Origin of the sequence: Actinomadura darangshiensis (assembly GCF_004349235.1) — a bacterium.
Classification (GTDB): domain Bacteria; phylum Actinomycetota; class Actinomycetes; order Streptosporangiales; family Streptosporangiaceae; genus Spirillospora; species Spirillospora darangshiensis.
The window spans coordinates 1-55,455 of sequence record NZ_SMKY01000020.1; the positions used below are offsets into that span (position 1 = coordinate 1).

Here is a 55,455-nt window from a genome sequence, read left to right on the forward strand (position 1 = left end):
CCCCCGCGCCAGCACCGCCCCGCCTCCCGAACCGGCCGCCTGAGGAAGCGAGGTCCGCTCGGCGCGGCGAAAATCGCCTCCGCCGGAGCGATGAATCGGCGGGGCCCCGGCGGTACACACTCTCGACCGATCCGGTTCGAGAGGGGAATCCCATGATGAACAGCAGCGAGACGGCCGTCCGCGAGGTGCTCGGACGGCTCTACGAGGCATGGGCCGACAACGACGCCGACGCGTTCGCCGACCTCTACGTCGAGGACGCCACCGTGGTCATGCCCGGCATGTTCCACCAGGGCCGCCCGGCGGTGCGCGACTTCATGGCGAAGGCGTTCGCCGGCCCGCTGAAGGGGTCCCGCGGCATCGACGAGCCGCAGGACATCCGGGTGGACGGCGACACCGCCGTCATCGTCAGCAAGGCGGGCATCATCATGGCCGGGGAGGAGGAACTGCCGTCCGACCGCGAGCGGATCGCCACCTGGGTACTCTCGCGGCGTGACGGCCGTTGGCTGGTGTCCGCCTACGCCAACGCGCCCGCCAACTGACGGAGGTCTCCCATGGACGAGGACTTCGACTCCTACCGGCGCGAACTTCTGGTGCACTGCTACCGGATGGTCGGTTCCGTCCACGAGGCGGAGGACCTCGTCCAAGAGACGATGCTGCGGGCGTGGCGGTCGCGGGACCGCTACGACGAGCGGCTGGCGTCCGTCCGCACCTGGCTCTACAGGATCGCGACGAACGCGTGCCTGACGGCCCTGCGGGGGCGGGCCCGGCGTCCGCTCCCGTCCGGGCTCGGCGCCCCGAGCGACGACCCGGACGCGCCGCTCGCCCCCGACTTCGAGGTGCCGTGGCTGCACCCGTTCCCGGACGCGCTGCTGGACGATCCCGCGTCGCGGATCGTCCGGCGGGGCAGCCTGCGGCTGGCGCTGGTCGCGGCGATGCAGGCGCTGCCGCCCCGGCAGCGGGCGGTGCTCATCCTGCGGGACGTCCTGGAGTACAGCGCGGCCGAGGTCGCGGCACTGCTGGAGACGTCCCCGGCCGCCGTGAACAGCGCCCTGCAGCGCGCCCGCGCCGGCCTCTCCGGCATCACGCCGGAGGAGGAGGTCGCCGAGCCGGACGACGCCGCCGTCAGCGCCGTCCTCGACCGCTACATCGCGTCGTTCGAGGCCGCCGACGTCGACGGCCTGGTGTCCCTGCTGACGGACGACGCCGTCCTGGAGATGCCGCCCGTCCCGCTCTGGTACCTGGGCCGGGACGACTACGGCCGCTTCATGGCGCGCATCTTCGCGACACGCGGCGGCGACTGGCGGACGGCGCGGACCGCCGCCAACGGCCAGCCCGCCCTCGCCGCCTACCGCATGTCCGACGGCGCGTACCGCCTCCACACCGTGCAGATCTTCACGATCACGCCGAAGGGCGTCTCCCGCAACGTCGTCTTCCAGGACCCCCGCGTCTTCGCCACCTTCGACCTGCCGCAAACCCTCGGCTGAAACCTTGGTCTACCTGGTCGCCCGCGCGGCAGGCGTCCCGCCGGAGGCCGGGGACATCGGCGCCGCCGCGGCCGACCCGATCCCGGTCGGTATGTTCGGGATTATGCGGTGTCCTTGGTGAGGCGGCCGAGTATCGCGTCGAGGCGGTGGAGGCGGCCGGTGAGCGGCTGGACACCGTCCCACCAGCAGATCGCGGTGATCTCCTCGTTGGGCGTGAAGCGGTCGTCGGGCGGCGTGGCCGGTGCGGTGTAGAGCGCGGCGTACTCGGTGCGCTGTTCGGTCCCGAGCTCGAAGCGGGCGTAGCCGACGAAGGCCGGGTTCTCTACGTGGATGCCGGCCTCTTCGCGCAGTTCCCGGACGGCTGCTTGGCGAGGTGTCTCTCCGGGGTCGATCATCCCGCCCGGAAGTTCCCAGCATTGCCGATACCGGTTGAACACCAGCAGCAGCCGGCGGTCGTCGTGCCACACCGCCACCAGGGCGGCCGTCAATGGCGCGTCGCCGGGGCGGTCCTCTTCCGCGACCCGGTAGAACCCGGTCAACGCGTCGCCGTTGTCATCGCGGGCCAGTTCCGCGTCCATGCTCGACATGAAACAGGAGAGCGCACGTCCTGGAAAGTGCTCGGGACCGGTCCCGGAATCGTGCGGCACAATGCGTAAGGAGTCATTTTCTCTGCGAGATGCGCGAGGCACTATGGGCGACGTGACCCATCGCGACAGGGGACCCTCCGGGTGGGCGAATGAGTGATTCCCAGCTGGCCCGTCTGACCGCCCGGGTCTCGGACACGTCCAGGATGTTCGGTGGGCGGCGGCGCAAACGAGCGGCCGAAAAGCTGGCCGTGCTCGGTACGTCCGAAGCCATGGCCGTGCTCGCCGACGCGTTCGTGAACACGACGGATCCCCACGTCGGCGAGATCGCGCGCGACGCGCTCCAGGGCGTCCGGGAGCAGGACGCGATCGACGCCGTGGCGGACGTGGCGGTCACGGCCGGCGACGAGCGCCTCGCGAACCTGCTGGTCGAGGCGGGCCCGGCGCCCTCTGATCCCGGCCGGCACGCCGTGGTGCTGTTCCTGGCGGGCGAGTTCGACCGCTACACCGACCTCGACTTCGACGGCAGCCTGCTGCGGGGCGCGAGTGCCGGGGCCGGGGAGGCGCTGCGCCTGCGGCTGGCCGAGCAGGCGCGCGCGGGTGGGCGGCTGGAGTGGGTGCGGGCGGTCGCGTCCGGGACCGCGCACCAGGCCGGCCGGGTGTCCGATCCCGAGTGGGGCGCGCTGGTCCAGACGCTGATGGCCGCCCGGCGGTGGGACGAGCTGTGGCGGCTGGCCCTCGACGCCCCGGTGACGCGGGCCGCGCCGGTCGTGGCGTCCCTCGGGGACGTGCGGTGGCGGCCGGACGGGACCGCCCCGGGCGACTACGCCGAGCTGGTGCGGCTGGCGACGCGCGCCCGCGACTCGGAGGTCCCCGCCACTACCCGGTTCGGCGAGAAGCATCTGAGGTCCATCGCCGCCCCTCCCGTCCAGGCCATGGCCGTGACCCGCGACGGACGGCTGCTGGTCACCGGCAGCTACCGGGCCCGCGGACGGCTGTGGTCGGTGTCCTCGGGGACGACGAAAAGAGAGTTCGGCTCCCAGCACATGGTGACGATGACGTTCACTCCCGACGGAAAGCTGCTGATCACGGGGGACATGCGCGGGGTGATCAAGCTCTGGAACTTCCCCTCAGGGACGCTGGCCGGGGAGTATTCGCACACCATGGCCAAGGGCAACGCGGTGCTGGCGCGCAACCTGCTGACCATTGTGCCTTCTCCCGATGCCACTCTGCTGGCCACCGGTGGATACGGCCCCAACATCCAGTTGTGGCGCCTTTCCTCGGGCACGCTGACACGCACCGCCACTCTTCACGCGGACCCGCTCTGGGTTCCGTGCATGGCCATAACGCCGGACGGCGGCATGCTCGTCAGCGGTGGGCAGAAGGGCAATCTGCGCCTCTGGAAACTGCCCTCCGGTACACCGCTGCGGACCCTCGACGGCCACACCGACCATGTCGGCGCCGTGGCCGTCACCCCGGACGGCTCGCTGCTGGCCAGCGGCGGCTACGACGGCACCGTCCGGCTCTGGCATCTGCCGTCGGGCGAGCCCGCGGGCGTGCTCACGGGGCATACCAGCCTCATCCGGGCACTGGCCATGACACCGGACGGCACGTTGCTCGCGAGCGGAGGCAAGGACCGCGTCGTCCGGCTCTGGCATCTGCCCTCCGGCGAGCCCGCCGGAGAGCTCCGGGGCCACCGCCGCGGAATCATCGAGTGCATGGCGGTCACCCCGGACGGTTCGATGCTCGCCAGCGCAACGACGAACGGCCACATGCTCTGGTGGACGCGCAGGCAGTCGAAGCTCCACGCCCTGGTCCGCACGCCCCTCAGCGAGGTGAACCCCGATGAGATACGCCGCTCGTCGCACTGGTCCGACGAGTTCTCCCCGGCCGAACGCGCCTGGTTCGACCTGGCCAGTGCACTCGTGAAGTGGCGCCACCGGCACGATGTCGAGCTCCTCGACGCCTCCTACGCCGACCAGGCCGCATCCCACGATGTCGAACTCACCGACGACGACGTCCCGCAGCGCCCCGCGCCCCAGCGGCGTCCGAACCGGCCGAAGCGCAAACGGAAGGGGAAGCGGTGAACGCCACCGCCAGGGTCGCCCGGGTACTGCGCGGGCTGCTGCCGGGAAGCATCGAGGAGACTCTGCGGCTGCGGCGCGAGTTGCGCGAGGCGCGCCTGGAGCTCGCCGAGCGCGACCGGTCCGTCGAGCGGTTGCGGGCCGACCTCACGCGGGCTCGCGAGGGCGCCGAGGAGGGCGCCCGGCAGCGGACCCGCGCCGACGTGGAGCGACTCGTCACGACGATCGGCGCACCGCTCGTGCAGTTGTCGACGCAGGCGCGGCTGCACCGTTCGGGCAGTGCGCAGGTGCGTACCGATGACGTCGTGGAGGTCGGCGCCCGGCTGCTGCGCCTGCTGCGGGACGCCGGCGTCGACACGGTCGGCGAGCCGGGCACGGCGCGGCCGTTCGACCCGGACCGGCACGAGCCGCTGAGCGCGGAGGCGGCGCCGGCCCCGGGAGAGCCGGTGCTGGTCCGGGTGATCGGCCTGTCCTTCGACGGACGGGTCGTCCGCAAGGCCGGCGTCGAACCGACGGATGAGACCGCGGGCGAAGAGGGGGAGCGCTGATGGCGGGTCGGCTGGGCGTCGACTTCGGTACGAGCAACACGGTCGCGGCCGTCTGGGACGAGGCGTCGGGCCAGGGCGTGACCGTGAGCATCCCCGACTACGGGCGGCTGCTCGGCCACGGCGCCCACCGGGTGCCCGTGGTGCCTTCGCTGATCCACTACGCCGAGGACGGGAAGCAGCTCCTCGGCGACCAGGTGCTGTCGACGGGCAGGTACCACGCGGCGGGCACCTTCCGCTGGATGAAGCGCTACATCTCCAACCGGAGCCCCCAGAAGATGGCGGTGAACGGCCGGAGGGTGTCGCACGACGAGGCCGGCCGCGACTTCCTGTCCGCGGTCCTGGCCCTCGCCGCCGTCGAGGCGGGCAGCGCGGGCGAGGAGATCGCCCTGACCGCCCCGGTCGAGTCGTTCGAGCACTACGAGGACTGGCTCGCCGACGCGGCCGAGTCGGCGGGCATGCCCCGCTTCCGGCTGATCGACGAGCCGTCGGCGGCCGTGCTCGGCTACGGCGCGCACATCCGGCCCGGGCACGCCTACCTCATGTTCGACTTCGGCGGCGGCACGGTCCAGGCGGCCGTCGTGCGCGTCCAGGACGAGGACGACCGCGCGGGTTCGGGCCGGTACTGCCGGGTCCTCGGCAAGGCGGGCGACGACATCGGCGGCTCCACCATCGACCAGTGGATCTACGAGGAGCTGCTGGCGCGCTGCGGACGTGGCGACAGCGACGAGGACGTCCGCCGGCTCAGCCGGGCCTTGCTCGTGGAGTGCGAGCGCGCCAAGGAGGCCCTGTCCGAGCCGGGCCGCGAGCGGGCCGAGATCAGCGTCATGGACCCGGACACCGGGTCCGTCCTCGGCATCGATCTGATCCGCGGCGGCGCGGAGCCCCCCGGCGAGCGCGTGGTGTCGTTCGAGGCCCTGCTGGACCGGCGGGACCTGTTCTCCCGCATCGACAAGGTCGTGCGCCGGGCGCTGGCGGCGGCGGCCACCCGCGGCTACGACGAGGACGATCTGGCCGCCGTCCTGATGGTCGGCGGGAGCAGCCTGATCCCGTCGGTGCGCCGGACGCTGGAGCGCATCTTCGGCCGCGAGCGGGTGCTCAGCGACCGGCCGCTGGACGCCGTGGCCCGCGGCGCGGCGGGGTTCGCGGCCGGCACGGACTTCTACGACCACATCCAGCACGACTACGCGGTGCGCTGGTTCGACCGGAAGAGCGGGCGGTACGAGTACCGCACCTGCGTCAAGGCCGGTACGGCCTACCCGACCACCGAACCCGTCCACAGCATGACGGTCCGCGCGACCCACGACGGGCAGCGGGAGCTCGGCATCGCCATCTACGAGCTCACCGGCCGGCGGCACGGCGGTTCCGCGGGCGCGACGGAGCTGGTGTGCGACCCGTCCGGTGCCTGGCGGGTCCGGGAGATCTCGCCCGAGGACGACGAATCCCGCAGCCGCTTCTGGATCAACGAGCAGAGCCCGATGTTCCTGCATGCCAAGCCGCACGCGTCCGCCGGGCAGGCGCGGTTCCGCGTGGAGTTCGGCATCGACGCCAACAAGCGGCTGCTTTTGACCGCACACGACCTGGTCAGCGGGCGGGTGACGCACCGCGACCACCCCGTGGTGAAGCTGACGTAGGAGGGACGCATGGAACTGCAGGAAGTCGAGGTGTTCATCGCACCCGACGGCACCACCAGGATCGAGGTGCGCGGCGTGTCCGGGGCGGGCTGCCTCGACCTGACCGAGGACCTGGAGAAGGCGCTCGGGGGCCGTGTCATCGAACGCGAGCTGACCGCCGAGGCCCAGGAGGTGCTCCAGCAGCGCACCGAGGAGCGGGTGCGGCGCGAGCCGAACCCGTGAGCCGCCCGCGGCAGGGGCTGCGCCTGCACGGCTTCGAGCCGTACAGCGCCGCCAACGGCCCCGGTACCCGGGCCGTTGTCTGGGTGCAGGGCTGCACGCTCGGCTGCCCCGGGTGCTTCAACCCCGAGTCCCATGGACGGGGTGGCGACGAGACGGACGTGGACGAGCTGTTCGATCGCGTCCGGGGCCTCGGGGACGCCGTCGAAGGGGTGACGATCAGCGGCGGCGAGCCGCTCCAGCAGTGCGAGCCGGTCCTGCGGCTGCTGGGACGGATCCGCGCCGAGACGTCCCTGTCGGCCGTCCTGTTCACCGGGTACCGCTGGGCGGAGGTGGCCCGTATGCCGAAGGCGGCCGGCCTGCGCGACCGCGTCGACGTGCTGCTCGCCGGACGGTACGAGCCCCAGCAGCGCATCGCCCGGGGTCTGCGGGGTTCCGCCAACAAGACCGTGCACCTGTTCAGCGACCGGTACACGCTGGACGATCTCGTCGCGGTACCGGACGCGGAGGTGGTCATCCACCCCGACGGGCGGCTGACCCTCACCGGAATCGACCCGCTCGCCTTCACCAGCGGGGCCACGGGTCCGCAACATCAGTCAGTCGACATCGAGGTGCGCGAGTGAGCAACGTGAGTTTCGACAAGAACGGCCGTCCAGCCGTTTCCGGGAACGGTCATATGAACTTCGAGGCGGAACTCGACCTGTTCTTGCGGGCCCGGTACACGCTGGTTGTGGTCGTCACCCACGAGGAGGAGCGGGCGCTGCGGGCCATCGCCGACGTCTGCGAGCGCGGGCAGCGCTCCTGCCTCGCCTGGGACCTGGCCGACGGGTTCGAGGCGCTCAGCGGCAAGCCCGGCAACCTGCCCACCGCGAAGGATCCGCTGACCGTGATCGAGCAGGTGGAGAAGGCCGGCGGGGACATCACCTTCGTCCTGAAGGACTTCCACGAATGCTGGTCCAATCCCCAGGTGAAACGGAAGCTCCGCAACACGGCGCAACGGCTGAAGTTCACCCGCAAATCCATCGTCGTCGTCTCTCCCACTCGCAAGGTCCCCGAAGAGTTGAAGAACGAGACCGAGGTTCTGGAACTCCCGCTGCCCGACGGCGAGCAATTGGACGGCGTCCTCAGCGGGCTCACCAGAACACCCGGAATCAAGATCGACCTGACGCCCGCCGGGCGGGAGAAGCTGGGCCAGGCGGCGCTGGGCATGACGGCCGCGCAGGCCGGCCGCGCCTACGCCAAGTCCATCGTCCGCGACGGCGCGCTGGACGACCGGCACATCGAAGCCGTCGTGCGGGAGAAGAGGGAGGTCATCCGGGAGAGCGAGGCACTGGAGTTCTATCCGGTGCACGAGACCCCGGACGACGTGGGCGGCCTCGACGTGCTCAAGCAGTGGCTCCGGCTGCGGGAGCGCGCCTTCACCCAGGAGGCCCGCGACTACGGGCTGCCCGCGCCCAAGGGCATGGCGCTGATCGGCATCCCGGGCACCGGTAAGAGCCTGACCGCCAAGATGATCGGCGGACTGTGGCGGCTGCCGCTGCTGCGCCTCGATGTCGGCGCCCTGTTCGGCTCGCTGGTCGGCGAGGCGGAGGAGCGCACCCGCAGGGCGCTGCGGCTGGCCGAGACGGTGGCGCCGTGCGTGATGTGGATCGACGAGATGGAGAAGGCGCTCGCGCACGGCGGCGGCGACTCGGGCACCAGCACGCGCGTGTTCGGCACGATCCTGACCTGGATGCAGGAGAAGACGGCGCCCTGCTTCGTCGTCGGCACCGCGAACGACGTCTCCAGCCTGCCGCCGGAGGTGCTCCGCAAGGGCCGCTTCGACGAGATCTTCTTCCTCGACCTGCCCACCGCCGAGGAACGCGCCGAGATCTTCTCGGTGCACCTGCGCAAACGCCGCCGGCTTCCGGAGGACTTCGACATCGCGCGGCTGGCGGCCGGTGCCGAGGGGTACGTCGGCGCCGAGATCGAGCAGACGATCGTCGACGCGATGTACGTGGGCTTCCACCAGGACCGCGAGTTCACCACCGGCGACATCCTCGCCGCGCTCTCCCGCCAGGTACCGCTGTCGGTGTCGCAGCGCGAGACGATCGGCGCGCTGCGCGCCTGGATGCGGGACGGCCGCGCGCAGTCGGCGTCCTTCGAAGAAGCCGTCGAGGCGGAACGCCAGTTCGTCGTCCCCCTCGAACCACTGGGCCCGTGAGCCCCCATCCGCCCGTCGACGTCCCCTGGCCGGAGACCCCATGTCGCACTTCACCACCCTGACCACCGAGATCACCGACCGGGAAGCCCTGTGCGCCGCGCTGGCGGACGTCGGCTACGAGCACGTGGAGGTCCACGACACCTCCCAGCCGCTGTACGGCTACCGGGGCGACCTGCGCTCCGACCGCGCGCATGTGATCGTCCGTCGCGCGCACATCGGCCGGGCGTCCAACGATCTCGGCTTCCTGCACCAGGAGGACGGCCGCTACCTGGCCGTGATCAGCGAGTACGACCGGAGGAAGCACGACGGGGCCTGGCTCGGCAGGGTGACCGCGCGCCACGCGTACCACCTCACGGCCAGCACCCTGGCGAGCCAGGGCTTCGACCTGACCGAGGAGACCACGGAGCGAGACGGGACGGTCCGGATGGTCCTGCGCCGATTCCGCTGAGGCGCGCGACTGAAGCTCGTGGCCGAGGCGCGCGGGCAGGGGTCTCGCTTGACGAGTGCAGTACCTAACCGCTAACTATTAGCTAGCCGTTAGGGGTGATGCATGCAGGACGCGGTGCTGGCGATGCTGGCGAAGGAGCCGTCGCACGGGTACCGGCTGCGCGCGCGGTTGCGGCAGGCGCTCGGGCCGCTCGGGGAGTCGATGAACGCGGGCCAGGTCTACGTGACCCTCGCCCGGCTGGAGAAGGCGGGACTCGTCGCCGCCGAGCGGTCGGACGGCCTGCCCGACCGTCCCGACCGCAAGGTGTACGCGCTGACCCCGGCCGGGCAGCAGCGGGTGTCCGCCTGGCTGAGCGAGGTGAACTGGCCGAAGGCGAACCTGACGGAGTTCCACCTCAAGCTCGCCGCCGCGGCCGCCGCGCGGCTCGCCGATCCGGTGGAGCTGGTGGACGCGCAGCGCCGCGAGCTGCTGCGGCGCCTCGGCGAAGCGCAGCGCGCGGTGCTGGCCGAGCCGGACGACTCCACCGCCGGCCTGCTGCTGGAGGGTGTCGCGCTGCGGCTGCAAGCGGACCTGCGCTGGCTGGACGCCTGCGAGCGCGTCTGGTCGAAGCCGAAGAACGAATCCGAGGACGCATGACCGATTTCGACGCCGTGCTGCAGTCTCGCGGCCTGTCCAGGTACCACGGTCAGGGGGAGAGCCTGGTCCGCGCGGTCGACGAGGTCGATCTGGACGTCCCGGCCGGACAGACGCTGGCGATCATGGGCCCCAGCGGCTGCGGGAAGTCCACGCTGCTGCATCTGCTGGGCGGACTGGAACGTCCCACCGACGGGGAGGTCTGGCTGGCCGGCCGGCGCATCGACCACCTGAACGAACGGGGTCTGGCCCGGATGCGGCGCCGGTCGATCGGGTTCGTCTTCCAGAACTTCCACCTGGTGGAGGAGCTGTCCGCGAGAGAGAACGTCGAGCTTCCCGCCCTGCTCGCCGGACGTTCGTCGCGCGCGGCCAGGAGGCGTGCCGCCGATCTGCTGGAGCGGATCGGGCTCGGCGACCGGACGCGGCACCTGCCTTGGGAGCTGTCCGGCGGGCAGCGGCAGCGGGTGGCCATCGCCCGCGCGCTGGCCAACGAGCCGCTGGTACTGCTGGCCGACGAGCCGACCGGGAACCTGGACACCGCGGCGACGATCGAGGTGCTGCGGCTCTTCGCCGACCTGCGCGCCGCCGGGCAGACCCTGGTGATGGTCACCCATGACGAGCGGGTCGCGTCCACCGCGGACCGGCTGGTGTCGATGCACGACGGAAGGTTCGTCGGCGACACCCGGCTGGCAGGCGGCACCGGACGGCTCGGCGACCTCATCGGCCTGGACGGTTGAGCGCGGTGGGCCCCATCCTGCTGGTGTTCCGCCTTGTCCTGGCCGACGTGCGCCGGCATCCCGTCCAGGCCGGGATGCTCGTCGTCGCGATCACCGCCGCCACCGCCACGCTGGCCCTCGGCCTGTCCATGCACGGGGCGACCGAGAAGCTCTACCGGCAGACCCGGGAGGCCACCGCCGGGCCGGACGTGGTCGCGCTCTCGCCCGGTACCGACCGGTCCACGATCACGGCGCTGACGTCCTTGGAGCACGCGCCCGGGGTGGTCGCGCACAGCGGGCCGTACCGCCAGTACTACACGAAGCTCACGGCGCACGGCTCCACGGGAGCCGCGGTGGTGCAGGTCGCCGACATGACACCGGGACCGGTCGACCGGCCGCTGGTGACCTCGGGCGGCTGGGTACGTCCCGGCGGCGCCGTGGTCGAACGCGGCTTCGCCACCGCCATGCACGTCGAGGTCGGGGACCGCGTCACCGTCGCCGGCCGCTCGCTGCCGGTCGTCGGGATCGCCGTGACCGCGGCCCGCTCGGTCTACCCGTGGGCGCTCGGGATCGGCCCGAACGGCGGGCCGACCGACGGCGGCGGCGTGGTCTGGCTGGCCGAACGGGACACCCGGGCACTGGTATCGCCCGACGTCCCGGTGACCTCCTTCATCAACCTGAAACTGGAAGACCCCGCCGCGGCCCGGACGGTGTCGCGGCACAACCCGGCCATCGCCCCGGCGTTCGAGGGCACCTGGGTGAGCACGAGACCCTGGCAGGGCATATCCGGCCAGAACTTCGTCATGCTCCGGGACAGCCAGCCGATCCTGGTCGTCGGCAGCTGGCTGCTCAGCTTCCTGGCCATCGGCGGCGTGGCCACGCTCGCCGCGGGACGCGCCGCCAAGCAGACCCGCCGGGTCGGACTCCTCAAGGCCGTCGGCGCCACACCCGGACTCATCGCCGCCGTCCTGCTCACCGAATACCTGGCCCTGGCGCTGCTCGCCGACGCCGTGGGCCTGACGATCGCGCACTTCACCACGCCCGCCATCGTCAACCCGTCGGCCAGCCTGCTCACCACCACCACGGGTCCGAGCGGCGACACCATCTTCCTCACCACCGTCGTCGCGCTGGGCGTCGCGGCCCTCACCACCATCGGCCCGACACTGCGGGCGCTGCGCACCGGGACCGTCTCCGCCCTGGCCGACACCGCACACCGGCCCAGGCACCGGGCCTGGCTGAACAGGGTGTCGGCGTTGCTGCCGACCTCGCTGCTGCTCGGGCTGCGGCTCATCGCCCGCCGGCCTGGACGGGCCGTCCTGCACGGGTGCAACATCGCGACCACGCTGATCGTGGTCTCCGCGATGCTGATGATCCACGCACAGCCCGTGAAGGGCTACCCGGGCTCCCCCATGGCGACCCACGCGCAGACCGCCCAAGCCCGCCACCTGCTGCTGGCCGTCACCGCCGCGGTGATCGCACTCGCCATCGTGAACACCGTCACGATCACCTGGGCCTTCGCACAGGAGGCCCGTCCCACCATGGCGATCGCCCGCACGCTCGGCGCCACTCCCGGCCAGATCACGGCCGGGCTGTCCGCCGCACAACTGCTTCCGGCCCTGCCCAGCGTCATCGTGGGCGTCCCACTGGGCGTCCAGGTGTTCCTGCTCTTCAACCGCGGCGACGCGGCCATGCCGCCCGGGTGGTGGCTGATCGCCGCCGGAGTCGCGTCCCTCCTGGCGACAGCGGCGCTCACCGCCCTACCCGCCCGCGCCGCGGCCCGCCGCTCAGTAGCCCAAACCCTGAGCGCCGAAGCCCCCTGAGCCGGGAGACGGACGGCCCCACCCCGGTTCAGGGACCTGCCGGTGGCTTCGGCATCCCAGACCACCACCGTGTCCCTGAACAGGGTGGCCCGGCACGCAAGGCCATCTCATCGATCAGCAGGTGACGCCTTCCTTTCTAGATCATGAACACCCCGCGGAGGCACTGCGGCAGATACATGACGGCGTGCAGGATGTTGGTACAGATTTATGCCGCACACCCCATTCTGCACCCAAAGTGAGGAAACTTCGTGAGTCCCGACGACAACGATGAAGTGTCCGTACTCTTCTTTGCTGTCGGCCTGATGATTGCCATTTTCGGTGCGGCGTGCAGTTTTCTGATCTGGTTGTCGGGGCAGCTGTCCGCCGTGCTCACGGGCGGCGGCTGGCCGGACACCGGCCCGAAGGACTTTCTGAAGATCGCATTCCATTTCGTGCGGCATCCTGGCGATCCGAGCGCCGCTTGGCCACCCGCGGCCGAGCTGGGGCCCGCCCCGGTCTTCTTCGCCCTGCTGTTCACGTTCCTGGCGTTGCTGGTGATCGGGGTCTGCTTCTTGGCCCGGCTGCTGCTGAACTGGCGGCGCCGCCGACCGGTCCGGCGGCTGCGACTGGGCTTCGCGTCCGGCTGGGAGGTCCGCAGGCTGCTGAGTGCCCGAACCGTCCTGAGCAAGGCGGCAAGGGTCCGGCCGTCCACCGCGAACCGGCCTGCGAAAACGGTCAGGCCGGAGGAGGTCGGCTTCTTCATCGGCCGGGACATCAGGTCCCGGCGAAAGCTGTACACGTCCCTGGAAGACATGATGATCGTCGTCGCGGCACCGCGGCAGGGAAAAGGCGTGCACTTCGTCACGCCTCTCACCATTGACGCGCCAGGCCCCTGCATCGTCACCGCCACCCGGCGGGACACCTTCATCAACACCGCCATGGTGCGAGCACAGTTCGGCGAAGTGCACGTCTTCGACCCGGCCAACCTCACCGGATGGCCGAATCGCCTGCGCTGGTCCTTCTTGGAGGGATGCGAGGACCCGAATGCATGCGCGGTCAGATCCGGCACACTCGTCGCTGCGAGCGGGTTCAAGATCGGATTGGAGGGCGCCAAGGCGCTCGGCGGCGTGATCACCATCATCCGCTGCCTGCTGTACGCGGGGGCGATCGGCGGGCTGACCATTCGTGAGGTGATGGGCTGGGTCTACGAGACCGACAGCCACGAGCCGGCGGAGATCCTGCGTCAGGGGGAGCGCGAAGGCCGGGCCGCCTCGGGATACTCGTCACAACTGGAGTTCGCCGGGCGGGACGACCGGCTCTGGTCCGGTGTGATGCAGGTCATGAGCTGTTTCTCGAACGAGCAGGTACTGGCGGATCTTTCGCCGCCGCCCGGTGCGGCCTTCAATTACGAGGAATTCCTCAATGGCCGCAACACCCTGTACTTCGTCGGCAGGCAGCAGAAAGAGCACGGCGGGATCGCCCCCATCGTCACCGCGATGGTCGAGCAGTTCTTCCGGACCGCTCGCAGTACCGCAATGAAGCGCCCGACCGGACGCCTGGACCCACCCCTCACCTTCGAGTTGAACCATGTGACCAACATCTGCCCATTGGATGGCCTGCCCACGTACATGGGCGAATCCGGTGGCTATGGCATCACCGTGCACGCCTACCTGGCGTCGTTGGCGGACGCCCGTGCCAAATGGGGCTCGGACGGGGCAGCACGCCTTTGGGACAACTCCACGGTCCGGATCATTTCGGGAGGTACCGGGACCGCCAAGGATCTCGCCGAACTCTCTGATCTCGTGGGCGAGCACAACGGCAAGCGTGCGCTTCAACCCGAGGAGCTTCGGACCATGCCCTTCGGCCGCGCGGCCGTCATCGCAGGCACGGCTCGCCCCGTCGAGATGTGGCTCACCCCCTGGTGGAAACGCAAGGACCGGGACGACATCGCCAGCGGCATAAAGGCTCTGGAAGAAATGGCCCGGAAGCGCTCGGCGAGCCGGCCGGCGCGTACCGCTCCCGACTCGACCACCGACGTCTATCACCACCTATCCCGGGATCCGCTGTCACGCAGACGTCCCTAAAGAGGGTCCCGTAATGCTCAAGAAGTGCTGGGAGAGTGGCCGGCGCAGCCAGTGCCGGCCGGGAGGATTCCCGCCGGGCCGTTTCGCGTCGAAGCCCTCTGACCACGCCCCTCGACCGCGGCAAGGCCTGTTGACTTGCGGCGTGTGCCCGTGACCATGATCCGCTACAGGGGAGGACGGGATACCCTGCCTGCGGTGTCTCGAACCGCGTGACCGGAGGAGTCGATGCTGGGATGACGGCAGAGCGATCGATGCCCACACAGGACGACGTGCTCGGGTATTTCAACACGCTGTCGAACTGGGGACGCTGGGGCGACGACGACGAACTCGGCACTCTGAACCACATCACCGACGACGTCCGGCTGGCGGCGGCGCGGGCCGTGCGCCACGGCAGGAGCGTGTCGTGCGCATGGGAGGTCGCCGTACCGGAAGAGATGGAGCGGTCGACGACGACGTGCCCGTGCGCCGCCGACATGCCAGGTGCCGAGCACATGCCGGAGCTCTTCCACAACGACCGGCACTGGGGCTTTTCGAACGAGCGGCTCGGCATCCTGTTCCACGGCAACACCATCACCCACATCGACTCGCCGTGCCACATCTACTGGGACGGCACGATGTACAACGGGCGGTCGCACTCGTTGGTCGACGCCACAACGGGATCGGCGTGGGCAGCCGTCACTGCGGCGGCGAACGGCATCATCACGCGCGGCGTCCTGCTGGACATCGCGAAGGTCCGCGATGTGCCGTGGTTGGAAGCGGGGCAAGGTGTATTTCCCGACGATCTTGAGGAGGCCGAGCGTCGCCAGGGTGTCCGGGTGCGATCCGGTGATGCGGTACTCCTGCGAACCGGCTATGGCCGCGCCCGGCACGAGGCCGGTGACGCCGGCGGTTTCACGCAGGCCGGTTGGCACGCGTCCTGCCTGCCGTGGCTGCATGAACGGGGGGTCGCGCTGATCGGCGCTGACACCCCCCAGGACGTTCAGCCGTCGGGCTACGCAGACGTGTTGATGCCGGTCCACGCCGTGAGCCTCGTCGCGATGGGTATGTGGCTGCTCGACAACTGCGACCTGGAGGTGTGCGCGACGACGGCCGCCGAGCTCGGCCAGTGGGACTTCCACCTCGCGGTCGCGCCGGTCCGCTTCGCCGGCACGTCCGGCAGCCCGGTCAACCCGATCGCCACATTCTGACCGCGGGGCTCACGCCCGACGGTTTCGGCGCGGTGCGTTGGCGCTAGCCGCGTCCGGCTCGCTCGGCACTGAGGAACGCTTTGAAGAACACCTCAGCCTCGCTTCTGCGCACTTCCAGCAGCTTTTTCATGAGTTCCTGGGCGGACTGGTCACGCAGATCCATCTTGTCCGGATGACTCGACCTGACGAGGTCGTCGTCAATGCGTTTCCAGGTCATGTACGCATCGTGGACGAGGATCTCGGTGTTGCGGTGCATCACCCAGAGCTGGTCCCAGTGGTAGAAGGATCGCAGCGCGGTCAGCACCGAGATCGTGACCCCGGCCAGCGCCAGCACGATCGGCTTGTGGGCGTAGCCGAGGCCGGCGGCCAGCGGCAGGCAGGCGCCGATGAGGATCACCAGAACGCTGGTCAGCCGGAAGAGACGCCGATGCCAGGACGCCCGGAGATCGTAGAAGTCCCGGGCCTTGAGCGCATACGCCTCGACCGCGGCGGGGAAACCGGAGTCCGGAGAGACCCGAGGAGGTTCGAACCTCGGCGGCACCGAGGCGCGTGAGAGATGCATGAGCGTGATCCATTCTCACGTGGCCATGAACGCTCCCGGCCCGCCCCATGCACAATTGGAACGTTCCCATCGAGAAAGGCGTCGGCGAGTCTGGTGGTGCGTTCCTCCTGAGCCGCCGATTATACGGTGAACGGGATCAGCGGCTTCCCTGACGGCAGCGACAAAAATCGGCGTGCCGAATAGGCAGTGCCCACAGTTGGTAAGCGAGACAGGCCGGTCTATTGCAGCCTCCACCAAGGTCCACCGTGTGCGTCGACTTGCGGCGTGTTGCAGAGGACGGTTCTGAAACTCACCACGTCCGGCCTAACAGCACGCCCGCGCTCGCGTCCCGTCCCGCTCACGCGAGTGGAGCGGCCGGGGTCAGGTGAAGGCAGGTGGTCAGGAGCCAGCGGAGGGCGCGCCGAGCCTGCGTGCCGTGTTGTGCTGGTTGCCGGGTGGCGGCCTTCGCGGCCGTCCAAGTCCCATCTGCACGGCGGGCGGACGCGCGTTGGCGGCGCACATGCGGCTCGGGTCTGGCATGGGGGTGCGGACGAAGCAGGGCGGCGCGGAGTTGGCGGGCCAGGTCGGTGGCCGTCTTGGCTTCGACCAGGCGGTTCGGGAGGAGCGCCCACAGGGATCCGCTGAACTCGCCGTGCCAGATGCAGGTGCCGGGGAAGGCGCTGCGTAGGTCGTCGAGGGCCTGGTCGAGGTCGAGGTCCACTTCCAGAGGGCCTGTCGGACGTGCGAGCGGTGGTGGCGCTGGCGCGAGGTGGCCATTGCCTCGCTGGTGGAACCACGCCTCGGAAATGTGGGTCATCGGGATGCCTCCGGCAGCACTTACCAGGTGGACGGGAACATGCGGTGCTTGAGGACGGCGTCGACCTGGTCGGCGGCGTGCTTGGTGTCGCCGCATGGGCAGAGGTAGCCGTGCCGTCCGCGTCCGGCCTCGTAGTAGGCCCAGCCCCGGCCGGGCATGGCGTGGACGGTCACGGCAACACGGACGTGGTCATCCGGGCTGAACGCGAAGACCCACAGCACCGGGTGACGGGTCGGGAACTCGTCGGCCTGGTAGAGCTTGATGTGCCGGTATCCCTTGGGCGCAATGGCGACCGCGAGCAGGTCCAGATGACGAATCGCGGTAGCGCGCCCCAGGCGGGTGCGCCACCGCAGCAGGTGCCGCTCGGTCTGGACGTTCACCGGGAGCATCGAGCCCATACGACCTTCCCCTCCTCATTGAGCGGCCGGACGCCCCAGTCGTGGACGAGTTGCTCCATCAGCAGCAGCCCACGCCCACTCTCGGCGTCGTCGTCCTCGCCCCGGACGACGGGTTCACCTGCGCCCTCGTCCCGCACCTCGATCACGACCAGGTCGTCGCGCACGTCAGGGATGACCCCGACGACGATCTGCCCGAATCCCACGTGCTTGTAGGCGTTGGTGACCAGTTCGGTGACCACGACCCGGCCGACGAAGTCGTCGGCGATCCCGAGTTCACGGAACCGCCCGATCAGGTAGCGGCGCGCTTTCGCGGGCGCTCGGTCGGACGGCTCCAGCACCAAGGCCGGCGCCTCGGGCGCGAGATGTGCTGCGGGCATCGGTGAACCCCTCCAGCCTGGACGGCGGCTGATCCCGACCGGACCCTCCACCTCAAACCGGAAGATCCCGCCGCTATCACCCTGTGTAATCGAATGACCACCATCAAGCCAGAGCGCCCTCCTAGAATTCAGGAGAGCCGCCAATTAGCCACATATGAGTAGCGGCTACTAGCGCGCTACTAGCGCCCGTAAGGAGAGTGCTCGTGTCCCCATCCGGTAGTGCCCGGCCTAGGATCGATCCCGATCTGGCGGGCTTCGGAACCGTGGTCAAGCGGTGCCGCGAAGCGGCGGGCATCAAGCAAGGCGAGCTGGCCGAACTCGCCAACGTCGCTCGCTCCTACATCAGCCATGTGGAGTGCGGCCGGACGAAATGCCGCCGGGACTTCGCCGAGCGTCTCGACAACACTCTCAACACCCGAGGCGAGATCGTCCAGGCATGGGACGACCTTCTGGAGAAGATCAAGCAGGTCAGGTACCCGACCCACTTCGTCGCCTTCCCGAAGGCGGAAGCGTCGGCCGACCAGCTACGGGTGTATGAGAACTATCTCGTCTATGGGCTGTTTCAGACGGAGGCGTATGCTCGTGTCCTGCTGGTCGACGATGATGCGGTAGCCACCCGGATGAAGCGTCAGTCCCTCTTGTCCAGGACGCCCCGTCCGATGATCAGTGTGGTGATGGAGGAGAGCGTCCTGTACCGGCAGGTCGGCTCCAAGGAGGTCATGCGTGAGCAACTCGAGCACTTGATCGAGCTCTCTTTGCGGGAAGGCATCTTCTTGCAGATCGCCAGGACTGCCTATTATCGGGGCGTGCGGGCCTCATTCACCATTGCAACTCAATCCGACCGGAGCGAGATCGCCTATGTTGTCAAAGCTACGGGAGGTGAAACGACCCGTGACCCGTCAGAGCTTGCGAAAATAAGTGAAGCGATGCACACGTTGAACGCACAGTCGCTCAACACAGAGGACTCGCGAGCATTGATTAGAAAGGTAATTGAGGAAAGATGGATCTAAGCGGAGTGGTCTGGCGCAAGGCATCGCGTAGCCACGACGATGGAGATCAGTGCGTTGAGGCCGCATCCCTCCCCGATCTAGTGGCCATCCGGGACAGCAAGGATCCTGACGGTCCGAAACTTGTGGTGAGCCGCGGAGAGTTCCAGCGCCTTGCTGAGGCGCTCAAGAACCTCTGACGGACTTACAGCGCCGAGGAGGTTAGCGACACATCCTAATTGGGCCGATCGGACGTCAGTTCTTCTTCAGCTCCTCGGCGAGCATCACGATGATGCCGCTGGGACCGCGGACATACGTGAGCTTGTAGATGTCCTCATAGGTGGCCACGCCGCGAAGCGGACGGCATCCGTGTTTCGCGGCTATCTCAAGGGCTTCGTCGATGTCGTCGACTGAGAAGGCGACGCGGTGCATGCCGATCTCGTTGGGAAGAGTGGGCTCCGACTCGATCGCTTCGGGGTGGATGTACTCGAAGAGCTCAAGGCGGCCGTGACCGTCCGGCGTCTGGAGCATCGCAATGTTGGCGTGGTTGCCATCATGGCCGACGGCAGTGTCGGTCCACTCACCACTGACCGTGTCACGGCCGACGACCGTGAGCCCGAGGTCTGTGAAAAAGGAGATCGCTGCTTCGAGGTCGCGAACGGTGATGCCGACGTTCTCAAGTTTGATGGCCATGTGTTGCATGCTACCGGGCGGCCTCCGCGTGACCCTCGGCGTTCGCGGTGACCCTTCTGATCGTCGGGCTCGTATCGCGGGTACTCGGTGGCGGCACCGGGTGGGTGCCCAGGCCCGACCCTAGGATTGACGGATGGAGGTTCGATCTCTCGCCTTTCGCACGGATCTGTTGCTTCGCCGCTTGGCCGGCTCCGTCATCTTGGATCACCCGTCTCACCAGGTAGTCCGGACGCCCGCCAATCCGTTCTTCTGGTGGGGTAACTTCGTGCTCGTCACTCCCGACGCGCTCCCGGACGCCCTCGGCCTTTTCGCTGCGGCATTCCCGGACGCGTCTCACCTGGCAGTCGGGGTGGACGGAACCGACGGTGAGGCGGGCCACCGCGCAGAATGGGAGCGGCACGGGATCGACGTCGAAACCGACACGGTCCTCACGGCCTCCTTCCTCCGGACACCCGCACACCCGGCGGATGCCAGCCTGCGCACGCTGACAGAGGACGACTGGGAGCTGGCGGCGCATCTGCGGCATGCGTGCGACGAGTCGGAGCCATCGGAGGAGAACACCGCGTTCCAGGCGGCGAAACTCGCCGAGGAACGACGCCTGTGCGAGGCAGGCGACGCCACCTGGTTCGGCGCGTTCGTGGACGGCCAGATGCGCGCCGGCCTCGGTATCGTCCCCGACGGCCAAGGACTCGCCCGCTACCAGCACGTCGAGACCCATCCCGCCTTCCGCCGACGCGGCCTGGCTTCCTCACTCGTCCACTTCGCCGGGACAAAGGCCATGGCCGAAGGAGCCCGAACGCTCGTGATGGTCGCCGATCCGGATGCCGAGGCGATTGGGATCTACCGATCACTCGGATTCACCAAAACCGAACACCAGGTCAGGCTCCAGCGCTCGGTCGATCCCTGACGGTTCGGCCCCATCACCGACCAGCACCGCAACAAGATCGCCCACCAGGCCGCGCTCATCGAGTCCGCACTCGGGAGCGACCCGGCGGACGTCCCGAGCACGGCCCCCGCGCGCGCCACCGGCCGCCGCATCCTGCTGATCGCGCCCGGAGGCGCCGCCGACCTGCGCCGGGTCGCCCCAGCTCTCCCGCACCCCGCCGACGTCCGAGCCTCCGAGCCGCCGCGCCGCCGGGAACCGTCGCCGGATTGGACATCACCGCCGATGCCACCGGCCTGACGCTGTTCGTGACGGTGCGGCGCGCTGACGAGCCGGGGTGATCCCCGCAGCCGGCGTCGTGTTCGTTGCTGACGCGGCCTCGGTCGTCAGTCGAGGCCTTCGATGATGCGGAAGTCGCGCTCGACGCTGTCGGCGAGTACGGCCAGCGCCTCCTGGTAGGCCGCACTCTCGCGTGCGGCGACCGCCTGTTCGAAGCTGTCGAACTCGACCAGGACGACGCGCTCGGCGACACCGGCGTCGTGTGCGACGACCCGGCTGCCGCCGCGGGCGAGCGTCCGCCCGCCCGCGGCCCTGACAGCCGGACCGGCCAGCTTGTCGTAGGCGGCAAGCCTCTCAGGGTCTGCGATGGTGCGGTAGACGCTGACCCAGTAGCCCTTGGCCACGGTACCTCCCGTGTTCGGAATCGATGATCAAAAACATACTCAGATCCATGGCCGGCGCGCTGCGGGGCGGCGAGCCGGCGGAGACGGCGTCGAAGTCGGACGGCTTCGATCAACCGGCTGGGGCTGTGATCGGACCGGTCTCGGGTGAGCGTCGGCGGGCGAGGGCGAGGCTGACCATCGTCGTGATCGCCATCGCGGCGACGCCGACCAGCGCCGCGGTCGTGTAGGCGTCGTCGTCCGGGAAGAGGCGGCCCGTGGCGGTGCCGGCGGCCAGGACCAGACCGCCGATGGCGCTGCCCAGGGAGTACCCGACGCTGCGGACGACGTAGTTGAAGCTCATGGCGCTCGACGTCTCGCTCTTGGGGGTGACGGCCAGGATGACGCCGGGCATGGCGGCCGAGAAGCTGCCGACGCCGAAGCCCAGCACGCCCATGGCCGCGAGCAGTTCGGCCAGGTTGGACCGGGCGGCGGCGAACAGGACGAACCCGCCGCCGACGATGGCGGCGCTGCCGGCCAGGAGCAGGGGGCCGTCGATCCGTTCGCGGACCCGCGGCGTGAGCTTGCCGGCGACGAACCCCAGCACGGAGAACGGGATGAGGACCAGCCCCGCCACGAACGTGGTCAGCCCGAAGCCGTAGCCGGCGCTGTGCGGCGTCTGCGCGTAGCGGGTGATGAGCGTGAGCAGGAGGTACATGCCGCTCCCGCCGACGAACATGGCGATGTTCGCCCCGGCGACCGCCGGGTGCCGTACCGCCCGGACGTCGACCAGGGGCGTCTTGGTTCGCAGTTCGGAAACGGTCCAGGCGCAGAGCAGGAGTACGGCGGCGGCGGCAAGGGTCACCGCCACGGCGAGGTGTCGGCTCCACAGGCTCCTCTCGCCGGCCAGGAACAGGACGAGGAGCAGTCCACCCGTCAGGACGAGCGCACCGGCCACGTTCACGTGAGCGGAGCGGCCTTCGGGAGCCGCGGGCATGGAGCGCCACGCGGTCACGAAGGCGATGGCGGTGACGAGCAGGCCGAGGCCGTAGGCGGCCCGCAGTCCGCCGAACTCGGCGAGCAGCGCGGCCAGCGGGTAGCCGACGCCGGCTCCGATGATGGAGACCACCGAGATCAGGGCGATCGTGGCCGCGCTGCGCTCCTCGGGAAGATGGTCGCGGGCCACGCCCATCATCAGCGCCGTGAGACCGAGTCCGACGCCTTGGGCCGCTCTGCCCACGAGCAGCCAGGCGAACGGCAGCGGCAGCACGGTGAGCGCGCTGCCGACGACGACGATCGCCAGCGTGGCGAGGATCGTGGCCCGCCGGTGCGGACCGGCGCCGAGCCGGCCGAGGACGGGTGTGGCGACGGCGCCGCTGAGCAGGGCGATGGTCAGCGTCCACTGCGCGCTGTCGAGGGAGACGTGGAACGTGGTCGCCACGCTGGTGATGAGCGGCGTCCCGAGGCTGGCGACCGCCGCCACGACCAGGGCGATGAACACCAGGGCGGGGACCAGCAGACGTGCCTCGGAACGTGCCGGGGCAGTGCTCATGGGCTGGTCATGAGCCCGGGCCGCGGTCACCGGTCCGACTCCTCTCGGGCGTGGCTTTCGAGCTCCGCCAGATGCAGCAGCGCCGGAAGGGCTGCCGCCAAGGCCCCGACCTCGTCACCGGTGAGTTCGTCGATCAACCGCGCGTACGCGTCGACGCCCGCCTGGCGTCGAGTCCGGACGTACGACGCGCCGGCCTCGGTCAGGCACACCAGCGTGACCCGCTTGTCGGACGGATCGCCCTTCCGTTCGACCAGCCCGGATTCCTCCATCACCCGGACCAGGACGGTCATCGCGGGCTGGGTGACGCCCTCGGCCACCGCCAGATCGGTAATCCGTCGCGGGCCGGTCTTGTCCAGGGTGGCCAAGGTGGCGGCGGACGTGAGGCTCATGTCACGGGGAAGGCGTCTCACGGCCCTGGTGGCCAGACCGTAGAGGGCTGACCCGATGGCATCGGAAGCGCCGTGCGCGGCATCTCGGCGACTCATGCCTAAAGCATAGCAGCTTTATATACACCCTTTATGTATCTCCCGATCAGGGATCGTCGGCGGCGACCTCGACGCCGAACACCTCCACCCCGACCAAGCCATGGCGCTGTCGGACGTGGGTGGGACACTGCTCGGCCATGACGACTCCACCGCGTTGGGCCGACGACCTGTTCCCGTTCCCCACTCCGCCCGCGCTCGCCAAGGTGATCGATATCGCCTGGGAGGAGGGGTTCCTCGGGACGGACCTCTACGAGGAGGGCCTGTACGACCCTTACCGCGTGCAGGGCAGCTTTGCCCTGCCGTTCGACCTGTGCGAGGTACCGCTCGCGCCCCCTGGTTGGGAGGACTGCTACCCAGAGGGAGTGTTTCGCCGACACAACGTGCCGTTCTGGTCCGTGCCCGAACTCCTGCCGTTCGCGGACTTGGGCAACGGCACCTGCATCGGCTGGGTGGTCCCGGCGCCGGAACTGGGCCGCAGCGACCATCCCGTTGCCTCCTTCGGCCATAAGGAGCCGGGCGTCATCGGCCGGAACACCTTGGACGGCCTCACCTTTCTGCTTTCCCTCGCCTTGCGCAGCGGAGGAGACTCTCAGCGCGCCCGGGTGGCACATCTCTCCACCGAACTCGGTATCCACCCCACCCCGGAATACGGGGTTAACCCGGGCGGCGGCGACGCGGAGGTCCCCCTCGATCTGGCGCCGCCCGTCGGCTGGCGCCACGAACCCGACCCGTCCGGCATCGGTGTCGGCGTCCTCGCACCGGACGACGCCTTCGCCGACGAATACCCGACCTTTATCGGGGAGACAGATGCCATTCTGGCGGACGCCTCCCAAATGCTCGATGCGGGCTATCCGGCGAGCGCTCTTCTCGGTCTCACCGCCGCCTACCACGAGGACGCACAACGCATTCCCGCACTCCACCCCCTATGGGCCCGCGCCTACGACGACCTCGGCCGCACACTGCTCCGCGAACGCCTCGACGTCATGCTGGAAGACCACCAGCGCCAGAACGCGCGCTAACGCCGTGAACTGGACTCACGCCGTGGCCGGGGCCAATCGGGACACGAGTCAGTAGCGGGCGTCGAGGATGCGTCCGTCCGCGGTGCCGATGAGGACACGGCCGTCGTCCGATACCGCGAGCGATGTCGCGGAGGTGGGCATGCCGTGGACGGTCAGCGACCGCCTCCAGCGGAGCCTGCCGTCCGCGGCGCCCAGGGCGATGACCTCGCCTGAGTCCAGTGCCACCAGGACCGTGTCCCCGGCGGCGTCCATCGCCGTGACGACGGCTTCGCATTCGGAGACCCATTCGGGCTCGCCGTCCGCCCGCCGCCGCGCTACGAACGCCTCTATCCGGCGGTGCGGACCCGAGTGGCTGACGACGCCGGCATGGACCAGGGCGTCCGGCAACCGGACGCCAGGCCCGCCGAAGAGCCGGGTACCGCGTCCGGCATCCCAGTCCAGGGGGAACAGCGGCCGGACCGCGCCGGACGGCTCCACGGCCGCGATCCACACGCCGTGCGGTGTGGGCTGGAGGAACAGCAGCTCCGGGCTCCGGCGGATGACGAAGGTGGCGTTGGCGAACTCGTACCCGCCCAGGTCGAGGGGCTCCGACTCCTGCTGATCAGGGGACACCAGGGTGGTGGCGGCCTCGGTGGGGGCGTGCCGGGTGTCCAGCAGCAGCACCCAGCCGTCCTGCCTCCCGGTCACCACGACAGGGGTCTGCGAACCGGCGGGACGCAGGACCTCGCCGTTGTGGAGCGACAGGCGTTCGGCACCGTTCGGCCGGTACCGCACCCGGGATCCGTCCCAGCCGGGCGCCCACTGGATCTCCACCCAGGCCGCCCGCTGATCCGGCGTGACCACGATCCGCCTGCCACCGCCACCGGGCACCGGCGCCACCCACTCCCGCAGACCGGACGGGAGCCACGACTCAAGCCGCACCTCGTCCAATGCGGCCAGGACCCGGCCGTCGCGCAGCGGCTCCACCGCCCGGACCTGGCGGCGCGGCGTGAAAGTCGCGCTGAGCGATTCCAGGGTGCGCAGCGCCGCCTCCGGAGCGCCTCCGCGCACCGACGGCACGCGGTCTCCGGCCAGCTCGTCCGGGCCGATCGTCTTGGCGGACGGGGCCGCCCAGTCGTCACGGGCGATGGACGCGGCAAAACCCCAGGTATCACCCTCGCCGCTCTCATCGTCGGTCGCCGCAAGGATCAGGTCGAGACTGCGTTCGTCGCGCCACCGCGCGGACCGGACGTCCCGCCCCGAGACCAGGGCGGAGACGGCCTCGCCCGAGAGCAGGTCGAGCAGCAGCAGCTCGCCTTTGTAGACGAAGCCGCCGTCGTAGCTTCCGGTGCCGATGGCCGCCAGCGGCAGCGCCGGGTGGAACGCGATCGTGTTGACCGGCCACCGCGACGGCAGGAGGTACTGGCAGCGCAGGCCGTCCATGCCGTAGACCCCGATGCGGTGGGTGCTCCGCCCGCTGGTGAGGGTGCCGGGCTGCCATCCGGGCGGGCCGACCGCGCCACCGGCGACGACGAGCCCCCGTGACTCGCTGACGGCCGCCACCGACGGAAACCCGATCTCGGCGAAGGAACGGTCACCGAGGACACGATCGATGATCAGCGAGTCCAGCACGGCGCCTCCAGGATCGGCAAGCCGACCATCCTCGCAGTCATTCCAAAGTCCGAGGCCACCCCGGACCGGCTCACCGCGGCCTCGTACGTCCGCGCCTCCTCGCCCGCCCCCCCGGCAACGGCTCGACGTTGACGCCCCGCCAGCTCAGGCGCGCATGAGCACGACGTCCTCCGCGTTGCCCGCGTACGCGATCAAGTCATAGCCGCTCACACCCGCCAACCTACGAGCCGCGGCGCCGCCCTGGCCATGATAGTCAAAGGTTGGACCTTTGAAAAGTTGGCTCTAAGGGCCATCGTTTCGGTCACGGGCCATTGACTTGGGCAAAGGTACCTAGTACCAAAGGATCAACCAAAGAACCTTCCTGTCACCAGGGCGATCGTCCGAACGGAGGTGGCCATGCCATGGGCGGGCTGCTGGAGCTCACCGATATCACCGTCCGCTACGGCGCCGACATCCATCCGGTCCGCGACCTGACGATGAGCGTCCAGGAGGGCGGCACGGTGGCGCTCGTCGGGAGCAACGGCGCGGGCAAGACGACGCTGCTGCGCGCGCTGTCGGGCACCCTGCGGTTCCATCGCGGCACCGTCAGCGCGGGCGGCGTCACCCTGGCCGGCGACCGGATCGACCGGCTCGATCCCGCCGAGATCGTGCGGCGCGGCATCGCACATGTGCCCGAGGGGCGGCGGATCTTCAAGGAGATGACCGTCGAGGAGAACCTGCTGGTCGGCTCGCTCGCCCTGGGCGCCCGCAAGGACAGGCGCACGCTGCTGGACGAGATGCTCGACCTGTTCCCCGTCCTGCGCAAGAAGCGGCGGACGGGGGCGGCGCTGCTGTCCGGCGGCGAGCAGCAGATGCTCGCCATCGGCCGGTCGCTGATGTCGCGGCCGAGGCTGCTCATGCTGGACGAGCCGTCCCTCGGTCTGGCCCCGACGGCGATCTCGATGGTCGGCGACGTGATCGCCCGGATCGCGGAGCGCGGCACGACCGTCCTGCTGGCGGAGCAGAACATCGCGCTCGCGCGGCGCCTCGCGACCCAGGTCCTGGTGCTGCGGCTCGGCCGGGTGGAGTGGCGTGGCGCCCCCGGGGAGATGGACGACAGCGGTGTCGTCCGCGACCTGTACCTGGGCGGCACGGGACGGGAGAGAGAAGCGGAGGCCGGATCATGAGCGCCGGGGCGGCACTGGCGGTCGAGGCGGTGAGCGTCCACTTCTCCGGCGTGCGGGCGCTGAACGAGGTGAGCCTCGACGTCGCGCCGGGGTCGGTGTCGGCGGTCATCGGGCCGAACGGCGCGGGCAAGTCGACGCTGTTCAACGTGATCACCGGGTTCTACCGGCCGAGCGCGGGACGGGTCCGGCTGGGCGAGGCGGAGCTGACCCGCATGCGGCCGCACCGCATCGCCAGGCTCGGCGTCAGCCGCACGTTCCAGAACCTGGAGCTGTCCGACGGCGAGACCGTGCTGGAGAACATCATGCTGGGCTGCTACCTGCAAGGACGCAGCGGCGTGCTGCGCGCGGGGCTGCGGCTGCCCGGCGCGCGGGCGGAGGAGCGCGCGGCCCGAGAGCGGTGCGCGGAGATGGCCGAGCTGGTCGGACTGGGGCCGCTGCTGCACCGTCCGTGCGGGCCGCTGCCGTACGGCACCCGCAAGCGCGTCGAGATCGCGCGGGCGCTCGCGGGCGAGGCCCGGCTGCTGCTCCTGGACGAGCCGGTGGCCGGCATGACGGCCGGTGAGATCGACGCCATGGCGGAGCTGATCCGGACCGTCCACGGGTCGCTGGGCCTGACGATCCTGCTGATCGAGCACGACGTGCGCTTCGTGCTCGGCCTCGCCGGGTCGGTCACCGTCCTGGACTTCGGCGAGGTGATCGCGCGGGGCTCCCCGGACCAGATCCGCGCGGATCCCGCGGTCATCGCCGCCTACCTCGGCGAGGATCCGCCGGCCGGCGCCGCGGCGGCCCCGGGCACCCCGTCCACCGAGACCGCCTGAGGCGGAAGGACAGAGCCATGCGTCTTGCGAACCTCCTGGTCGACGGGCTGTCACTGGGACTGATCTACGCGCTGATCTCGATCGGCTTCGTCGTCATCTTCCGGGGCACGAAGACCCCGAACTTCGCGCACGGGTCGATGCTCGTGCTCGGCACGTTCGTCGTGGCGAGCCTGCACTCCCGGCTCGGCTTCGGCGGCGCCCTCGCCGCCGGGATCCTCGTGTCGGCGGTGTCCGGCCTGCTGGTCAACCGGATCGCGATGCTGCCGACGCGGGACGCGGGCACCGACGTGCGCGGGATCATCACCATCGGCCTCAACGTCATCCTCACCGCCGAGCTGACCCGCCGGCTCGGCGCCAACATCATGTCGACCGGCGCGCCGTGGGGGGACGCGACGCTCAGCGCCGGCGGGCTGCGGCTGCCGGTGTCGCGGCTGTGCGCGCTGCTCGTCTCGGTGCTGATCATCGGCGGCTTCATGCTGGTCAACCGGTACACGATGATGGGCCTGTCGGCGCGGGCGACCGCGGAGGACCCGGAGATCGCGAGCATGGTCGGGGCCCGGCTGCGGCGTGTGTCGGACTCGGCGTGGATCCTCGGCGGCGTGTTCGCGGCGGTCGCCGGGGTGTTCCTCACCACCTATCCGAGCGCGGGCCTGGTCGTCGGCACGAGCGAGATCGCGATCCTGGCCTTCCCCGCCGCGGTCATCGGCGGGCTGGACTCCGTCGGCGGCGCGGTGGCGGGCGGGCTGCTCGTCGGGCTGTCGCAGTCGCTGGTGTCCGGCTACCACGACCGGCTCGACTTCCTCGGGCACGGCTTCGACACGGTGGCCCCCTGGATCCTGATGGTCGCGGTCCTGCTGTGGCGGCCGCACGGACTGTTCGGCAAGCGCCCCCTGTACCGCATCTGAGCCGTCCCGGCTCAGCTCCGGCGCCGGCCCCTCGCGCCGTCCCGCCGCCTTCCCCTGCCTCAATCCAACGGAGGAGGACTCCGTGCACACCAGTCCGTGGACCCGGCTCTCCCGCCATCGCGCCGCCGGCGCGGCGGCCCTCGCCGTCCTGGCCCTTGTCCTGCTGGCCGCGCCACTCGCGCTCCCGGACTTCTGGCAGCAGCTCATCCTGTTCTCCGGTGCCGCCGCGGTCGGCGCGATCGGCCTGAACCTGCTGGTCGGCGTCAACGGCCAGCTGTCCCTGGCGCACGGCTTCTTCCTGGCCATCGGCGCCTACGGGTACGCCTACCTCGGTCCGGGCAGCGGCGACGCCGGGACGAGCAGCGCGGGCCTGCCCACCCCGGTCGCCGCCGTCCTCGCGGTCGCCGCGGCGGGCGTCGCCGGCCTGCTGTTCAGTCCGGTCGCCGCGCGGGTCCGCGGCATCTACCTGGGCCTCGCCTCGCTGGCGCTGATCATGGTCTGCAAGCAGGTGCTCGCGGACGCGCGCCCGCTCACGGGCGGGGCCTACGGGCGGGACATCCCCGAGTTCGACCTCTTCGGCTTCCACTTCGGCGACCAGAGCCCCTACCTCTACGTCCTCGGGCAGCCGTTCGGCGCGTTCGACCGGCTCTGGTACCTCGTCCTGGCGGTGCTGGTGCTGGCCTGCCTGTTCATGCGGAACGTGCTGCACAGCCGGGTGGGCCGCGGGCTGCGGACGATCCGGGACAGCGAGCCCGCCGCCGCGGCCGCGGGGATCCACGTCCAGCGGTACAAGTCGCTCGCGTTCACGCTGTCGTCGGTCTACGCCGGGATCGCGGGGGTCCTGCTCGGGCTGCTCTTCCAGCACGTCGTGCCCGAGTACTTCAGCCTCACGCTGTCGGTGCAGTACCTCGCGATGATCGTCATCGGCGGGATGGGCTCCACCCGCGGCGCGGTGGCCGGCGCGTTCGTCGTCACCGGGATCCCGCTGCTGCTCGCCGAGTACTCCGAGCACATCCCGTTCACCTCGACGGCGGGCGGCGGCGGCCTCGACACCGGGGTGCTGTCCCAGTTCGTGTTCGGCGCCCTGATCATCGTCATCCTCGTCGCCGGGGCGCGCCGCCCCGGCCCGCTCCTGCGGCTCCGCCGCGCACCGAGCGGCGACCCGGCCGCCTCCGCGGCCCCCACCCCGGCCTCCGGGCCCACCGAAAGGATCCGAGCTTGACTTCCTCCCCACGCCTAAAGGCGGGGGATTCCAGCCGTCACCGGTTGGGGTTCCTGCTTCGTCGCTGTCTGCCCGCTCGGCTTGCGCCGTTTGGGTCTTACGTCAGCTCCACAGGCCGTCACCGCCAGCCCGGCGGCCACAATGTTGCGCGCGGCGTTGACGTCCCGGTCGTGGCGGGCGCCGCACCCGCACTCCCATTCCCTCACGTTGAGGGGCATCTTCTCGGCGACCGTCCCGCACTCCGAGCACAGCTTGCTGGAGGGGAACCATCGGTCGATCACGACGAGTTCGCGGCCGTACCAGTCGGCCTTGTACTCCAGCATGGTCCGCAGTTCCCGCCAGCTCGCGTCCGAGATGGCGCGGGCGAGGGAGTGGTTGCGGACCATGCCTGCGACGTTCAGGTCCTCGATCACGACCACTTGGTTCTCGTGGACGAGCCGAGTCGGCAGCTTGTGCAGGAAGTCCCGGCGCCGGTCAGCGATCCGCGCCTTGGCCTTCTCCCCGTTCTTCGAGCCTTTGGCCTTGCGCGCCAGGTCCTTCTGAGCCTTGGCGAGGCGCCCGCTGTCGCGGCGCTCATGCCGGGGGTTGGCGACCTTCTCACCCGCCGACAGGGCGACCAGGGATGTGACCCCGGCGTCGACCCCCACAGCCGTCTCCACCGGGGTGAGGCGGGTGATGGTGTCCTCGCACAGCAGGGACACGAACCAGCGCCCCGCCGCGTCGCGGCTGACGGTGACCGTGGACGGTGCGGCGCTCTCGGGCAGCGGCCGGGACCACACGATCGCGAGCGGCTCGGGCATCTTCGCCAGCGTCAAGAGCCCGTCACGCCACGCAAACGCACTGCGGGTGTACTCCGCAGAGGCGCGGGACTTCTTTCGCGACTTGAAACGCGGGTAGGCAGCGCGTCTGGCGAAGAAGTTCGTGAACGCCGTCTGCAAGTGCCGCAACGCCTGCTGCAAAGGCACACTCGACACCTCGCCCAGGAACGCCAGTTCCTCGGTGCGTTTCCAGGCGGTGAGCATCGCGGAGGTCTCCACGTAGGAGAGCCGGCGCTGCTCCGAATACCAGGCGCGGGTTCGTTCCTCCAACGCCCGGTTGTAGACCAGGCGCGCGCAGCCGAACGTGCGGGACAGCTCCGCCGCCTGCTCATCCGTGGGATAGAAGCGGTACCGGAAAGCCCGCTTCACCTGCCGCGCCATGCCTCACATCCTATGCCGCCGCCGATAAGGTTCGCTCGCATGTTCGAGGAACGGCGCGACACCACGCGGGGGCGTGTTTCCTCCCCAGGGCTGAAGCCCGGGGTCTCCACACTCAGGAGTTCTCGATGAGACACCTTCGCGCGGGCGGACCGGTGACCGCCGCCGCCCTCACCGCCCTCGCCCTGGCGGCGGCCGCCGCCTGCAGCACCAGTCCCCCGGGCGGAGAGGAGGGCGGGGCCGGGCCCGGCGTCACCGCCAAGACGATCAAGCTGGGGTACCTGACCGACCTGTCGGGCGCGATCTCCGGGCAGGGCCGGGTCGACCTGGCCGGGTCCCGGATGTACCTGGACCGGCTGAACGCGGCCGGCGGGATCTGCGGCCGCAAGGTCGAGCTCGCCGTCGAGGACCACGGCTACGACGTCCAGAAGGCGATCAGCCTCTACCGCAAGACGACCCCGGACGTGCTCGGCTACCTGTCCCTGCTGGGCTCGCCGCAGTTCGAGGCGCTGAAGAGCAAGATCCAGAACGATGACGTGGTGACGGGCATCCTCGGCTGGGACTCCAACTCCCTGACCTCGCCCGACGTGCTCGTCTACGGGACGCCCTACGACCTGGAGACGATCAGCGGGATCGGCTACCTGGTGGACCAGAAGATCCTGCGCAAGGGCGACTCCCTCGGCCACATCTACTGGCAGGGCAGCTACGGGGAGAACGCGTTGCGCGGGGCGAAGTTCGCGGCGCAGAAGTACGGGCTGAAGCTCGTTCCGGTGCAGGTCGACCCGGCCGAGTCCGACCTCACCCGCCAGGTGCGCGGCCTGCAGTCGCAGAAGGTGAAGGCGATCATGCTGAGCACGCTGCCGACGCAGGCGGCCTCGGTCGCCTCGGTCACGTCGTCGAGCGGCTGGCGGGTGCCGATCCTCGGCAACAGCGCGACCTTCCTGCCGCAGCTGCTGAAGACGCCGTCGGCGGACGCCCTGCAGAAGCAGTTCTACCTGGTCAGCTCCCGGCTGCCGTTCGGCACGGACAACAAGGTCGCCAAGGACATCCAGCAGGAGTTCGAGAAGGCCGAGCCGCAGGGGATCAAGGGCGGCGAGGACGGCATCAACGTCGGCTGGGCGGCCGCGCAGGTCTACACCGAGGTCGTCAAGAAGGCGTGCGCGTCGGGCGGCCTGACGCGGGAGAGCATGGAGAAGGCGCTGCGGGCGTCCTCGGCGATCGACACCGGCGGGCTGCTGCCCACCCTCGACTACTCGAAGGTCGGCCTGGCCCCGTCGAAGTCGGTGTACGTGTCGCGCCCGGACGCGAAGCAGCCCGGCGGGCTGAAGCTGCTCACCAAGGAGCTGTACACCGCGAAGGAGGCCGCCGCGTACCAGACCCCGGGCCAGTCCAACGGCGGCTGACCGGCGTTGACTTGCGGCGTGTTGCCCTTATCCGGCTCTCATAAGGGCAACACGCCGCAAGTCAACGGGGTGGGTGGTCCGTCCAGCGGGGGTGGGTCTTGTGGACGAATGCCTCTGCGCCGGCGCGGAAGTCGGTGCTGCCGTAGACGCGGGCGACGATGTCGGTGCCGTCCGGGACGTTCTGGCGGCGCAGCCTCCGCTGCGTCTCCTTGGCGGCCCACATCGTCAGGGGGGCATGGGTTCGGAGGCCGTCCAGGAGCCGGTCCACCTCCGTCTCCAGCTCGTCCTCGCCGGCCAGGCGCTGCACGAAACCGATGGCCTCGGCCTCCTCGCCGGTGAACAGGCGGGCGTTCAGCAGCATGTCCAGGCAGCGGGCGGGGCCGAAGTGGTGCAGGAGCAGCGCGTGCGTGCTCGGCGAGAGGCAGTTGCCGAGCGTGCGGGCGATCGGCACCCCGAAACGCGCCGAAGGGGTGGCCGCCCGCAGGTCGCAGGCGGCGGCGAGAGCCAGGCCGCCGCCCAGGCAGTGGCCTCGGACCACGGCGAGCGTCGGCACCTGGACATCCTCCAGCCGGTGCAGGACGCGTGTCACGGCGGCCTCGTAGGCGACGCCGTCGTCCGCGCCCGTGAAGCCGGTGAACCAGCGGATGTCGGTCCCGCTGACGAAGGCGTCCGTCCCCGCGCCCCGGAGCACCAGGACCCGGACCGCCGCGTCGCCGTCGGCGCGCTCGCAGGCATCGTGGACGGCCTCGTACATCGCCGGAGTCATCGCGTTGCGGCTGGACGGCCGGTCGAACGTCAGCGTCAGTACACCGGCGTCGAACCGGGTCAGCGTCTCTGGCATGGGGCGGCCTCTCTTGACGGGTTCTCGCTTCCGTGTATATCAAAGGATCAACCAATGATTAGGTGGCATCATGGCCCAGCGCTCCGAAGACGACCGGGCGGCCGCCGCGCCCCCGTCCGCCGACGACCTCGCCGTCCTGCTCCGCGCGGCGGGCATCACACACCTCCCCGGCGGACTGGAGCGGACGGCCGAGGCGCACGCCATGTTCCGCGGCTTCGGCGAGCGACTGGCGGCGCTCGATCTCGGCGACACCCCGCCCGCCACGGTCTTCGACCCGGAGTGGCGGTGACGCGATGCAGCCGTTCGAGCTGACGCTGGCCGAGGCGGCGGCGTCGATCTCCGCGGGACAGCTGTCGCCGGCGGAGCTGCTGGAGTCCGTCCTCGGGCGGGTCGCGGCGGTCGACGGACGCGTCGGCGCCTTCGTCGAGGTGATGGCGGACCGGGCACGCGCCGCCGCGCGGGAGGCCGGAGCCGAGATCGTCCGGCGGGGGCCGCGCGGTCCGCTCCATGGTGTCCCGGTGGCGATGAAGGACCTCTACGACATCGCGGGACTGCGCACGGGCGCCGGCTCCCGAGCCCGGGACGGGCATCTCGCCACCGCCGACTCGGCCGTGACGGAGCGGCTGGCCGGCGCCGGGGCCGTCCTGTTCGGCAAGGTGCGCACCCACGAGTTCGCGTACGGGTCGGCCACGCCGGGCACCCGCAACCCCTGGACGCTCCAGCACGTCCCCGGCGGTTCCAGCGGCGGTTCCGGGGCGGCCGTCGCGGCCCGCATGGCGCCGGTGAGCATGGCGACCGACACCGGCGGCTCGATCCGCGGACCTGCCGCGCACTGCGGGGTGACCGGCCTGAAGCCGACCTACGGACTGGTCCCGATGCGCGGGGTCGTCCCGCTGGCCTGGTCGCAGGACCACGCCGGCCCGATCGCGCGGACCGCGGAGGACATCGCCCTGGTGATGAACGCCGTCACCGGACCCGACGCACCCGACTTCACCGCGCGACTGCGCGGAGGGGCCGCCGGGCTCACGCTCGGCGTGCCGTCGGCGTTCTTCTTCGACGACTGCCATCCCGACGTGGAGGCGCTCGTCCGCGAGGCGATCGCGGCCCTGCGGGACGCCGGGGCGCGGGTCCGCGAGGTCCGGCCGCCGATGGTGGAGGACGTGTTCCCCGCACACATGACGATCATGGCGGCGGAGGCGGCCGCGTTCCACGGCGACCACCCGCACCGTCCCGGCGGCGGCTACGGCGAGGCGCTCGCGGCGACGCTCGCGGCGGGCCGGATGATCCCGGCCACCGACTACATCCAGGCGCAGCGGCTGCGCACCGAGGTCGTCCGCCGGTGGCGCGGCCTGTTCGACGAGGTGGACGTCCTGGTCGCGCCGGCGGTGGCGGCGCCGGCGGCCCGGTACGGCGAGGACGTCGTGCGCTTCCCGGACGGATGTGTCGAGCCGGTGCTGACCGCGAACGCGCGCCTGAACTTCCCGGCCGACTTCACCGGGCTGCCCTCGCTCTCGGTGCCGTGCGGGTTCACCCGCGAAGGACTGCCGGCCGGCCTCCAGATCATCGGCCGGCCGCGCGGCGAGCCGGAGGTGCTGCGGCTCGGGCACGCGCACCAGGAGATCACCGACTGGGCCCGGCGCGCCCCCGGCCTCGGCTACGCGGAAGGCGTCGCGGCGCCCGCCGTCCGGGAGCCGGGGTAGGAGCCGCTGAGCCACAGCTTGTGGAGCCGCCTGAGGTACCGCTCCATCTCCTGGACGGCGCCGTCGGCGTCGCGCTGCCGGAACTTCGTCAGCAGCCTGCGGCGGGACCGGAGCATGAAGTCGCTCTGCGTCGGCCCGACGCTGAGGACGATCTCACGCATCATCTCCATGAGCGACCGCATCATGATGGACATCAGCGGGTTCCCCGTCGCGTCGGCGAGCAGGTTGTGGAAGTCCAGATGGACGAGCGCCTTGCGCTCCCAGTCCTGCTCGTCGGTGAGCTTGGCCGCCACCTTCACGTTGTCGTCCAGGGCGGCGAGCTGCTCCTCGGTCATCCGCTCGCAGGCCACCCGCACGACGATCGACTCGATCCACAGGCGCGCCTCGGTGACGTCGGCGAGGGAGAAGTCGGTCAGGTAGAGCGTGTCCGACAGGCTGCGGGCCACCACGGAGGAGTCGGCGCGGGAGATGAACGCCCCGCCCGTCGCGCCCTTCTTCAGCGTGATGAGCCCGGAGATCTCCAGCATCCGCAGAGCCTCGCGGACGGTGTTGCGGCTCACGGCGAACTGCTCGGCGAGCACCCGCTCGGAGGGCAGCCGGTCGCCGGGCTTCAGCTCACCGCGCTGGATCAGATCGCGGATCTGCGCGATGATCTCGTCGAAGGCGCGGCGCGGTTTGGCCGGCCGGAACATCTGCTGCCCGGACACGTCGGTGGCTCCTCACTGGTCGGCGGGTTCAGTCCGCTGCGGCGGCCCCGCCGTGGGGCGTCTCCGGCTCGGCCGTGGAGTCGTCGAGCCAGAGGGCGTGCAGGCGGTCGAGGTAGCGCTCGATCTCGGCGGCGGCGCCGTCCGCGTCGCGGGCCGACAGGTGCTTGAGCAGCCGGCGCCGCGAGCGCAGCGTGAAGTCGTCCTGCCGCGGCCCGACGTTCTGGATCACCTCGCGCAGCACGCCGATCAGCGAGTCCATGATGATGACGAGGACGGGGTTGCCGGTGGCCCGCGCGAGCAGCCGCTGGAACTCCAGGTTGACCTGGGCCTTGCGTTCCCACTCGGCGGCCTTGACGAGCTTGGCGACCTCCTCGACGTTGGCCTCCAGCTCGGCGAGGCCCTCATCGGTGATGACCTCGCACGCGGCGACGGTCACCACGGTCGCGATCCGGCGGGTCGCGTCGGTGACGTCGGCCAGGGAGAAGTCGGTGAGCAGGAGCGCGTCGGTCAGGCTGCTGGTCACCACCGAGCTGTCGGCGCGGGAGATGAACGCCCCGCCGGTGGCGCCGCGCTTGAGCAGCACCAGGCCGGAGATCTCCAGCATCCGCAGTGCCTCGCGGACGGTGTTGCGGCTCACGGCGAACTGCTCGGCGAGCACCCGCTCGGAGGGCAGCCGGTCACCGGGCCTCAGCTCGCCGTTCTCGATGAGTGCGCGGATCTGGCCGATGATCTCGTCGAAGGCGCGCCGCGGGCGGGCCGGGCGGAACATCGACGTCGCGGTGGGCACGTCGCCCTGGGGCATGGTCGGCTCCTGGAGCCGTCCGGTCGGCATCGACCGGCCGGCGCTGTGGTCAATGGTCATGCCAATGCTACCGCCGGTACGCGGCGTTCAGGGTCCGCTCGCGGGCCCCGCCGCGGCGGAGCCGTCCGCGAGCAGCCCGTCGATCCGGGCCTCGGAGTACCCGGCGACACGGGCGAGCAGGTCGCGGGTGTCGGCGCCGAGCGCGGGAACGGCCAGGGGGCGCCCCCGGCCGGATCCGGACGCGCCGCCGGCGGTGCGGAACGGCGTCGCCGTGACCAAGAACTCACCCGCCGGGTCGGCCGCGGCACGGAACGTCCCTTGCTCGCGCAGGACGGGGTCGGCGAGGTTGTCGGCCACGGTCCGGTAGCGGGCGCAGGGCACCCCGGCGGCCTCCAGCACCCGCTCGGCCTCCGCGCAGGTGCGGGACCCGGCCCAGCCGTCGATCACGTCGCCGAGCAGGTCCCAGTTCCGCTCGCGCTCGCCGACCTCGGCGAACCGGGGGTCGGTGAGCAGGTCGGGGCGGCCGATCGCGGCGGCGAACGCCGCGAAGATCCGCTCCGAGATCGGCGCGACGACGATGTGCCCGTCCAGCGTCGGCGACGGCCGGTACAGCGGCCGGGGCGAGACCAGCTCGGGCCACTGCGCCGCCTGCGTCTCGTACACCAGCAGCGAGAGCATCCCGTCCAGGAGGGGGACGTCGACATGGGAGCCGCGGCCGGCCGCCGCGCGCCCGCGCAGTGCCGCGAGCAGCGCGCCGAAGGCCAGCGCCCCGCCGAGGACGTCCGCGACGAACAGGCCGGTGGTGGGCGGCTCGGCCAGGCCGCGCTGGTGGCTCAGCATGGCGAGGTCGTATCCGGAGGCCGCCCCGATGATCGGCGCGTACGCGGGCCTCGCGCTGCGCGGGCCGGACTGGCCGAACCCGGAGATCGAGACGTACACGAGCATCGGGTTCAGCCGCTCGCACTCGGGATATCCGAGCCCGAGCCGGTCCATCACGCCCGGACGGCCGTTCTCCACCAGCACGTCGGCGCGGGCCACCAGGTCCCGGGCCGCGGCGGCGCCCGCGGCGGTGCGCAGGTCGAGCACGATGCTGCGCTTGCCGGCGTTGAGGTGGCCGAAGTAGGCGCTGTGCCCGTCCCGCAGCGGCCTTCGGCGGCGGATGTGGTCGCCGCCGGGCGGCTCGATCTTCCACACCTCGGCGCCGCAGTCGGCCAGCAGGCGGGTGCAGTACGGCCCGGCCATCATGCCGGTGAAGTCGGCGACCCTCAGCCCGGCCAGGCTCTGCTCCAACGTCATGTGGTCCTCCTCGCCCGCCGCGGGACGGCCGGTCAGCGCAGCACTTCGCGGGCGACGATGTTGCGCTGGATCTCGCTGGTGCCCTCGTAGATGGAGATGAGCCGGGCGTCGCGCACGTAGCGCTCGACCGGGTGGTCCTTCATGTAGCCGTGGCCGCCGAGGACCTGGAGCGCGGTGTTGGTGACCGACATCGCCGTCTCCGCCGCGAACAGCTTCGCCATCGAGGACAGCCGGGCCCGCTCGGACGCGGGCGCGCCCGTGTCGTAGGCGAGCGCGCAGTCCCACACGAGGCCGCGGGCCGCTTCGATGCGGGTCGCCATCTCGGCGAACTTCCAGCGCATGCCCTGGTAGTCGAGGATCGGGCGGCCGCCCTGCTGGCGCTCCTTGCCGTACTTGAGCGCGTAGTCGAACGCCGCGCGGGCGCCTCCGACGCCGAGGCCCGCGACGGTCGGACGGTTCTGGTGCAGGGCCTCCATCGCCGCCCGGAACCCCCGGCCCTCCTCGCCGATCATGTTCTCGGCGGGGACCCGCAGATCCTCCAGGACGATCTCGTTGTTGGGGACGCCGTGCTGGCCCATCTTGTCGTTGTGCCGGTCCACGACCCAGCCCGGCGAGCCAGTCTCGACGAGGAACGCGCTGATGCCCCGGGAGCGGGGCTCGTCGTTGGTGCGGGCGAACACCACGGCCAGGTCGGCGACGCTGCCCCAGGTGATGAACGACTTGCGGCCGTTGAGCACCCAGGACGAGCCGTCCTTGCGGGCCCGCGTCGTCATCAGCGCGGGGTCGGACCCGGCCTCCGGCTCGGTGATGGCGATGCACGTGAGCGTGGTGCCCTCGGCGAGCCGCGGCAGGATCCGCTGCTTCAGCTCCTGCGTCCCGGAGTCCATGAGCGCACGCACGACGATGCTGTTCTGCCCGGCGAGCTGCGCCAGCGCCATGGACCCGGCCGCCGCGACCTCCTCCCGGGCGATGCAGTGCGACAGCAGGTCGGCGCCGGGGCCGCCGTACTCCTCCGGGACGGCCAGCTGCACCAGCCCCATCTCGGCGAACACGTCGACGAGCTGCTTGGGGAACTCGTCGGTGCGGTCCAGCTCGTCCGCGATGGGCGCGACGTGGTCGGCGGCCATCCGGGCGACGGCGTCGCGGAACGCCTTGTGGTCGTCATCGAGGAACATCGGTCCGTCCTTCTTTCTCCAGGGGTGGTACGCCGGTTAGGAAGCACCTGTCAGGAAGCAGTGCGCGTTGCGGGCGAGCGCCGACGGCCAGCCGGCGTCGTGGCCGGGCAGCACGCCGTCGCGCACCGCCCGTGCGACGGTCGCGCCGGGCGGGCGCTCGGCGGCGGTGAACGGGTAGTCGGTCCCGAGCACCAGCCGCCCGGGGCCGAAGACGCGGGCGGCCAGGCCGAGCGCGTCCGGGTCGTAGGTGAGGGTGTCGGCCCACATCCGGCCGAGCAGCTCGCGCGGCGACTCCGCGGCCAGCGCGTCCGGGCGGGGCAGCCGCTCCCAGCCGTGCTGCCACCGTCCCGCGATCATGGCGGTGCAGCCGCCGCCGTGCGCGAGGCAGACGCGCAGCCGCGGATGCCGGACGAGCAGGCCGCCGTGCACGAAGGAGCCGGTGGCGAGCGTGGTCTCGACGGGCCGCGCCAGCCCGAACGCGAGCCCGCTGTGGGCGGTGCGGCCCGGCGCGAGGGGACTCGCCGGATGGACGAAGACGGCGGCGCCCAGCTCCTCGGCGGCGGCGAAGAACGGCGCGAGCCGGGGCGCGTGCAGCGGTGTCCCGGCCGCGTGCGTGCCGATCTCCACGCCGGCCAGGCCGAGCGGCCCCATGACGCGGCGCAGCTCGGCGACGGCGCGGCCGGTGTCCTGGAGGGCGACCGTCCCGAGCCCGGTGAAGCGTTCCGGTTCGGCCGCGCACAGCTGCGCGATCGCGTCGTTCTGCTCGCGTGCCAGCCGGTCGGTGACCGCCGGGTCCGCCTCGTACAGGAAGGTGAACGGGATCGGCATCAGCACCTGGCCGCCGACGCCCGCCGCGTCCATCTCGGCGAGCCGGGCGCCGGCGTCCCAGCCGGGCGGGGTCAGCGTCCGCACCAGGGTCTCGTCCTGGAGGACGCGGCGGCGGTCCCCGTCCCGCTCGACCACCGGCCAGCCGGCCCGCCGGGCGGCCTCCGACGGAGGACCGGGGACGGCCGCCGGCAGGATGTGGGTGTGGACGTCGAGCATCGTCACCGTTTCGGGGGGACCCAGACGTTGGACGTCCACCGCCCGGCGGTCAGGGCACGCGGCCGGTAGTCCGGATCGGTGATCCTGGCGTGGTCGACGCAGCACTCCAGCGTCGTCGGGGCGGGCACCGCCTTGGCGTAGAAGCCCATCGAGCCGGACGTCGGGTGGCGCAGCAGGTCCCGGTCCAGTTCCCCGCCGTTCTCCAGCAGCGACGCGCGGGCCCGCATCAGGTCGTCCAGGTCGGGCATCAGGAAGCAGACGTGGTCCAGGTGCGGCTCACCGCGGCCGCCGCCGAGCACCAGCGCGTGGTGATAGCCGATGCCGCCGCGCAGGAAGACGGTCCGGCCGATCACCCGGTCGGACTCACGGAAGCCGAGGACCCGGGTATAGAAGTCGTAGGACTCCTCCAGGTCGGTGACCGCGACGACCGCGTGCAGCATCGTGTCGGGGCTGAACCAGCCGACCGGCTTGTTGGGGATGTGGCCGAGGCCCGTGACGAGTTCGACCTCGTAGCCGGAGGGGTCCCGGAACCGGAGCGCGGGGCCGCTCCACTCGCCCTCGTGCCGGGTGAAGGAGATCTTCTCCTCCTCCAGGCGCGCGGCGTAGCGCTCCAGATCCGCGTACTCGGTGAGCTCGAACGCCATCCGGCGGAGGCCGGGACGGTCCGCGCGGTGCAGCACGATCCAGTGGTGGTCGGTGCCGCCGCGCAGGTGGACGACGTCCTGCGACCGCTCGCTGACGGCGAGGCCGCCGATGCGCGTCCAGAAGTCCTCCGCCTCGCCGAGGTCGGTGACGTCCAGGGCCACGTAGCCAAGGCGCCAGGGAATGAGGTGTGTCATGCGGTTCTCCTGATGTCGGTCGGCGGTCAGAGCATCGCCGTGCCGCCGTTGACGCTGACGACCTGTCCGGTGATGAACCCGGCCTCCTCGGCCGCCAGGTAGGCGACGGCGGAGGCCACCTCGCCGACGGTCGCGAACCGGCCGATCGGGACCAGCGCGGCGGTCTTGCGGTAGCGCTCGACGGCCTCGGGCGGCCGGGACAGCACGGTCGGTGTGTCGGTGCCGGTGGGCGCGACGGTGTTGACGGTGATTCCGGACGGTGCGAACTCGCGGGCAAGGCCGGTGGTCAGCCCGTGCACGCCGCCCTTGGCAGCGTTGTACATGGCGTGGTCGTAGAGCCCGTTGCGGACGGAGTCGGCGCCGACGTTGACGATCCGGCCGTAGCCCGCCGCCAGCATGTGCGGCAGCGCGGCGCGGCAGCAGTGCACGGTCGTCCACAGGTTGCGGTCGACGGTCTCGCGCATCGACTCGGGGGTGTGGTCGAGGAACGGCTTGATGATGCCGCCGCCCGCGTTGTTGACCAGGACGTCCAGCCGTCCGAACCGGTCGATCGCGGTGTTCACGACTTCGTCGGCGCCTTCGCCTGATGACAGGTCCGCCGCCACGGCGACCCACTCCTGCGCTGTGTCGCCGGCGGCTTCGGCGACGGCCTGCTTCAGCCCGTCCGCGCGGTCGGTCGCGACGATGTGCGCGCCTTCGGCGGCGAGCCGGGCGACGATGCCGCCGCCGATGCCGCCTGCCGCGCCGGTCACGACCGCTACCCGTCCCTCGAAGCGGGCTCCTGCCGGCATGTCAGCGCCCGAGCATGAAGTCGAGGTGGACTCGGTTGAAGGTGTCGGCGTCCTCGAACTGGGGCCAGTGTCCGCAGTCCTCCATGACGGCGAACCTGGAGTCGGGCAGCCATCCGGCCACCCGCCCGCCCGCCTCGACCGGCGCCGTCGGGTCGTGGGTCGTCCAGAGCACGAGCACGGGGTGCGGCAGCGACCGCCACTGCTCCTCGGTGATCACATTCGTGCGCTGCGTCTCGGGGTCGGTGTGCCGGGCGAGGATCGCGGGCATCGCCTTGGCGAACTCCGGCTGCCGGTAGATGGCGAGGCGCGTCTCGACCAGGTCGTCGGTCACCTGGGACGGGTCGTGGACGAGGAACTCCAGCCGCTTGCGGACGCTCTCCCGGGTGGGGTTCTCGACGGCCGCCATGGACAGCCGGGTGAGCCGCTCGATCACCTCGGGCGCCAGGTACAGCGCCGCGCCCGTGTTGAGGCAGAGCCGGTCGACGCGGTCCGGGTAGGTGAGCGCGAACCAGGAGGCGATGCCCGCGCCCATGGACTCGCCGCTGATGGACGCCTTCTCGATCCCCTCCGCGTCCAGGAACGCGCGCAGGTGCTCGACGTAGTCGAGGAATCCGTAGGTCTGGTCGGGCTTGTCGCTGAACCCGTGGCCCACCATGTCGATGGAGTAGGTGTGGAAGTGCTCCGCGTGCGGTCCGAGGTTGCGGGTGTACGCCTCGGCGTGCCCGCCCGTCCCGTGGATGAAGACCAGGGCGGGGGATCCGGGGTCGCCCGCTTCCAGCACCCGGGTGGCGACGCCGCCGGCGTCCACCCAGCGCTGCGCGAAGGCGGTGCCGCGCAGATCCTGCCAGGGGCTCTCGTACCTCATGAAACCTCCTTTGGTTGGACCATTGTTATGTCCGGTCTTTATCCATGTCAATGACCACGGCGCCTACGTCCTGGCGCCGTCCCCCGCCCGGACGGCCTGCCGGACGACCCCCTCGGCGATGAGCGCGTCGATCTCGCCCGCCGTCAGGCCGGCCTCGGCGAGCACCTCGCGGGTGTGCTCGCCCAGCGCGGGCGGCGTCCGGCGGACCGGCGCGGGCGACCCGTCCAGCCAGAGCGGGCCGCGCATGAGCGGACCCGCCGCGGTGTCGCGGACCATGCCGAGCGCCTCGACCTGCGGATCACCGAAGACCCCGTCCATCGCGTGGATCGGGCCGCAGGGGATGCCGGCGGCGCGCAGGTCCGCGATCCACTCGTCCGCCGGACGCGTCCTGAGCCGCGGTTCGAGCTCGGCGGTGAGCGCGGCGCGCGCCTCGACGCGGGCCGCGCCGTCGGCGAACCGCGGATCGTCCGCCAGCCGGGGCGCGCCGATCAGCTCGCACAGGACCCGCCACTGCCGCTGCGAGCCGACCGCGATGTTGACCGGACGGTCCGCCGTGCGGAACACCCCGTACGGGCTGATCACCGGATGGTCGTTGCCCTGCGGGCCGGGCACCTCGCCGAGCGTCAGGTAGCGCTGGGCCTGGAAGGTCATCACCGCCAGGGCGTTCTCCAGCAGCGAGGTCTGCACATGCGCGCCCGCCCCGCCGCGGCGCCGCCCCGCCACCGCGGCGGCGATGCCGAGCGCGCAGGTCATCCCGGAGACGATGTCGATGATCGGGATGCCGACCCGCAGCGGGCCGCCACCGTCCATCTCGCCGGTGACCGACATCAGGCCGGACATGCCCTGCGCGATCTGGTCGAGGCCGCCCGCGTCCCGGTCGGGGCCGACCGGGCCGTAGCCCGTCACCCCCGCGATCACGAGCTCGGGCCGGCGGGCGCGCAGCTCGTCCGGGTCGAGGCCGATGGCGGCCAGCACCCCGGGCCGGAAGTTCTCCACGATCACGTCGGCGTCCGCCGCGAGCCGCGCCAGCAGGCGGCGGCCCGGCTCGGACCTGAACGCGACCGCGATGGAGCGCTTGTTGCGGTTGGCGCTGTCGAAGTACACGCTGCGGTGCCCGTCGAACGGGCCCCACAGGCGGGAGGCGTCGCCCGTGGGCAGCGCCTCCGCCTTGACGACGTCGGCGCCCAGGTCGCCGAGCAGGCTCGTGCAGTACGGCCCGGCCATCGCCCGCGTCAGGTCCAGCACGCGCAGCCCGTCCAGTGGCAGCGGCGCCATCTCGACCTCCTTGGTTCTACCATTGAGATTTCCAATTCATATACCTAACCTGTGACGCACTTCAACGACAGGAAGGGAGCCGACATGCGGGCGATGGTGATCCGGCCACAGGACGACGCGCTGGAGTTGTGCGACGTCCCGTCCCCGAGCCCCGGCCAGGGCGAGCTGCTGGTCGCGGTCGAGGCAAGCGGTGTCAACCGGGCCGATCTGCTGCAGCGCCGCGGCGCTTACGCGCAGGTCGCGTTCCCCCAGGAGGGACCGCGCTTCGCCGGCATGGAAGCGGCCGGCACCGTGGTCGCGACCGGGCCCGGCGCCACCCGGTTCGCGCCCGGCGACCGGGTGATGGGGCTGTGCGCGGGCGGCTTCGCCGACCGGGTGGTCCTGGACGAACGGCTGGCCATGCCCGTCCCCGCGGAATTGGACATGGTGGCGGCCGGTGCGCTGCCGCTCGGGCTGATGACCGAGTACGACGCGCTCGCGGACGCCGGCCGGCTGCGTCCCGGCGAGCGCGTCCTGATCACTGCGGGGTCGTCCGGGGTCGGGCTGATCGGCGTCCAGGTCGCGCGGGCCCTCGGCGCCGGCCGCGTCGCCGCGACGGTCCGGTCCGCGGCCGGACGGGACGCGGTCCTGCGGCATGGCGCGGACGAAGCCGTCGTGACCGGCGACCCCTGGCCCGAGGCGGATGTCGTCATCGACCATGTCGGGGCGCCCGCGCTCGCGAGCGCCCTCGCCGCGCTGGCCCTGGGCGGGCGCCTCGTCAGCGTCGGCCGGCTGGGCGGACGCTCCGCCGAACTGGACCTGAACGAGCTGGCCAGGAAGCGCCTCCTGCTCGCCGGCGTCACCTTCCGCACCCGCACCCGCGAGGAGTGCGCCGCGATCGCCGCCGGGGCCGTCCGCGACCTGGGCGAGGCGGTGCGCGCCGGGACGGTCCGCCCGGCCGTCGCCCGCACGTTCCCGCTGGCCGAGGCGCAGGCCGCGCAGGACCTGCTCCGCGACGCCCGGCCGCCCGGCAAGCTCGTCGTCACGCCCGGCTGAGCGGCGCCGGGCCGGCACGCGTCAGCGCCGCATGTGTCAGCCCGCCAGGACGTCCTCGATCCGCTGGTCGTCGTACCCGGCCACGTCGCGCAGGACGTCGGCGGTGTCCGCGCCGAGTCCGGGGACGGCGGCGGGCATCGCCGCGCGGGGCCGCGAGGCCGCGTCGAACGGCGGCGCGGTCACCCGGAACTCGCCCGCCGCGTCGGCGACGGTGCGCATCGTGCCCCGGCTCGCCGTCTGCGGATCGTCCAGCACCTCGGCGATCTCCCGGTAGCGGCCGGACGGCACCCCGGCGGCGAGCAGCCGCTCCTCCGCCTCGGCGGCGGTGAAGCGGGCGGCCCAGTCCTCGATCTCGTCGTAGAGCTCGTCCCAGTGCCGCTCCCGGTCGGCGATGGCGGCGAACCGCGGGTCGGTGAGCAGGCCCGGGCGGCGCATGGCATCGGCCAGCGCCCGGAAGTTCCGCTCGGTCACCGGAGAGATCATCAGGAACCGGTCCTTCGCGCGGACCGGGCGGTACACGGTCTTCTTGCCCGTGCCCGGCGCCTGCGCGGCCTGCGTCTCGAAGATCAGCATCGACATCATCGACTCCTGCAGCGACACGTCGAGCGCGTCCCCGAGGCCGGACCGCGAACGGCCCGCGAGGCCGGTCACGACCGCGCCGTAGGCGGCCGTCCCGCCGAGGACGTCGGCGATGAAGATGCCGCAGTTCGCGGGCCGGACGGCGTCCTTCTGGTACTGGAAGGCGGCCATGTCGTACCCGGACATCGCGTGCACGATCTGCGCGAACGCCGGAAGCCGGGCGCTCGGCCCGCGCGTCCCGTACCCGGAGACCGAGCAGTACACGAGCCGTTCGTCGCGCGCCCGGCAGGACTCCTCGTCCAGCCCGTACTTGGCCATCACGCCGGGACGGAAACTCTGCACGAGCACGTCGCACCCGGCCACGATGTCGTGCGCGGCGCGCAGCCCGGCCTCGGCGCGCAGGTCGAGCCGGACGCTGCGCTTGCCGACGTTGAGGTGGCCGAAGTAGGCGCTGTGCCCGTCCCGGACCGGGGCCCGGGTGCGCATCGGGTCGCCCTCCGGCGGCTCGATCTTGATCACTTCGGCGCCCATGTCGGCGAGCATCCGGGTGCAGAACGGCCCCGCCATCATGATCGAGAAGTCGGCGACGCGGATCCCGGCGAGCGGGCCGCCGCCGGCTCGCGCCGCCGTCTCATTGGCGGGCATCGCCGCGTGCTCAGCGCTCATCGCATCCCCTTCGTTCATATGTCGGACCATTGAGGCATGGCTCTTCCGGGCACGTCAAGACCGTCCGGACACCCCTCGACGCCTTGACAATGCAGTGGCCGTTCCTAAGAATGGTCCAACCAATGAGCATCCGTCAGAGGAGCGGCACCATGACCACGACCGCCGGCGCGGCCGGGATCGGCCTTCCCGAAGTCGACCGGATCCCGCCGCGCAGCACCCGGTACCTGCGCGACGAGCGGAACCCGAACGCCTTCCTCGTACAGCGGTCCGTGTTCGTCGACGAGGACGTCCTCGCCCGGGAACGCGAGGCGATCTTCAACCGGTGCTGGATCTACGTCGGGCACAGCTCCGAGATCCCCGAACCCAACGACTTCGTCTCCCGGACGGTCGTCGGCCGGCCCGTCCTCTTCACCCGGGACAAGGGCGGCGAAGTGCGCGTCTGGTACAACGCCTGCACCCACCGCGGCGCGGAAGTGTGCCGGGAGCGGCGCGGCAACGCCCGCCGGTTCCGCTGCTTCTACCACTCGTGGTCGTTCTCGACCGACGGGCGACTCGTCGCCATGCCCGACGAGGACGCCTACCCCGACGGTTTCAGCAAGGAGGCGCACCGGCTGCGCGGCCCGGCGCGCGTCGAGTCCTACCGCGGGTTCTACTTCATGAACGTCCGCGCGGACGCCGAGCCGCTGGCGGACTACCTCGCCGGAACCAAGTACTACCTCGACCTCACCGCCGACCAGTCGGCCGCCGGGATGGTCGTGACGCCCGGCAGCCACGAGTACTCCATCAAGGCCAACTGGAAGCTGCTCGTGGAGAACAGCTTCGACGGGTACCACGCCATCCCCGTCCACAAGACCTACCTCGACGTGCAGCGCAGCCGCGGGGACGAGATCGCCGGCAGCACCGACGGCGACTGGAAGCAGTCGCACGCCTACGACCTCGGCAACGGGCACGCGGTGACGGTCAAGGAGGCGCCCTGGGGACGTCCGATCGCCCGTTGGAAGCCGTCCATGGGGGAGGACACGCGGGAGGTCGTCGAGGACTCCTACCGGCGGCTCGTCGAGACCTACGGCGAGGAGCGGGCCGACGAGATCGCCGGCCTCGACTTCAACATGCACGTGTTCCCGAACCTGTCGATCAACAACATCATGGCCGTGATCGTCCGCACCTACTATCCGGTGGCCTCCGGCCTCATGCACGTCAACGCCTGGTCGCTGGCGCCGGCCGAGGAGAGCGCGCCGGCGCGCCGGGTGCGCAACGAGTCGTTCCTGTCCTTCCTCGGCCCCGCGGGCCTCGCGACACCGGACGACAACGAGGCCCTGGAGTCCTGCCACCGCGGCTACGCCTCCGACCCCGGCGGCGGCTGGTCGGACGTCTCCCGCGGCATGGACATCGCCGAACCCCGCAACTGGGACGAACTCCAGATGCGCACGTTCTGGCGCCGCTGGAGCGACCTCGTCGAGAGCCCGGCCGAGGGCGAGCACTGATGGAGGCGACGAGCATGGCCGTGGACCGAGCCGAGGTCGAGGACTTCCTCTACCGCGAGGCCGACCTGCTGGACGAATGGCGCCTGGAGGAGTGGCGGGACCTGTTCACCGACGACGGACGCTACTACGTGCCCGCGACCGACAACCCCGACGGCGATCCCGACCTCGACCTCGCCCTGGTCAGCGACACCAAGGAGGGCGTCCGCGGCCGGGTGCAGCGACTGCTCAGCACCTGGGCGCACATCGAGAACCCGCGCTCGCTGACCCGCCGCGTCATCGGGAACGTCCGCGTGGAGGCCGAACCCGGAACCGGCGAGGTGGTCGCGCGCTGCAACGCGATCGTCTACCGCTCGCGGGTCGCCGGGACCACCACGTACGCGGCGCGGCTCACCTACCGGCTGCGCCGCGGCGGGGACGGCGGGTTCCGGATCGTCCTGAAGCAGACCGTGCTCGACCACGCGACGCTGCGCGACAGCGGCGGCGTGCTGTCGATCATCATCTGACCAGCGGGGGACCTCTTTCTATGCGCGTCACCATCGACGAAGACAAGTGCTGCGGCTATGCGGCCTGCCTCAGCGTGGCCGAGAAGGTCTTCGACCTGGCCGCCGACAACATCGCGGCCGTCCTGGTCGAGCACCCCCAAGGCGAGCTCGCCGACCAGGCCCGCGAGGCCGCCGCCGCCTGCCCCACGTCCGCGATCATCCTGCTGGACGACACGGAATGAGCCCGCGGGAGGTCGTGATCGTCGGGGCGTCGGTCGCCGGCGTCGCGGTGGCCGACGAGCTGCGCCGGCTCGGCTTCGAGGGCCGCCTCGTCCTCGTCGGCGACGAACCGCACCCGCCCTACGACCGGCCGCCGCTGTCCAAGGACCTGCTGACCGGCCGCACCGAGCCGGACCGCATCCGCCTGCGCGAGCCCGCGCACTACACCGACCGCGGCATCACCCTGATGCTGGGCGTCCCGGCCGTCCGGCTGGACGGCCGGCGTGTCGAGCTGGCGGACGGCCGCGTCCTCACACCCGACGCCGTGGTGATCGCCACCGGGGCCCGCGCGCGTTCCCTCGGCGAACCACGGCCCACGCTGGTCACGCTCCGCGGGCTGGACGACGCGCTCCACCTGCGCCGCCGGCTCGCGGACGGTACCCGGCTCGTGATCGCCGGAGGCGGCTTCATCGGCGCGGAGGCGGCCGCGTCCGCCCGCGCGCTCGGCGCGGACGTCACGCTGATCGAGGCGGCGCCGCTCCCCTTCGCCCACCTGCTGGGGGACGAGATGGCCGCCGCGCTCGTCCGTCCGCACCGCGAGGCGGGCGTCCGCGTCCTGACGGGCACACCCGTCCAGCGCGTCGATCGCGCGGGCGGAACCGAGAACGTGCTGCTGGCCGACGGTCAGGTCGTACACGGCGATCTCGTCTTGGCGGGGCTCGGCTCGATACCCAACACAGGCTGGCTCGACGGGTCCGGGCTGGACATCGGCAACGGCGTCCGCTGCGACGCCACAGGCGCGACGGCCCTACCGGGCGTGTGCGCCGTCGGCGACGTGGCGGCCTGGTACGAGCCCGGACTCGGGCGCCATGTCCGCCATGAGCACTGGACCAGCGCGACCGAGCAGGCCCGGACCGTCGCGGCGCGACTCCTCGGGCGTTCACCGAAAGCCGTCCCTGGCGCGGGCGTCCCCTACTTCTGGTCCGACCAGTACGGGGCGCGCATCCAGTCGCTGGGGAACCCCGAACTCGCGGACGAGACCCATGTCGTCCACGGCTCCCTGGACGAAGGCTCCTTCGCCGTCCTGTACGGCCGCGAAGGCCGCCTGATCGGCGCCGCCGGCCGCGACGCCGCCGCACACGTCATGCGGCACCGGCGGGCCATCACCGCCGCCCCCTTCCCCCTCCAGCCGACCGGCGGGACGTGACGGCGCACCGTACCGCCGAGTACCGGACGATAAGGTCGAGTCCGTGGCGATCAACGACGTTCGGGCACGTTCAAGGCGACTGAAAGAACCGGTAGCTCCAAAACTTCCCGGCTCCTTGGCGGAAGCAGGGCTTTCAGAGGCCGACCTGGCCGACGACGGCATATACCTGTCCACACTGTACGGCGCCCTTGATCTGTCGGGACAGGACGCCGAAGACGTCGAGTTCGAGCGCTGCCGCTTCCAGGAAACGCGGTTCTCCGGCACGACCATGCGGCGTGCCAGCATCGCCGATGCCGAGTTCACGTCCTGTGACCTGGCGAACCTGAGGCTCTCCGACTCGCGGATCTTCAACGCGGTGATAGACGGCAGCCGCCTCACCGGAACCTTCATGACCGAGTGCGCGCTACGGGACGTCCTGTTCAGCAACTGCCGTGCGGACTTGTCATCTTTCCGCTTCACCCGGTTCAAGAGCGTCGTGTTCCGCGACTGCAACCTCACGGATGCCAACTTCCAGGGAGCGGAACTCGGCGGCGTACGCTTCGAGCGCTGCAAGCTGGCCGGGGCGCAGTTCAGCAACGCCAACATGAAAGGCACCCGGCTTTCCGAGTGCGACCTCTACGGCGTCAACGGCATTCAGAGTTTCCAGGGTGCGATCGTCCCCACCGCCGACGCACAAGGCTTGCTGTTCGCCCTGGCATCAGCAATGGGCATCACGATCGAGGACTAGCCCGGTTGGAAGAATGCCAGCATTTTCTGGCTGGCGTCCGGGGAGGTCAGGATCTCCTGAATGCGCGCGGACTGCCGGCCGGCGGCGCTGGTGCGGTCGAACATCTCGCGTTCGTACTCCTTGACGGCGGCGGGAAAGTCGTCCGGATGCGCTGCCAGCGCGAGGCCGAGCAGGACGCCGTCGAGCAGCGCCATGTTGGCGCCCTGCCCCACCGGCGGCATCAGATGCGCGGCGTCGCCGAGCAGCGTGACGCCCGTCGTAGACGGCCAGGTCAGGCCGACCGGGAGCGTGGTGATCGACCGTGGCACGACCATGTCGTCGCAGGCGGCGATCAGCGCGATGGCCTGTGAACTCCACCCGGTGAACAGGTCGATCAGCCGCGCCCGGGCACCGGCGGGGTCGTCGGACGGGATCCCGCTGGTGGCGAACCAGTCCTCGGCGGTGTTGTAGAAGCTGAGGTAGACGCGTACGCGGCCGTCGCCGTTGCGCTGCGCCGACAGGGACTGCCCGTCGCCGAGCACCCAGTAGTTGCCGCGTCCCACCATCGCCGCGAGGTCGGGGTGGGTGCGGTCGACGTCGGGAATGCCGAGCTCAACTGCGTTCTGGCCGGTGTGCGCAGGCCGGGCGTCCGTGAGCAGTGGGCGGACCCGGGAGTCCGCGCCATCGGCGCCGACCAACAGGTCATACGTCGCGGTAGTGCCGTCGGTGAAGTGCAGCAGGCCGTCATCGGCGTGCTCGAACGCGTGCCCCCACCGCACCACGTGCTCGGGCAGCGAATCCAGCAGCAGGTTGCGCAGATCGGCGCGGTCGACCTCGGGTCGAAGGGACGGGGCGTCCTCGGGGGTGTCCTCCTGGAGCAGGAGGGTGCCGTCCGGCTCCAGAAGGCGCAGGTCCTGCCCTTCGGGACGGGCGATCGCGTGGAACCGATCGATCAGGCCGGCCTCGCGCAGCGCCCGCTGCCCGGTCCCGGCGTGCAGGTCGAGCATGCCGCCCTGCCCGCGCGCGTCGCGCGACGATTCCCGTTCGTACACGACGGCGTCGATGTCGTTCATGTGCAGCAAACGGGCAAGGGCCAGACCACCCAGGCCGCCTCCAACGATGGCGATGACCACGATTCTCTCCAATACACTGTATTGTTCGAGACACTGTATCGAAGAATGCAATGTATCGTTAGGGGCATGTTGGTGTGGGAGCGGCCGGAGCCGCCGGATCGACCGGTGCCGGCCCCGCTGAGCCGGGAGCGGATCGTCCGGGCGGCGATCCAGCTGGCCGACGCGGACGGCCTGGACGCGGTGTCGCTGCGCAAGGTCGCCGCCGCACTGGACGTCGGGCCGATGCGGCTGTACGGCTACATCGCCAGCAAGGACGAGCTGCTCGACCTGATGGTCGATGCGGTCCACGCCGAGATCCGGCCGGCCGGAGACGGGTGGCGGGAGGTGCTGCGGTCCCTCGCCGAAGCCACCCGGCAGGCCGCTCACCATCACGAATGGTTCGCCGACCTGATCGGGGGGCGCCCGCAGCTCGGCCCGCACGCGCTGGCCAGGATGGAGGCCGTGCTCGCCGGACTCGGCGGCATCGACGTGAGCACCGTCATGCCGGTGGTCGCCGCGGTCGACGCGTACGTGATCGGCACGGTCCGCCGCGAGATCGCCGAGCGGCGCGCCGAGCGGTCCACCGGACTGGACAAGAGGCAGTGGCAGGCCACCTTCGGGCCTTACCTGGAACGCACCTTCGCAACAGGCCGATACCCCGCACTGGCCACGCTCGTGCGCGAAGCCCCCCACCTGAACGCCGACCAAACCTTCGAGACCGGCCTCGACTTCGTCCTCGACGGCATCGAATCCCGCGTCTCACCCTGACGCCCGGCCGGATCCGCTGGTCTCCATCGATATGAGTCGCGAGGTTGAAGTGATGGCAGTAACGCCTTCACGTAGCGGTCACCTACCGACCAACGGCCTGAACCTCTATTACGACGTGTATGGAGAACTCGGCAGTACGCCTCCGTTGTTGCTCATCCCCGGCTCGTTCATGGCCACCGACTCGATGCGGTCGTGGGTGTCGGCCTTCGTGGACGAACGTGCCGTGATCGTCTTCGATCAGCAGGGGCACGGCCGCACCCCGGATGCCTCGCGCACGATGTCTTACGAGCAGTTCGCCGACGATGCCGCGGCGTTGCTGCGCGCGCTGAACGTCGAGCACGCGGATGTGATGGGCTACTCGCAAGGCGGCGGGGTCGCACTGCAACTCGCACTCCGGCACCCGGCGCTCGTCAGCAAGCTGGTCTCGCTGTCCGCCACCTACCGCAAGGACGGCTGGCACCCGTCGGCCCTGGAGGCCATCGAGGGTCTCACCGCCACGGCATTCGCCGGGACGCCCGTCGAGAAGGCGTTCAAGAAGCACACACCGGACGCCGCGGCATTCGACGCCTACCTCGAAAAGATGAAGGTCCTGGGCATCGAGGACCAGAACATCAGCGACGCGCAAATGCGTTCGATCTCTGCGAGGACGATGGTCATCATCGGTGACGCGGACGCCGTGAAGCCGGAGCATGCAGTGGCAATGTTCAACCTGCGCGGTGGCGGCGATGAGGAAGCAGCAGCGTCGGGGACGCTACCGGAGGCTCCGGCCGCCCGCCTGGTGATCCTGCCGGCGACATCCCACATCGGCATCTTCGGGCAGTCAGCGTTAGTGGCGCCAATGGTGAACGCGTTCCTCAACGACGTGACCCCGGCAACCCCGGACCTCTTCTAAGCCTCACCAACGGCTTACGAGGAGACCTTTGGGATGTAGTGATGCACCCTGCGCAAGTACTCGATGGCGTGGTCGGTGGCGGGGTCGTGGTTCAACTGGTCGCGGTAGAAGTGCAACCGGGCCTCGCAGTCGTCGATGACCTCGCACCAGGTGCGTGCCCAGATCCGGACGCCGCCCTCCCACTCTGCGATGCAGCCTGGCGGACGGTGAGGAGCGGTGGCGTCGCGCCGTACGACGTTGTCCATCGTCGTGGAAATGACCCAGAAATCCCATTTCACATTGGCGTCCGTGAACTGAGGGTCGCTGACCACGGCTTCGGCATAGCTCTTGATCTGGCCGACCTCATTCTGGCCGACCTTCACGCTCGGCGCCTTCAGTTCCACGATCAGATGCTCCCTGCCCGAAGAGCCGCGCAGCGCACGGCCGAGCATGAGGTCGACGATGCCCTTCCGGCCGTCCTCCCGGAGGACCGGCTTCAACTGTTCTGGGACCGGGTTCCGTCCCAGCTCCTGAAGGTGCCGTTGCAGGACGGTGTCGAGGCTGCGGTCGCTGACCATGAGCGCATAGGCGTCACCGAACACCCACGTCTCGCGCTCAAGGATCTTGTGGAGTTCGCTGCGCTCCTTAACGATCTTGCTGGTCTGCGGATCGAAGACCATCTTGCGGAGTGCGGCGACGAAGTCCAGCCGGGACGTGACCTCGGTGGTCGCCTTGATGATGTCGGACAGGCTCGTTCGTTCGAGCAATCGCCGCAGCTCGTCCTGCTCTGCCTGGGGCAGGCGGAACAGCTCGTCCAGTACCGGATACAGGCCGCCGGGGTCGTGCGCGATGATCTCGCGGAGCAGGCGGAGGGTCGTGCGGCGGTTCTGGGCCGCCCTCGGCAGCCGCCTCTCCACCGTCGTGGCGACCTCGTCGAAGAGCTGGCGCTCCACCGCCTCGGCCGGTTCGGACGGCTCCTGCCGATAGGGATAGACGTCTTCGTTCTTCCACTCTTGGACGAGCCGGGCGCGGCGCTCACTGTCGCGTTCACGGAAATGCCGGCGCAGCACATCCCGTGCCGTACCCGAGAGTTCTGCCAGGTCGGCGTCCATCTCCGCCAGTTCGAGCGTCTCGCGCCGGTCGCTGAACCCGTCCCACAGCAGGTAGGCGGTGAAGTGGTAGCCGGGTGCCTGGATCCCGGCCGGCAGTTCGGCCAGGACCACGCCGCGCGAGTCGCAGAGGGCCAGGGTCCGCCCCACGTCCCGCGGCCACTCGATGACGCGAAGAAGCGGGCCGGGCAGTACCTCCGCCGCGCCCCCCGGAGCGGTCACGGCATACTCAGCCGTGTGTGCCCAGACGGTGGACGGGTCGAGCACATGCCCGGCGTGGGTGATGGTCACATCCGGATTGGCGGCCAGAAACGGCGCGAAAATGGACGTGAGTTGGTCGCGCGTGCCCGGCTCGGCCAGCCGGCCCACGAAATCGGCCGGCAGGGACGCCTCCATCCTGGTGCCGGGCGGAAGGTCATCGCCCACCGGTTCGGGTTCGGAGACGGTGAAGTCCGCGGGGGCGTCGATCGTCCCGCTGATCGTGGTGCGTTCGCACTGGCCGATGGCGTTGACGGCGGTCGTGACCCAGCGGATCTGCTCGCCCAGCGCGAAAGCCTGCAGCCGGCCCTGGCCGCTACGCCCGTGCAGACCGCGCTTGAGCCGGGGAGAGACTTTGGCGGCGCTCTTCCACGAGCCGCCGAGCCGTCCGAAGTAGTCGGCGCATGAGGCGTGGGGCATTCCGTGCCCGTCATCGACGACGTTGACGTACTCCACGCCGCCGAGGTCGTTGGTTTCGACGTCCACCACGATCTCGCAGGCTTCCGCGTCGAGCGCGTTCCAGATCATCTCGGCCACCGCGCCCAGCGGGTCCTTCAGCCTGGCCAGCCGCAGCAGGTGGTCAGGCCGAGCCTCGATGTGGACGGTGCGCATCCCGCAACTATGGCAGAACCCGCGATGGCATCCCCGCGACTTCCCCGTGGTCAGAGGGTAAGCGTTCGTTGCCTGAGGACCGGTCGGCGGCGGCAAGGCGGCCGGTGGTGCGTTCCTTGGGCCGGTGGGTGCTGCGCGGGTTTGTGGAATGGGTCAGAGAGGTGTCCAGGGGTGGAGTTTTTCGGGGTTGCGTATGACCCAGATGTGTTTGATGCGGTCGGCTGCGACGTCGAAGGCGAACACCGTCACGGTGGCGCCGTTTTGCTGGGCCACCAGGCCGGGCTGACCGTTGACCGTGCGTTCCAGGAACGTCATGTCGGCGGGTCTGCGGTGGGCGATTTCCAGCCAGGCGTGTGCGATCTGCTCGCCGCCTTCGATGGGGTGCAGGAAGGTCGTGGCGAGGCCGCCGCCGTCGGCGGTCGCCATGGCGTCGGGGTCGAGCAGGCCGATGAGGGCGTTGATGTCCTTGGCTTCCCATGCACGCTTGAAGTCCCGGACGACGCCGGCGCGCTGGGCCGCCGGAGTCGCGGAAGGCTGCGCGGCGCGGATGCGGCGGCGGGCCGAGGAGGCCAGTTGGCGGCATGCCGCCGGGGTGCGGCCGACGATCTCGGCCACTTCGGCGAAGGAGTGGCAGAAGACGTCGTGGAGGATGAACGCGACG

Annotated in this window: 58 protein-coding genes (1 of these 58 only partly in view); 33 read left to right on the forward strand and 25 right to left on the reverse strand. The window is 70.7% G+C overall.

Annotated elements, in window-relative coordinates; translation table 11 throughout:
- Positions 1-152: 152 nt before the first annotated feature.
- Entirely contained in the window at positions 153-539 is a 387-nt protein-coding gene (locus E1293_RS06915; protein WP_132195020.1) for an SgcJ/EcaC family oxidoreductase, read from the forward strand.
- A gap of 12 nt (positions 540-551) precedes the next feature.
- Entirely contained in the window at positions 552-1,484 is a 933-nt protein-coding gene (locus E1293_RS06920) for a sigma-70 family RNA polymerase sigma factor (RefSeq protein WP_132195022.1), read from the forward strand.
- Between the two features lie 101 nt (positions 1,485-1,585).
- Here E1293_RS06920 and E1293_RS06925 read toward each other — a convergent pair whose 3' ends face one another.
- Positions 1,586-2,062, reverse strand: a complete 477-nt coding sequence (locus tag E1293_RS06925; protein WP_132195024.1) for an NUDIX hydrolase — start codon at positions 2,060-2,062, stop codon at positions 1,586-1,588.
- Positions 2,063-2,220: 158 nt separating this feature from the next.
- On the opposite strand from E1293_RS06925, the gene E1293_RS06930 reads away from it, so the two are divergent.
- The 12 genes from E1293_RS06930 (at position 2,221) to E1293_RS06985 (ending at position 15,620) form a co-directional block, all read left to right on the forward strand.
- Complete coding sequence (locus E1293_RS06930) at positions 2,221-4,155, forward strand: WD40 repeat domain-containing protein (RefSeq protein ID WP_132195026.1); 1,935 nt, start codon at positions 2,221-2,223, stop codon at positions 4,153-4,155.
- Positions 4,152-4,700, forward strand: a complete 549-nt coding sequence (locus E1293_RS06935) for a nucleotide exchange factor GrpE (RefSeq protein ID WP_132195028.1) — start codon at positions 4,152-4,154, stop codon at positions 4,698-4,700. Before E1293_RS06930 ends, E1293_RS06935 begins: the two co-directional genes overlap by 4 nt.
- Positions 4,700-6,331, forward strand: a complete 1,632-nt coding sequence (locus E1293_RS06940) for an Hsp70 family protein (protein WP_132195030.1) — start codon at positions 4,700-4,702, stop codon at positions 6,329-6,331. The genes E1293_RS06935 and E1293_RS06940 overlap by 1 nt, the downstream gene beginning before the upstream one ends.
- Before the next feature lie 9 nt (positions 6,332-6,340).
- The gene (locus E1293_RS06945) at positions 6,341-6,553 is read left to right on the forward strand and encodes a DUF2997 domain-containing protein (protein WP_132195032.1); all 213 of its coding nucleotides are present in this window, start codon (positions 6,341-6,343) and stop codon (positions 6,551-6,553) included.
- Complete coding sequence (locus E1293_RS06950; RefSeq protein ID WP_165978110.1) at positions 6,550-7,173, forward strand: 4Fe-4S single cluster domain-containing protein; 624 nt, start codon at positions 6,550-6,552, stop codon at positions 7,171-7,173. The genes E1293_RS06945 and E1293_RS06950 overlap by 4 nt, the downstream gene beginning before the upstream one ends.
- A complete protein-coding gene (locus tag E1293_RS06955; RefSeq protein ID WP_207938712.1) occupies positions 7,170-8,753 on the forward strand; it encodes an AAA family ATPase in 1,584 nt (527 codons plus the stop codon). The genes E1293_RS06950 and E1293_RS06955 overlap by 4 nt, the downstream gene beginning before the upstream one ends.
- Positions 8,754-8,793: 40 nt before the next feature.
- Entirely contained in the window at positions 8,794-9,201 is a 408-nt protein-coding gene (locus E1293_RS06960) for a DUF1257 domain-containing protein (protein WP_132195034.1), read from the forward strand.
- 102 nt (positions 9,202-9,303) lie between these two features.
- Entirely contained in the window at positions 9,304-9,837 is a 534-nt protein-coding gene (locus E1293_RS06965) for a PadR family transcriptional regulator (RefSeq protein WP_132195036.1), read from the forward strand.
- Positions 9,834-10,571 carry an ABC transporter ATP-binding protein gene (locus tag E1293_RS06970; protein WP_132195038.1) on the forward strand — a complete coding sequence of 246 codons (738 nt, stop codon included), beginning with the start codon at positions 9,834-9,836 and terminating at the stop codon, positions 10,569-10,571. Before E1293_RS06965 ends, E1293_RS06970 begins: the two co-directional genes overlap by 4 nt.
- 5 nt (positions 10,572-10,576) lie before the next feature.
- Positions 10,577-12,370 (forward strand): ABC transporter permease, encoded by a 1,794-nt coding sequence (locus E1293_RS06975; protein ID WP_132195040.1) that lies wholly within the window; start codon positions 10,577-10,579, stop codon positions 12,368-12,370.
- A gap of 248 nt (positions 12,371-12,618) precedes the next feature.
- Entirely contained in the window at positions 12,619-14,433 is a 1,815-nt protein-coding gene (locus E1293_RS06980; RefSeq protein ID WP_132195042.1) for a type IV secretory system conjugative DNA transfer family protein, read from the forward strand.
- A 233-nt stretch (positions 14,434-14,666) separates the two neighbouring features.
- On the forward strand, positions 14,667-15,620 hold the full coding sequence (locus tag E1293_RS06985; RefSeq protein WP_243716072.1) for a cyclase family protein: 954 nt from the start codon (positions 14,667-14,669) through the stop codon (positions 15,618-15,620).
- 43 nt (positions 15,621-15,663) lie between these two features.
- Here E1293_RS06985 and E1293_RS06990 read toward each other — a convergent pair whose 3' ends face one another.
- From E1293_RS06990 to E1293_RS07005, 4 genes are all read right to left on the reverse strand, one after another.
- The gene (locus tag E1293_RS06990) at positions 15,664-16,182 is read right to left on the reverse strand and encodes a DUF4231 domain-containing protein (protein ID WP_132195044.1); all 519 of its coding nucleotides are present in this window, start codon (positions 16,180-16,182) and stop codon (positions 15,664-15,666) included.
- 337 nt (positions 16,183-16,519) lie between these two features.
- Positions 16,520-16,882: a hypothetical protein gene (locus tag E1293_RS06995; protein ID WP_132195046.1), complete on the reverse strand. Its 363-nt coding sequence runs from the start codon at positions 16,880-16,882 to the stop codon at positions 16,520-16,522.
- 116 nt (positions 16,883-16,998) lie between these two features.
- Positions 16,999-17,376: a hypothetical protein gene (locus E1293_RS07000; protein ID WP_132195048.1), complete on the reverse strand. Its 378-nt coding sequence runs from the start codon at positions 17,374-17,376 to the stop codon at positions 16,999-17,001.
- Positions 17,355-17,753, reverse strand: a complete 399-nt coding sequence (locus tag E1293_RS07005) for an ATP-binding protein (RefSeq protein ID WP_132195049.1) — start codon at positions 17,751-17,753, stop codon at positions 17,355-17,357. Before E1293_RS07005 ends, E1293_RS07000 begins: the two co-directional genes overlap by 22 nt.
- 203 nt (positions 17,754-17,956) lie before the next feature.
- Here E1293_RS07005 and E1293_RS07010 point away from each other — a divergent pair, with 203 nt between their 5' ends.
- Positions 17,957-18,763, forward strand: a complete 807-nt coding sequence (locus tag E1293_RS07010) for a helix-turn-helix domain-containing protein (RefSeq protein ID WP_165978112.1) — start codon at positions 17,957-17,959, stop codon at positions 18,761-18,763.
- The gene (locus E1293_RS07015) at positions 18,754-18,939 is read left to right on the forward strand and encodes a DUF397 domain-containing protein (protein WP_132195053.1); all 186 of its coding nucleotides are present in this window, start codon (positions 18,754-18,756) and stop codon (positions 18,937-18,939) included. The genes E1293_RS07010 and E1293_RS07015 overlap by 10 nt, the downstream gene beginning before the upstream one ends.
- A 55-nt stretch (positions 18,940-18,994) precedes the next feature.
- Here E1293_RS07015 and E1293_RS07020 read toward each other — a convergent pair whose 3' ends face one another.
- The gene (locus tag E1293_RS07020) at positions 18,995-19,432 is read right to left on the reverse strand and encodes a VOC family protein (protein ID WP_132195055.1); all 438 of its coding nucleotides are present in this window, start codon (positions 19,430-19,432) and stop codon (positions 18,995-18,997) included.
- Between the two features lie 133 nt (positions 19,433-19,565).
- On the opposite strand from E1293_RS07020, the gene E1293_RS07025 reads away from it, so the two are divergent.
- On the forward strand, positions 19,566-20,339 hold the full coding sequence (locus E1293_RS07025; protein ID WP_132195057.1) for a GNAT family N-acetyltransferase: 774 nt from the start codon (positions 19,566-19,568) through the stop codon (positions 20,337-20,339).
- Between the two features lie 362 nt (positions 20,340-20,701).
- Here E1293_RS07025 and E1293_RS07030 read toward each other — a convergent pair whose 3' ends face one another.
- The 3 genes from E1293_RS07030 to E1293_RS07040 form a co-directional block, all read right to left on the reverse strand.
- A complete protein-coding gene (locus E1293_RS07030; protein ID WP_132195059.1) occupies positions 20,702-20,998 on the reverse strand; it encodes a DUF1330 domain-containing protein in 297 nt (98 codons plus the stop codon).
- A 109-nt stretch (positions 20,999-21,107) separates the two neighbouring features.
- Positions 21,108-22,526 carry an MFS transporter gene (locus tag E1293_RS07035; protein ID WP_132195061.1) on the reverse strand — a complete coding sequence of 473 codons (1,419 nt, stop codon included), beginning with the start codon at positions 22,524-22,526 and terminating at the stop codon, positions 21,108-21,110.
- A gap of 26 nt (positions 22,527-22,552) precedes the next feature.
- Positions 22,553-23,011, reverse strand: a complete 459-nt coding sequence (locus tag E1293_RS07040; RefSeq protein ID WP_243716073.1) for a MarR family winged helix-turn-helix transcriptional regulator — start codon at positions 23,009-23,011, stop codon at positions 22,553-22,555.
- A 137-nt stretch (positions 23,012-23,148) separates the two neighbouring features.
- Here E1293_RS07040 and E1293_RS07045 point away from each other — a divergent pair, with 137 nt between their 5' ends.
- Positions 23,149-24,030 carry a hypothetical protein gene (locus tag E1293_RS07045; protein WP_132195063.1) on the forward strand — a complete coding sequence of 294 codons (882 nt, stop codon included), beginning with the start codon at positions 23,149-23,151 and terminating at the stop codon, positions 24,028-24,030.
- 48 nt (positions 24,031-24,078) lie between these two features.
- On the opposite strand, the gene E1293_RS07050 is transcribed toward E1293_RS07045, so the two are convergent.
- Positions 24,079-25,641, reverse strand: coding sequence for an outer membrane protein assembly factor BamB family protein (locus E1293_RS07050; RefSeq protein ID WP_132195065.1), 1,563 nt, complete (start codon positions 25,639-25,641; stop codon positions 24,079-24,081).
- A gap of 401 nt (positions 25,642-26,042) precedes the next feature.
- Here E1293_RS07050 and E1293_RS07055 point away from each other — a divergent pair, with 401 nt between their 5' ends.
- The 4 genes from E1293_RS07055 (at position 26,043) to E1293_RS07070 (ending at position 29,752) form a co-directional block, all read left to right on the forward strand.
- Positions 26,043-26,807 (forward strand): ABC transporter ATP-binding protein, encoded by a 765-nt coding sequence (locus E1293_RS07055; RefSeq protein WP_132195067.1) that lies wholly within the window; start codon positions 26,043-26,045, stop codon positions 26,805-26,807.
- Positions 26,804-27,625 carry an ABC transporter ATP-binding protein gene (locus E1293_RS07060; protein WP_132195069.1) on the forward strand — a complete coding sequence of 274 codons (822 nt, stop codon included), beginning with the start codon at positions 26,804-26,806 and terminating at the stop codon, positions 27,623-27,625. Before E1293_RS07055 ends, E1293_RS07060 begins: the two co-directional genes overlap by 4 nt.
- 17 nt (positions 27,626-27,642) lie before the next feature.
- Positions 27,643-28,530 carry a branched-chain amino acid ABC transporter permease gene (locus E1293_RS07065; RefSeq protein WP_132195071.1) on the forward strand — a complete coding sequence of 296 codons (888 nt, stop codon included), beginning with the start codon at positions 27,643-27,645 and terminating at the stop codon, positions 28,528-28,530.
- Between the two features lie 82 nt (positions 28,531-28,612).
- Positions 28,613-29,752: a branched-chain amino acid ABC transporter permease gene (locus E1293_RS07070; RefSeq protein WP_132195073.1), complete on the forward strand. Its 1,140-nt coding sequence runs from the start codon at positions 28,613-28,615 to the stop codon at positions 29,750-29,752.
- 14 nt (positions 29,753-29,766) lie between these two features.
- Here the strand turns inward: E1293_RS07070 and E1293_RS07075 are convergent, their stop codons facing one another.
- Positions 29,767-30,951, reverse strand: a complete 1,185-nt coding sequence (locus tag E1293_RS07075; RefSeq protein WP_132195075.1) for an RNA-guided endonuclease InsQ/TnpB family protein — start codon at positions 30,949-30,951, stop codon at positions 29,767-29,769.
- Positions 30,952-31,076: 125 nt separating this feature from the next.
- On the opposite strand from E1293_RS07075, the gene E1293_RS07080 reads away from it, so the two are divergent.
- On the forward strand, positions 31,077-32,351 hold the full coding sequence (locus E1293_RS07080) for an ABC transporter substrate-binding protein (protein WP_132195077.1): 1,275 nt from the start codon (positions 31,077-31,079) through the stop codon (positions 32,349-32,351).
- Between the two features lie 61 nt (positions 32,352-32,412).
- Here E1293_RS07080 and E1293_RS07085 read toward each other — a convergent pair whose 3' ends face one another.
- Positions 32,413-33,192, reverse strand: coding sequence for an enoyl-CoA hydratase (locus E1293_RS07085; protein WP_132195079.1), 780 nt, complete (start codon positions 33,190-33,192; stop codon positions 32,413-32,415).
- A 70-nt stretch (positions 33,193-33,262) separates the two neighbouring features.
- Here E1293_RS07085 and E1293_RS07090 point away from each other — a divergent pair, with 70 nt between their 5' ends.
- Positions 33,263-33,481, forward strand: coding sequence for a hypothetical protein (locus E1293_RS07090; protein WP_132195081.1), 219 nt, complete (start codon positions 33,263-33,265; stop codon positions 33,479-33,481).
- Between the two features lie 4 nt (positions 33,482-33,485).
- Complete coding sequence (locus tag E1293_RS07095; RefSeq protein WP_132195083.1) at positions 33,486-34,892, forward strand: amidase; 1,407 nt, start codon at positions 33,486-33,488, stop codon at positions 34,890-34,892.
- Here the strand turns inward: E1293_RS07095 and E1293_RS07100 are convergent.
- The 9 genes from E1293_RS07100 to E1293_RS07140 all read right to left on the reverse strand — a co-directional run bounded on the left by E1293_RS07100 (position 34,847) and on the right by E1293_RS07140 (position 43,686).
- Positions 34,847-35,599, reverse strand: a complete 753-nt coding sequence (locus E1293_RS07100) for a FadR/GntR family transcriptional regulator (protein ID WP_132195085.1) — start codon at positions 35,597-35,599, stop codon at positions 34,847-34,849. The two genes, E1293_RS07095 and E1293_RS07100, sit on opposite strands and share 46 nt — an antisense overlap.
- Positions 35,600-35,627: 28 nt before the next feature.
- Positions 35,628-36,461, reverse strand: a complete 834-nt coding sequence (locus tag E1293_RS07105) for a FadR/GntR family transcriptional regulator (RefSeq protein WP_132195087.1) — start codon at positions 36,459-36,461, stop codon at positions 35,628-35,630.
- Between the two features lie 27 nt (positions 36,462-36,488).
- Entirely contained in the window at positions 36,489-37,697 is a 1,209-nt protein-coding gene (locus tag E1293_RS07110; protein ID WP_132195089.1) for a CaiB/BaiF CoA transferase family protein, read from the reverse strand.
- 32 nt (positions 37,698-37,729) lie between these two features.
- Positions 37,730-38,872: an acyl-CoA dehydrogenase family protein gene (locus E1293_RS07115; protein ID WP_132195091.1), complete on the reverse strand. Its 1,143-nt coding sequence runs from the start codon at positions 38,870-38,872 to the stop codon at positions 37,730-37,732.
- 36 nt (positions 38,873-38,908) lie between these two features.
- The gene (locus tag E1293_RS07120; RefSeq protein ID WP_243716076.1) at positions 38,909-39,916 is read right to left on the reverse strand and encodes an amidohydrolase family protein; all 1,008 of its coding nucleotides are present in this window, start codon (positions 39,914-39,916) and stop codon (positions 38,909-38,911) included.
- A gap of 2 nt (positions 39,917-39,918) precedes the next feature.
- On the reverse strand, positions 39,919-40,755 hold the full coding sequence (locus E1293_RS07125; RefSeq protein ID WP_132195095.1) for a VOC family protein: 837 nt from the start codon (positions 40,753-40,755) through the stop codon (positions 39,919-39,921).
- 26 nt (positions 40,756-40,781) lie between these two features.
- Entirely contained in the window at positions 40,782-41,507 is a 726-nt protein-coding gene (locus tag E1293_RS07130) for an SDR family NAD(P)-dependent oxidoreductase (RefSeq protein WP_207938713.1), read from the reverse strand.
- A 40-nt stretch (positions 41,508-41,547) separates the two neighbouring features.
- Positions 41,548-42,411: an alpha/beta fold hydrolase gene (locus tag E1293_RS07135; RefSeq protein ID WP_132195099.1), complete on the reverse strand. Its 864-nt coding sequence runs from the start codon at positions 42,409-42,411 to the stop codon at positions 41,548-41,550.
- Between the two features lie 63 nt (positions 42,412-42,474).
- Complete coding sequence (locus tag E1293_RS07140; RefSeq protein ID WP_132195101.1) at positions 42,475-43,686, reverse strand: CaiB/BaiF CoA transferase family protein; 1,212 nt, start codon at positions 43,684-43,686, stop codon at positions 42,475-42,477.
- Between the two features lie 84 nt (positions 43,687-43,770).
- Between E1293_RS07140 and E1293_RS07145 the strand changes: the two genes are divergently transcribed.
- Positions 43,771-44,721: a quinone oxidoreductase family protein gene (locus E1293_RS07145; RefSeq protein WP_165978113.1), complete on the forward strand. Its 951-nt coding sequence runs from the start codon at positions 43,771-43,773 to the stop codon at positions 44,719-44,721.
- A gap of 36 nt (positions 44,722-44,757) precedes the next feature.
- Here the strand turns inward: E1293_RS07145 and E1293_RS07150 are convergent, their stop codons facing one another.
- Positions 44,758-45,966, reverse strand: coding sequence for a CaiB/BaiF CoA transferase family protein (locus tag E1293_RS07150; protein WP_165978114.1), 1,209 nt, complete (start codon positions 45,964-45,966; stop codon positions 44,758-44,760).
- A 149-nt stretch (positions 45,967-46,115) separates the two neighbouring features.
- Here E1293_RS07150 and E1293_RS07155 point away from each other — a divergent pair, with 149 nt between their 5' ends.
- The 5 genes from E1293_RS07155 to E1293_RS07175 are packed head-to-tail and all read left to right on the forward strand — an operon-like array spanning position 46,116 to position 50,085.
- Positions 46,116-47,450 carry an aromatic ring-hydroxylating oxygenase subunit alpha gene (locus E1293_RS07155; RefSeq protein ID WP_132195107.1) on the forward strand — a complete coding sequence of 445 codons (1,335 nt, stop codon included), beginning with the start codon at positions 46,116-46,118 and terminating at the stop codon, positions 47,448-47,450.
- A gap of 14 nt (positions 47,451-47,464) precedes the next feature.
- Positions 47,465-47,953: an aromatic-ring-hydroxylating dioxygenase subunit beta gene (locus tag E1293_RS07160; protein WP_132195109.1), complete on the forward strand. Its 489-nt coding sequence runs from the start codon at positions 47,465-47,467 to the stop codon at positions 47,951-47,953.
- Positions 47,954-47,973: 20 nt separating this feature from the next.
- On the forward strand, positions 47,974-48,174 hold the full coding sequence (locus E1293_RS07165) for a ferredoxin (protein WP_132195111.1): 201 nt from the start codon (positions 47,974-47,976) through the stop codon (positions 48,172-48,174).
- Complete coding sequence (locus E1293_RS07170; RefSeq protein WP_207938714.1) at positions 48,171-49,358, forward strand: NAD(P)/FAD-dependent oxidoreductase; 1,188 nt, start codon at positions 48,171-48,173, stop codon at positions 49,356-49,358. The genes E1293_RS07165 and E1293_RS07170 overlap by 4 nt, the downstream gene beginning before the upstream one ends.
- A gap of 43 nt (positions 49,359-49,401) precedes the next feature.
- Positions 49,402-50,085: a pentapeptide repeat-containing protein gene (locus E1293_RS07175; protein ID WP_132195113.1), complete on the forward strand. Its 684-nt coding sequence runs from the start codon at positions 49,402-49,404 to the stop codon at positions 50,083-50,085.
- On the opposite strand, the gene E1293_RS07180 is transcribed toward E1293_RS07175, so the two are convergent.
- The gene (locus tag E1293_RS07180; protein WP_132195143.1) at positions 50,082-51,197 is read right to left on the reverse strand and encodes an FAD-dependent oxidoreductase; all 1,116 of its coding nucleotides are present in this window, start codon (positions 51,195-51,197) and stop codon (positions 50,082-50,084) included. The two genes, E1293_RS07175 and E1293_RS07180, sit on opposite strands and share 4 nt — an antisense overlap.
- Before the next feature lie 66 nt (positions 51,198-51,263).
- On the opposite strand from E1293_RS07180, the gene E1293_RS07185 reads away from it, so the two are divergent.
- Positions 51,264-51,944, forward strand: a complete 681-nt coding sequence (locus tag E1293_RS07185; RefSeq protein WP_132195115.1) for a TetR/AcrR family transcriptional regulator — start codon at positions 51,264-51,266, stop codon at positions 51,942-51,944.
- 31 nt (positions 51,945-51,975) lie between these two features.
- On the forward strand, positions 51,976-52,836 hold the full coding sequence (locus E1293_RS07190; protein ID WP_207938716.1) for an alpha/beta fold hydrolase: 861 nt from the start codon (positions 51,976-51,978) through the stop codon (positions 52,834-52,836).
- 14 nt (positions 52,837-52,850) lie between these two features.
- On the opposite strand, the gene E1293_RS07195 is transcribed toward E1293_RS07190, so the two are convergent.
- Complete coding sequence (locus tag E1293_RS07195; RefSeq protein WP_132195119.1) at positions 52,851-54,794, reverse strand: ATP-binding protein; 1,944 nt, start codon at positions 54,792-54,794, stop codon at positions 52,851-52,853.
- Between the two features lie 153 nt (positions 54,795-54,947).
- On the reverse strand, positions 54,948-55,455 hold the 3' portion of the coding sequence (gene sigJ, locus E1293_RS07200; RefSeq protein ID WP_132195121.1) for an RNA polymerase sigma factor SigJ. The gene runs 419 nt beyond the window's last position; the window shows 508 of its 927 coding nt (coding positions 420-927); its start codon lies beyond the right edge, outside the window; its stop codon occupies positions 54,948-54,950.

Coding starts and splice junctions, on each gene's coding strand:
- E1293_RS06915 (WP_132195020.1), top strand. CDS start 153: ATGATGAACAGCAGCGAGACGGCCGTCCGCGAGGTGCTCGGACGGCTC.
- E1293_RS06920 (WP_132195022.1), top strand. CDS start 552: ATGGACGAGGACTTCGACTCCTACCGGCGCGAACTTCTGGTGCACTGC.
- E1293_RS06925 (WP_132195024.1), bottom strand. CDS start 2,062: ATGGACGCGGAACTGGCCCGCGATGACAACGGCGACGCGTTGACCGGG.
- E1293_RS06930 (WP_132195026.1), top strand. CDS start 2,221: ATGAGTGATTCCCAGCTGGCCCGTCTGACCGCCCGGGTCTCGGACACG.
- E1293_RS06940 (WP_132195030.1), top strand. CDS start 4,700: ATGGCGGGTCGGCTGGGCGTCGACTTCGGTACGAGCAACACGGTCGCG.
- E1293_RS06945 (WP_132195032.1), top strand. CDS start 6,341: ATGGAACTGCAGGAAGTCGAGGTGTTCATCGCACCCGACGGCACCACC.
- E1293_RS06960 (WP_132195034.1), top strand. CDS start 8,794: ATGTCGCACTTCACCACCCTGACCACCGAGATCACCGACCGGGAAGCC.
- E1293_RS06965 (WP_132195036.1), top strand. CDS start 9,304: ATGCAGGACGCGGTGCTGGCGATGCTGGCGAAGGAGCCGTCGCACGGG.
- E1293_RS06970 (WP_132195038.1), top strand. CDS start 9,834: ATGACCGATTTCGACGCCGTGCTGCAGTCTCGCGGCCTGTCCAGGTAC.
- E1293_RS06985 (WP_243716072.1), top strand. CDS start 14,667: ATGACGGCAGAGCGATCGATGCCCACACAGGACGACGTGCTCGGGTAT.
- E1293_RS06990 (WP_132195044.1), bottom strand. CDS start 16,182: ATGCATCTCTCACGCGCCTCGGTGCCGCCGAGGTTCGAACCTCCTCGG.
- E1293_RS07000 (WP_132195048.1), bottom strand. CDS start 17,376: ATGGGCTCGATGCTCCCGGTGAACGTCCAGACCGAGCGGCACCTGCTG.
- E1293_RS07005 (WP_132195049.1), bottom strand. CDS start 17,753: ATGCCCGCAGCACATCTCGCGCCCGAGGCGCCGGCCTTGGTGCTGGAG.
- E1293_RS07015 (WP_132195053.1), top strand. CDS start 18,754: ATGGATCTAAGCGGAGTGGTCTGGCGCAAGGCATCGCGTAGCCACGAC.
- E1293_RS07020 (WP_132195055.1), bottom strand. CDS start 19,432: ATGGCCATCAAACTTGAGAACGTCGGCATCACCGTTCGCGACCTCGAA.
- E1293_RS07025 (WP_132195057.1), top strand. CDS start 19,566: ATGGAGGTTCGATCTCTCGCCTTTCGCACGGATCTGTTGCTTCGCCGC.
- E1293_RS07035 (WP_132195061.1), bottom strand. CDS start 22,526: ATGAGCACTGCCCCGGCACGTTCCGAGGCACGTCTGCTGGTCCCCGCC.
- E1293_RS07040 (WP_243716073.1), bottom strand. CDS start 23,011: ATGAGTCGCCGAGATGCCGCGCACGGCGCTTCCGATGCCATCGGGTCA.
- E1293_RS07045 (WP_132195063.1), top strand. CDS start 23,149: ATGACGACTCCACCGCGTTGGGCCGACGACCTGTTCCCGTTCCCCACT.
- E1293_RS07055 (WP_132195067.1), top strand. CDS start 26,043: ATGGGCGGGCTGCTGGAGCTCACCGATATCACCGTCCGCTACGGCGCC.
- E1293_RS07060 (WP_132195069.1), top strand. CDS start 26,804: ATGAGCGCCGGGGCGGCACTGGCGGTCGAGGCGGTGAGCGTCCACTTC.
- E1293_RS07065 (WP_132195071.1), top strand. CDS start 27,643: ATGCGTCTTGCGAACCTCCTGGTCGACGGGCTGTCACTGGGACTGATC.
- E1293_RS07075 (WP_132195075.1), bottom strand. CDS start 30,951: ATGGCGCGGCAGGTGAAGCGGGCTTTCCGGTACCGCTTCTATCCCACG.
- E1293_RS07080 (WP_132195077.1), top strand. CDS start 31,077: ATGAGACACCTTCGCGCGGGCGGACCGGTGACCGCCGCCGCCCTCACC.
- E1293_RS07085 (WP_132195079.1), bottom strand. CDS start 33,192: ATGCCAGAGACGCTGACCCGGTTCGACGCCGGTGTACTGACGCTGACG.
- E1293_RS07090 (WP_132195081.1), top strand. CDS start 33,263: ATGGCCCAGCGCTCCGAAGACGACCGGGCGGCCGCCGCGCCCCCGTCC.
- E1293_RS07095 (WP_132195083.1), top strand. CDS start 33,486: ATGCAGCCGTTCGAGCTGACGCTGGCCGAGGCGGCGGCGTCGATCTCC.
- E1293_RS07105 (WP_132195087.1), bottom strand. CDS start 36,461: ATGACCATTGACCACAGCGCCGGCCGGTCGATGCCGACCGGACGGCTC.
- E1293_RS07110 (WP_132195089.1), bottom strand. CDS start 37,697: ATGACGTTGGAGCAGAGCCTGGCCGGGCTGAGGGTCGCCGACTTCACC.
- E1293_RS07115 (WP_132195091.1), bottom strand. CDS start 38,872: ATGTTCCTCGATGACGACCACAAGGCGTTCCGCGACGCCGTCGCCCGG.
- E1293_RS07120 (WP_243716076.1), bottom strand. CDS start 39,916: ATGCTCGACGTCCACACCCACATCCTGCCGGCGGCCGTCCCCGGTCCT.
- E1293_RS07125 (WP_132195095.1), bottom strand. CDS start 40,755: ATGACACACCTCATTCCCTGGCGCCTTGGCTACGTGGCCCTGGACGTC.
- E1293_RS07135 (WP_132195099.1), bottom strand. CDS start 42,411: ATGAGGTACGAGAGCCCCTGGCAGGATCTGCGCGGCACCGCCTTCGCG.
- E1293_RS07140 (WP_132195101.1), bottom strand. CDS start 43,686: ATGGCGCCGCTGCCACTGGACGGGCTGCGCGTGCTGGACCTGACGCGG.
- E1293_RS07145 (WP_165978113.1), top strand. CDS start 43,771: ATGCGGGCGATGGTGATCCGGCCACAGGACGACGCGCTGGAGTTGTGC.
- E1293_RS07150 (WP_165978114.1), bottom strand. CDS start 45,966: ATGAGCGCTGAGCACGCGGCGATGCCCGCCAATGAGACGGCGGCGCGA.
- E1293_RS07155 (WP_132195107.1), top strand. CDS start 46,116: ATGACCACGACCGCCGGCGCGGCCGGGATCGGCCTTCCCGAAGTCGAC.
- E1293_RS07160 (WP_132195109.1), top strand. CDS start 47,465: ATGGCCGTGGACCGAGCCGAGGTCGAGGACTTCCTCTACCGCGAGGCC.
- E1293_RS07165 (WP_132195111.1), top strand. CDS start 47,974: ATGCGCGTCACCATCGACGAAGACAAGTGCTGCGGCTATGCGGCCTGC.
- E1293_RS07170 (WP_207938714.1), top strand. CDS start 48,171: ATGAGCCCGCGGGAGGTCGTGATCGTCGGGGCGTCGGTCGCCGGCGTC.
- E1293_RS07185 (WP_132195115.1), top strand. CDS start 51,264: ATGTTGGTGTGGGAGCGGCCGGAGCCGCCGGATCGACCGGTGCCGGCC.
- E1293_RS07190 (WP_207938716.1), top strand. CDS start 51,976: ATGAGTCGCGAGGTTGAAGTGATGGCAGTAACGCCTTCACGTAGCGGT.
- E1293_RS07195 (WP_132195119.1), bottom strand. CDS start 54,794: ATGCGCACCGTCCACATCGAGGCTCGGCCTGACCACCTGCTGCGGCTG.